The following is a 56,877-nucleotide window of genomic DNA, read 5'->3' on the forward strand; positions in this document are numbered from 1 at the left end:
CTGCCTCGGGCTTTTTAGCGGGGCCGGGGGGGCGGTGGCGGGGTTTGGGGACTTGCAGCGTGCCCTTCGCGCGCCAGCGCGCTTCCCACAAGGCCGGGGCATAATAGGTGGATGAACGAGAGCAAGGCTTCACAGCCGCCCAAGTTGCTGCTTCGCCTGGCGCGCCCCGGCGACGTCCCCGAACTCGTGGCCCTCACCGCTCGTGTTTACACGGCCGAGTGGGGGCATTCCGCGGAGATGCTGCAAGGCCAGCAGACGCATTTCCCCGAAGGGCAATTCGTCGTCGAATACGAGGGCCGGATCGTCGGCTTCTGCGCGACGTTCCGGATCGGCGAAGCCGTCGCGCTCGCCCCGCATACGTGGATGCAGATCACCGGCGGCGGTTTCGCCTCACGTCACGACCCCGAGGGCGACTGGCTCTACGGCATGGAAGTCGTGGTGCACCCCGATTATCGCGGCATGCGCATCGGACAGCGCCTGTACATGGCGCGCAAACGGTTGTGCACCGACCTCAAGCTGCGCGGCATCGTCTTCGGCGGCCGCGTGCCCGGCCTCGCCCGCGCCATCGGTCGCTACGGCAGTGCCGAAGCCTATGTACAGGCGGTCGTCGACGGCAGCCGCCGCGACCCCACCCTCAGCTTCCAGCTCCGCAACGGCTTCGAAGTGATCGGACTACTGCGCGGCTACGTCCCCTCCGACCACGAATCGCTCGGCTACGCCGCGCACCTCGTCTGGCGCAATCCGCACCGCCTCGACCAGCCGGACATGCCGCGCGTGTCGCAGAGCCACCGGTTGCCCGACAACGTGCGCGTCGCCTCGGTGCAGTACCAGCAGCGACGGATCGCCTCTTTCGCGGAATTCGCGACGCAGGTCGAGTACTTCGTGGACATCGCGGCCGACTACGACGCCGACTTCGTCGCCTTCCCCGAACTCCTCACGTTGCAGCTGCTGTCCATCGAGAACGCGGAGCTGTCGCCAGTGGATTCCATACGGCGGCTCTCCGAGTACACGGACGAGGTCAAGGCGCTGTTCCATCGCCTCGCCGTGCACTACAACATCAATATCGTCGGCGGCTCGCATCCCACGCGGCAACCCAACGGCGATATCCACAACGTCTGCTATGTGTGCCTGCGCGACGGCTCGATCCACGAGCGCGAAAAACTGCATCCCACGCCCAGCGAGCGCAACGTCTGGAACATCACCGGCGGTGACGCGGCGGCGACGATCCAGACCGACTGCGGTCCGATCGGCGTCATGATCTGCTACGACTCGGAATTTCCCGAGGTGGCCCGCCACCTCACCGACCAGGGCGCGTTGATCCTGTTCGTGCCCTTCTGTACCGACGTACGCGAGGGCTACCTGCGCGTGCGCTACTGCTCCCAGGCCCGCGCGATCGAGAACCAGTGCTATGTCGTCCTTTCCGGTAACGTCGGGAACCTGCCCGGCGTGAACAACTTCGATATCCAGTACGGGCAGAGTTGCATCCTCACGCCCAGCGACTTCCCTTTCGCGCGCGACGGCGTCGCCGCGGATTCCACGCCCAACATCGAAACCGTGCTGTTCGCCGACCTGCGCCTGGAAAACCTGGCCCGCGCCCGCAACTCCGGCGCCGTGCAGAACCTCAAGGACCGTCGCTACGACCTCTACGAAGTGCGCTGGACGCGCAACGCGGAGGTGAAATGAGCGACGCGCCGGAAACGGGGCCGGTACCCACCGCGTCGCCACTCGAACGCCTGCGGGGCCATGCGTGGTTGTCCCCCACCCAGTGGCGCCGACGCCTCCTCTTCTGGACGGGCGCGGTCATGGTGGGCCTCGCCGCCGTGTTCTTCGCCAAGGCCGCTGACTTCGCCTTCGAGCTGTTCCGGGGGGTGTCTTCGCATGGCTGGTGGGTGCCGCTCCTGATCACGCCCGTCACGTTCGCCCTACTCTGCTGGCTCACCCAAGGCGCGATGAAGGCCACGCGCGGTTCCGGTATTCCGCAGGCCATTGCCGCGCTCGAAGTCGAGGACGAGACCTTCCGCACCCGGCTGCTCTCGCTGAAGATCGCGGTGGGAAAGATGGCGCTCACGCTCGGCGCCCTGCTCGGTGGCGCGTCCGTCGGCCGCGAGGGGCCGACCGTCCACGTCGGTGCCGGACTGCTGTATTCACTGGGACGCCGCTTCGGTTTCGACGAACCGGCCGCCGCGGGACGTTTCATCCTCGCCGGCTCCGCCGCCGGTCTCGCCGCCGCATTCAACACGCCGCTGGCGGGCGTGGTGTTCGCGATCGAGGAGATGTCCGGGACCTTCGAGCACCGCATGAGCGGCACCCTGCTGACGGCCGTGATCGTGGCCGGTGTCGTGTCGCTGGGCGTCGTCGGCAACTACGCGTACTTCGGCGAGATCGGCGCCGCCTTGCCGCTGGGCAGGGCGTGGATCGCCGTGCTGCTCACAGGCATCGTCGGTGGACTGGCTGGCGGACTCTTCGCCCGCCTGATCCTGCCTTCGGCCCGCGGTTTCCGTGGACTGGTCGGTCGGCTGCGCGGCCGTAGCCCGGTGGTGTTCGCCGCGGCCTGTGGCCTCGCGCTCGTGCTGCTGAGCCTGATGAGCGCCAACGGCCTGTATGGCACGGGTTACGGCCAGGCGCGCGACATCCTGCAGGGGCATGGCGACACCGGCCCCTTCTTCGGCGTGCTGAAGTTCCTCGGCAACATCGCCTCGTCGTGGGCGGGCATTCCCGGTGGCATCTTCTCGCCGGCGCTCGCGGTCGGTGCCGGCCTGGGCGGCAATATCGCCCACCTGCTCCCGAGCGCCGACAGTTCGGCGGTCGTGCTCCTCGGCATGGCGGCGTACCTCGCGGGCGTGACGCAGTCGCCCCTCACCGCCGCCGTCATTTCGCTCGAACTCACGGCCAACCGGCAGATGGCGCTGCCGATCATGGCGGCCTGCCTGCTCGCTCGCGCCGTATCGGCGCTGGTCTGCCGCGTGCCCGTGTACAAGGCGCTTGCCGACCAGCTGGTCACGCAGTACGAGGAAGAACGCGCGCGACGCAACCCGCCCGCCGAAGAAGGACACGCATGAGCACCGACCCCCGCTGGGACCACCTGCTCCTCGACGTCGGCCTCGCCACGCTGTTGGACAACGGCGAGCCTTACGGCATGGTCGAACACGGCGCCATCGGCTGGCGCGACGGGCGCATCGCGTTCGCGGGACCCATGGCGGAACTGGCCGGCGAGCCGCACACCCTCGCCCGCCACGTCACGTCCCTGCCAGGCACCTGGGTGACGCCGGGACTCGTCGATTGCCACACACATCTCGTGTTCGGCGGCGAGCGCGCGCAGGAATTCGAACAACGACTCGAAGGCGCCAGCTACGAGGACATCGCGCGTGCCGGCGGGGGCATCGTGTCCAGCGTACGCGCCACGCGCGCCGCCAGCGAAGACGACCTGCTGCGCCAGTCGCTGCCACGCGCCGAGGCGCTCCTCGCCGACGGCGTCACCACCCTCGAGATCAAGTCGGGCTACGGTCTCGAACCCGATGCCGAGCGGCGCATGCTGCGCGTCGCCCGGCGCATCGGCGAAGAACTCGGCATCAGCGTATGCACCACCTTCCTCGGGCTGCACGCCCTGCCTCCGGAATACGCGGGAAGGCGGGACGATTACGTCGCCCTGGTGTGCGACACCATGCTGCCTTCCCTCGCCGATGAGGATCTCGTCGATGCCGTGGACGCCTTCTGCGAAGGCATCGGGTTCACCGCGGAAGAAACACGGCGACTGTTCGACAAGGCGACATCGCTGGGCCTGCCCGTGAAGCTGCATGCCGAGCAGCTGTCGGACCTGGGCGGCGCGGCGCTCGTTGCGCATTACGGCGGGTTGTCCGCCGACCACCTGGAGTGGACCAGCGACGACGGCGTACGCGCGATGGCCGAAGCGGGCACCGTTGCGGTCCTCCTGCCGGGTGCGTATTACGCCCTGCGCGACACGCGGCCGCCCCCGATCGAGGCGTTTCGCCGGCACGGCGTCGCCATGGCCGTCGCGACCGACCTCAACCCCGGCACGTCGCCGTTACTGTCGCTGCGCCTGGCGATGGGCATGGCATGCACCCTGTTCCGCCTGACGCCCGAAGAAGCGCTGCGCGGCGCCACGGTCAACGCGGCGCGTGCGCTCGGACTCGACGACCGGGGCACCCTCGCGGCGGGCCAGCGCGCCGACCTCGCGGTCTGGAACGTCCGGCACCTTCCCGAACTCTGCTACTGGATTGGCGGCAACCTGCTCAGGGAAAGTTGGATCGGCGGTGAGCGCGTTTTGCTCTAAGCGTTATCCGACGCGTTTTTCCGAATACTTCCATCGATCTTCCCGGCGCTCACCCCTACCATTCTCGGCGCTTTGCCTGTCGCAAACGCTGAGGATTGCCGTTGAAGCTTTCATGCCCGCCCTTCGTGCAGGGGCGCGTCGTCGTTCGCCTCGTCGTCTGCACGCTGCTGGCCTGCGTGGTGGCCGCCTGCGGCGGACGCGAGCAACAGCAGGATGAACGCGCCAAACGTGCGCGGCAGATGCGCGACGTGTCGCGCATGCTCGACGCCATGGAAGCGGACACATCGGCGGCGGGATCTTCCACCGCCGCCTCGCCCGCGCTGCCGGCACCCCGGGTCACCATCCCCGGGGCCACCGACGACGGGATGTCCCGCGGCCCTGGCACCTATCGTTCCCTCTTCGCGACATTGGCGCTCGCGATCGCGGGCGGCCTCGCCGTGTCGGGACTCGCCACGTTCGCGTGGCGACGGAAGCAACGTGTCGCGATGTCGACGACGGAAGGACCTTCGCTCGTCGGCGGTGTCGCCGAACCGTTCGTCGCGAATGCGCGCCCTCCCGCCGCACCGTCCTGGACCTATCGCAGGTCCTCGTTCGAGACGCCGCACATCCACATGCTGCCGGAACCCGTGGACCTGCTGGTGCCAGCCCACGTCGAGCTGCACGGGGAATCCGACGCGGCATCGTCGCTCGCGCGGGCGGCTGCCCTCGCCCAGCGGCTGCGGATCGACCTCGCGCGCGCGGCGTCACTTTCCGGTGCGACGCGGTTGCTGGCGATACGCACCCTCGCCGCCACCTTCGGTCACGACCCCGACGTGGACCATCCACTCGTCGTCGATGCACGCGTCGACATGCAACTGGCCTGGGCGTCATGGGTGGTCGGTGACGCCGCCGAGGCACGGTTCGTGGAAGCGGAGCGGCTTTGCGAACTATTGGCCGATGCGGAACCCGAGGCGAACGCACACGCCCTTCGACGACGGGGCGAGATAAGGCTGCGGCGCGCGGAACGCACCAAGGATTCCGACGCATTGGCTGAACTGGATCGCGCGCAGGCTTGTTTCGATGGAGCCCATGCGCAGGCCCCCGACGCCGCGACGGCCTTGCTCGTTGCCCAGGCCGCTTTGCGACGTGCGCGCCTCCTGCCACCGGGCGACGCGACCGATGCCTGTTCGCATGCCCTCGTCCACGCGTTCCTGGCGGAACACGACCCGGCGTGCCGGACCGACGCCCTCGCCTGCCGTCTCGATGTCCAGCTGCTTTACGAAACGCTTCCGCACCACGCCGGACTCGACGGCATCACCGCCTCGCTCGGACGCAGCCTGGAGGCGGCGGGTCCACTCGCGCCCGCGGCGCGCACGGCCCTCGCGGAAGCCGCGCTGCGCGACGGCGATGCCGCGAGGGCCGCAAGCCTGTGCGAATCGCTATGGCGCGACGGCAACACCGATATCAGGAGCCTCGCCATCTGGCGCGCCGCCTGCCGGGATTGGGCGAGCGCCGACGGCCATGACGAGCAGTCGCTCGCGCGGTCGCTGCGACACCTCGCCATCGCTCGATCCACCCTCTGACCCATGAACCGAGTCCGCGCATGAAAACGTCCAGCGACATCCCTCAGCCCTTTTGGCCCAACCGCTATGGCCTCACCGCCGCCGTCACCGTGGACAATCCGGTTGCCCGCTCGCTCCAGCTTTATGGCGAATGGGCCGAGCACGAAACGACGCTGCTCAGCGGGCTTGTCGAGGAAGGACATACCGTGCTCGAGGTCGGCGGCGATTTCGCGGCGCATGCGCTGTGGATGGCACAGATCGTGGGACCGCAGGGCGAAGTGCACGTCGCGGAGTCGCGCCGCATCCGCTTCCAGCAGGCATGCGCCAACGTGGCGATCAACCAACTCGACAACGTGTTCACCCATCCGGTGTGGCTGGGGCGTGGCAAGGGCACGTCCGCCCTCGGCACCATCGTGCGCGATGCGGGCGCCGGCGCGGCGGAGAAAGTCCGCATTGCCACGGTGGATAGCCTGCGGCTCGACGCGCTGCACCTCCTGAAGGTCAACCAGGCGCACGCTCTGGTCGACGTGCTCGCCGGCGCTGGCGACACCCTTCGCACCCATCGTCCCTTGATCTACGCCCGCCTGTCCGGACTCGATGACGCCCAGGCGGAAATCGAAGCCATCAAGGCACTCGGTTATCGTGCCTGGTCGCACGTGCCCTACCTGTTCAACAGCGAGAATCATGCGGGCATCGACGCGAACATCTTCCCGGGCATGGTCCAGCAGAACGTCATCGCCGCGCCGCCCGATAGCCGCTTCGAATTTGCGGAACGCCTGGAGCTCTAGCCGGCCGTGGACAACATCGCGGCGAGTGCTTCGACATGGGCCGCGTGCCCCTCGTCGCCGAATACCGCGATCTCGGTTTCCGGCAGGACCGGCCAGCGCCGCGACGGCTTGAGGACTTTCATGCCGGCGCGTGCGAACGAACGCGCCTGCGGCGTCACGCCGAGGCCCGCCAATACCGCGGCCTCGAGGCTGGCGAGATTGCCGACGACGCAGGCGGCGGTCCATGGCCTGCCGGCGGCTTCGAGCGCCGCGATACCCGCATCGCGATAGGCACACGGCTCACGCAGCAGCACGAGCGGCGCGCTGTCGCCTTCGTCCTCGCGAAACGAGGAGGACGCCACCCACGCCATGGGCTCGCGCCAGGCCACGCGACCGCGCGCGGCGCCGTCACCGCTGCGCTGCCTCGTCACGACGATGTCCAGCCGGCCTTCGTCCAGATCGTGCAACAGCTCGACGCCCGGCGCCGTGCTCAAGTCGATACGCCGCCCCGGCTGCTCTGCGTTGAGCTGCGCGAGCAAGGCCGGCAATCGTGTCGCGATGAGGTTCTCGGAGACGCCGAGGCGCAGGTTCGTTTCCGGCGTCGCGCCCTGTACCCCGTCGAGGAAGCGCTCATAGTCGACGATCAACTTGCGGGCGCTTTCCAGCAGGGCTTCGCCGCGGGGCGTCAAGCGCAAGCCACGACTGTTCCTGGCAAAGACCTTCCAGCCCAGTTGATCTTCCAGGCGCGCGATTTTCTGGCTGACTGCCGACTGCGTCCGATTGATCCGCCCGGCGGCCGCGGTAAACCCGCCCGTTTCCGCGACAGCAAGCAAGGCGCGCAGTTGGTCGATGTCGATGTCGGGGCGGTGAGTCATTAGTTATTCTGATGGCTCCATTCATGCTATTCGCTTGTCTGATGAATTGCCACGGCGCCTAATGACGGCATTCCTTCTGGAGCAGACACATGAACACGCATTCCGTGGACCTCGTCGAGCGCTTCTGGCGCGACGTCTGGATCGCCCGCAATCCGGACGCCGTCGACGAACTGGTCGCCGAAGACGTCGGCATCACGTCCGGCAACGTCCGGATCGATGGCCGCGAGGCGTTCAAGCAGTGGATCGCGACCTTTCTCGCCAGCATCGAGGATTTCCACTTCGAATCGGTGGAAACCTTCCAGAACCACGCCGGCGACCGCGTCGCCTCGCGCTGGAAGGTTAGCGGCCGCAACAAGGGATTCATGGGCCTGGAACCATGTGGGACGCCGTTCGAGATGACGGGCACGGCCGTCTGGCATGTCCGTGAAGACGGCCTCCTCCAGCACAACTGGGTGGAGCGCAACGCGCTCGAAGTGCACCGGTCCGTCCTTGCGAGCCAGAGGGAGCGGGCCTCCGCCACTCACTGACGAGTTGCGGTCCCGCGGCCAACAAAAAGCCCCGCTTCGAGCGGGGCTTCTCGTCTCACGCCTGGGAAGACTTACGCCTTCTTGCGCGGTGCGGCCTTCTTGGCGGCAGGCTTGGCAGTGGCCGGCTTCGCGACGGCGGCGCCGGTGACGACGTCGATGTGCGGACGGGCATTGCCATAGCTGGAACGGTAGATCTTGCCGCGACGGGTGCGGCGGTCGCCCTTGCCCATGGGAAACTCCTTGATTCGTAATGATGGAGAGGAACGGCCGGCCATCGTATCAGCGGCCGCGCAAAGCGCAAGTGGACCCGTTCAGTGAGCGTGGGTCTCGCCCTTCCCACAGCCTTCCTGTTCGTCCGGGCACGGGCCATGGTCGAACTGGACGGTGGCGTGGTCCACGCGCCAGCGCTCGCTGAGCATCCGCTTGATTGCCGCCAGCGCGCGGGCCTGGTCGGCCTGCTCCGCACCGGGCGCCAGCTCCGCGTGCAGCGTCGCCATGCGCGACCCCGCGGTTACCTGCCATACGTGCACGTGGTGGATGTCCACGATCCCCGCATCGGCGGTGTGCAGTTCGCGTTGGACGTCCGCCAGGTCCACACCTTCGGGCATGCCCTCGAGGAGGATGTGGCCCGATCGGCGGACCAGCGACCACGCGCTGCGCAGGATCAGCAGGGACACCAGGATCGAGAGCGCCGGATCGGCCCAGTTCCAGTCCAGCCAGCGTACCGCGAGCGCCGCGAGCACCGCGGCGACCGAGCCCAGCAGGTCGCCCAGCACGTGCAGGCTGGCGCCCGCGATGTTGACGTCATCCGGGTCGTGTCCATGCAGCATGCGCAGCACCACGACGTTGGCGACGAGGCCCAGCGATGCCACGACCAGCATCACGCCGGAAAGGATGGGTTGCGGAGCGAACAGGCGCTGCAGCGCCTCGTAGACGATGAAGCCGACGAGGGCGAACTGGGTCAAGGCGTTGACGAAGCCCGCCAGGACTTCAATGCGCCCGTAGCCGTACGTACGCCGCGCATCGGCCGGCCGCGCGGCGAAACGCGCGCCGAGGAACGCGAGCAGCAAGGCGAGCGCATCGACCAGCATGTGGCCTGCGTCCGCCAGCAGCGCCAGCGAGCCCGAGACGATGCCGCCCGCCGCCTCCGCCACCAGCATGACCAAGGTCAGGACGAAGGCGAATAACAGCTTGCGCTCGCTGCTCCCCGCCACGTGTGCATGGTCGTGGTCGTGCGCGTGACTGTGTCCGTGGGAATGAGCGTGATCGTGTGCCATGGGGCGAAGGCTAGGGAATGGCGTCGCGGTTACACAATCACGGGTGGGCGCAGGAGGGACCATGGATGTGGCCCGCATGCCCGCTGCGATCGACGCGCAGATTGACGAAATGCGCGGACGCCACCAGGAGGCCACCGCAGGTGACGAGCACGCTGTGAACCAACGGCGAGTGGCCGTGCAGGAAAGTGACTCCCAGCATCAACAGCACGAGCCCGGGAATCGCGAACACCAGGGGCGCGCGCCGGCGATGCCGGCGATAACCCGAAATGAGCGCCAGGCTGGCGAGCACCGACGCGAAGGCGACGAAGCCGGCCTCGAAACGATGGTCCGCGAGGAAGGAGAGCCCCATCACGGGCAACAACGCAATGACGAAAGGCAGCGCCGCGCAATGAATGGCGCAGAGGAATGACGCGGTCGCGCCCAGGCGGTCGGCGGCATGCCACCAGCGGCGGGGTGTTTCCGGATCGGCGGTTGGATCGGTCATCGAATGCATAGCGTGACTAGTTGCACGGGTCGAGGCAAGCGATGATACTTTATAACATTGCAAAACCCAACACGGAGATTCACCCCGATGCGTAGAACCCTCATCGCCCTGGCCCTTGCCGCCAGTTTCGGCGCCACTCAGCCGGTCCGGGCCGACGACGCTCCCCAGGACAATCAGGCGGGCGAAACGAAGAACGCTCAGGGCAAGGGCCGCAAGAGCGCCGAAAAGCTCGATGCCATCGTGGTCAATGCCGTTCCGCTGGGCCAGAACGCGGACCAGATCGTGGCGCCCGTCGCGGTACTGGCCGGCTCGGCGTTGGACGATGCGAAGGGCGTATCGCTGGGCGAGACGGTTTCCTCCATCCCCGGCGTGCAGACGTCCGCCCTCGGCACCGCGGTGGGCCGGCCGGTGATCCGCGGCCTCGACGGTCCGCGCGTGGCCGTGCTGGAGAACGGCCTCTCCTCGCAGGACGTGTCCAATGTCAGCCAGGACCATGCCGTGACGCTCGAGCCCTTCCTCGCCGACCAGATCGAGGTACTCAAGGGCCCGGCGACCCTGCTCTACGGCTCCGGTGCGATCGGCGGCGTGGTGAACGTTGTCGATGGCCGTGTACCCGAGAAAGCCCCGGACAACGGCTTCGCCGGACGCGCCGAGATGCGCCACGACTCCGTGTCCGACGGCAGGACGGGCATGCTCCGCCTCGATGCCGGTAACGACCAGTTCGCGATCCACGTCGACGGCATGCACCGCGACAATGACGACTACGACGTTCCCGGCGGTACGCTGGCGAACAGCGCCGTGAAGACGAGCTCCGGGGCGGTCGGCGCGTCGCTCCTCGGCTCGTGGGGCTATGTCGGCCTCTCGGTGTCGCGCTTCCTCGACCTTTACGGCAGCCCCGCGGAACCGGGCGACGCCGCCGAAGGCGAGGATCCGGTACACATCAAGATGGCGCAGACCAACTACACGCTGAAAGGCGGGTTGGTGAAGCCGCTAGACGGCATCGACAAGGTCGAGTTCAGCCTCGGGCACGGCGCCTACCAGCATGTGGAATTCGAAGGCGACGTGCCAGGCACGACCTTCTCGACCAACAGCAACCAGGGGCGTCTGGTCGTCACCCACGAGCCCATCGCGGGATGGGATGGCGCGTTCGGCGTGCAGACCCAGCATCGCCAGTTTTCCGCCGTGGGCGAGGAGACATTCGTCCCGCCCACTGCTACCACCGGCGTCGGCGTGTTCCTGACCGAACAACGTGAGTTCGGGCCGGTGAAGTTGGAACTGGGTGCGCGCCACGACAAGCAAACCGTCGACCCGGAGAACGGTCCCAAGCGCGACTTCGCGCCGAACAGCTTCTCGGCCGGCATCGCATGGCGTTTCGCGGAGCAGTGGCACCTGTCGTTCAATCTCGACCACGCGGAACGCGCGCCCTCCGAGGAGGAGCTGTTCGCCAATGGCCCGCACGCGGCCTCGAACACGTTCGAGATCGGCGGCGACCTGCAGAAGGAAAAATCGAACCAGGCGGAACTGGGCCTGCACTTCCACGGCGACGTCGTCGAAGGAAAGGTCGCCGTGTACTACAACAAGTACAAGAACTTCATTTACCTCGCCGACACCGGCGACATCGAGGACGACTTGCCGGTTCGCGTCTGGTCGCAGAACGACGCCACGTTCCGGGGTGCCGAAGCGGAAGCGACATTCCACCTGGCGAAAGGCCCGTCGGGGAATTGGGACTTGCGCGTATTCGGCGACACCGTGCGCGCGACGCTCTCGGACGGCGCCGGCAATGTCCCGCGCATTCCCGCCGGACGCATCGGCTCGACACTGAGCTGGAATGTCGACGGGCTGCGCGCGAGCCTCGGCGCGGTGCGTTACATGAAGCAGGACAAGATCGCGGCGTTCGAGACCGATACCGCCGGCTACACGCTCGTCAATGCGCATCTCGCCTGGACCTTCGTCAACGACGACCGCAGCCAGTGGGAGGCATTCGTCGACGGCAACAACCTCACGAACCAGACGGCCCGCCCGGCGACATCGCTGTTCAAGGACGTCGCGCCGCTGCCGGGTCGCAATGTGTCGGTCGGCGTTCGCGCTTACTTCTGAGTTCCCGGCCGCCCTGCCCCTCCCTCCCCGGGGTGGCTGGAACAGTGGGGCGTCCGTAAGGGCGCCCCTTTTTTCGCGCTACACGGACTCGCGGCAGTTCTTGCAGGTGCCGTGCACTTCGAGGGTCTGGGCCTGCGGGCGGAAGCCGAGCGCTTTTGCCTGGGCCTCGATGAGTTCGGCGACGCGCTCGTCGCAGACTTCCTGTGCGCACTGGCAGGTATCGCAGATGAGGAAGGGCACCTGGTGCGCTTCCTGCGGATGATGGCAGGACACGTACGCGTTGATCGACTCCAGCTTGTGGATGAAGCCGTTCTCGAGCAGGAAATCTAGCGCGCGATAGACCGTGGGCGGTGCCGCATTGCCATGTTTTTCGCGGAGGCGGTCGAGCAAGTCGTACGCCTTGACCGGCTTACCGGCGCCGGCAACGAGCTCCAGCACTTCCCGGCGCAGCGGCGTCAGTCGCAGGCCACGCTCGGACGACGCCTGCTCCACCGCGGCAACGAAGCCATGAGCGTCGTCGTGGTGCTGGTGGTGGTGTCGGTGGGCAGCGCTGGTCACATGGGTATCCTCGTACCTGTCATCCTAACATGAGGACAGTTCACGGCTTTTTCGACCCTGGCAACGGTGGCGGATGGCGAGCGGCAGGCGGTTGGCGCGCAGGCAGGAACGGCACGATCCAACCGAAGGGACCCAGGATCAGCGAGGCGATGACGCCAGCCTTCAAGCGGCCCCGCCACCAGCCCAGCAAGCCGCCGACGACCACGAAGACCACCTGCCAGAGGATCATCTCGCCCCAGGGCACGAGGCCCATGAGGTTCGTGAAGATATGGACGAACGCATGGGGATCGTCGGGATCGACGCCCCGCATGGCTTTCGCGAGCAGCTCATCCATGGAGATCGTCCGGCCTTCGGATCCCACAGGATGTCATGCAATCACCCCGTCGCGCCCGACCGGCGCAGCGCCTCATCGATACGACCCAGCGCGCCCTCGCGACCCGCGAGGTAGATCGTGTGCTCGATCGACGGCGACACCTGGGTGCCGGTCATGGCCACGCGCAGCGGCGCGGCGACCTTGCCCATGCCCAGTTCGAGCGACGCTGCGATACGCTCCACCGCGCCGTGCACGGCTTCCGGCGACCACTCCGGAAGAGCGGCGAGCTCCGCCTTCGCGGCCTCGAGTGCCTTCGGCGCCGTGTCGTTGCGGAGGTGCTTCTCCACGGCCTTGTCGTCCCATTCGACGATGGGGCCGTACCAGATCTTGGCGCGCTCGGCCATTTCCTTGAAGGTCTGCACGCGATCGCGCAGCGCCACGACGACGTCGGCGGGATCGGGGCCCTGCGTGGCGTCGACGCCGCTCCTCTCCAGGTGCCAGGCGAGCTCCGGCCCGAGGGTCGAAGGGTCGTCGGTCTTCAGGTAATGCTGGTTCAACCACGAGAGCTTGTTGACGTCGAAACGCGAGGCCGCCTTGTTCACGTCGGAAACGTCGAACAGCGCCGTCATCTCGTCCACCGAGAAAATTTCCTGGTCACCATGCGACCAGCCGAGGCGCACGAGGTAGTTGAGCAGCGCGTGCGGCAGGAAACCATCGTCGCGGTACTGCATGACGCTCACGGCACCATGCCGCTTCGAAAGCTTCTGCCCGTCAGGCCCGAGGATCATCGGCAGGTGCGCGAACTCCGGAACCGGGGCGCCCAGCGCCTTGTAGATATTGATCTGGCGCGGCGTGTTGTTCACATGGTCGTCGCCGCGGATCACCTCGGTGATGCCCATGTCGATATCGTCGACGACCACGGCGAAGTTGTAGGTGGGGAAACCGTCGGAACGGAAGATGACGAGGTCGTCGAGCTCCTCGTTCGACCATTCGATGCGTCCCTTGACCTTGTCCTCGAACACCACCGAACCCGACGCCGGGTTCTTGAAGCGAATGACGCGATTCGGATCGTCGCGGTACGGCTCGTTGCGCTCACGGTAGTAGCCGTTGTAGCGCGGCTTCACGCCCGCGGCCATCGCCGCGTTGCGCATGGCCTCGATCTCTTCCTTCGTCTCGTAGGCGTAGTACGCCTTGCCCTCGCGCAGGAGCTGGTCCGCCACTTCGCGGTACCGGTCCATGCGCAGGGTCTGGTAGTACGGGCCCTCGTCGTGCACCAGCCCGAGCCACGACATGCCGTCGAGGATCGCCTGCACGGCTTCCTGCGTGGACCGCTCGCGATCGGTGTCCTCGATGCGCAGCACGAACTCACCGCCGCGGCGGCGGGCCTCGAGCCAGCAGTACAGCGCGGTGCGCGCGCCCCCGATGTGCAGGTATCCGGTGGGGCTGGGGGCGAAACGGGTGCGAACGGTCATCGTTGGGGTCATCGGGCGGACAAGCGGACTATTTTACCGGCTTTGCGTCCGACCCGCTGTCATCCTCCGGTCATACGCCCATCACCGTCGCGACATCGCCCCGCGAGAACATGCGCCAAGCCAGGCCATGAGGCACCGCCATGCGAGTCGGCATCGTTACCGAGACCTACGCACCGGACGTGAACGGCGTCGCCCTCACCGTCCAGTCACTCGCCCGCGGCATGGTCCGTCGCGGCCATGCCATCGACCTGATCCGGCCGATCGATCCGGCGACCCCGCCGCTCGCCGACGCCGGGATGGATGTCCTCGCCGTCGAAGGGGCCGCGGTGCCCCGGTATGCAGGCCTGCGCTTTGGCTTGCCCTCCCGTTTTCGCCTCGAGCGCCGCTGGCGCGCCGACCGGCCGGATGCCGTCTATGTGGCCACGGAAGGCCCCTTGGGCTGGAGCGCCGTCAGCGCGGCCCGGCGCCTCGGTATTCCGGTCGCCACCGGTTTCCACACCCGCTTCGACTTCTACGTCGGCCATTACGGTTTCGGCGCGCTCACACCGCTCGTCAGGCATTACCTCACGCGCTTCCACAAACGGGCCCAGACGACGCTCGTCCCCACGGGGCAACTCGCCGGCGAGCTCAACGACCTGGGCGTGCACGACGTGCGCGTGCTCCGTCGCGCCGTCGACACCGTGCGCTTCCATCCCGAGCGTCGCGACGAGAGCCTCCGTGCATCCTGGGGCGCCGCACCCGACGCGCCCGTGGTCCTCTGCGTGGGACGCGTGGCGCCGGAGAAGAACCTGGACGTGACGATCGACGCCTATCGCGCCCTCGCTCGCCGCGTGCCGGAGGCCCGTTGCGTCATCGTCGGCGACGGCCCGGGCCGCGCGGCGCTGGAAGCAGCGCATCCGGACGTGATCTTCGCGGGGACCCGGCGCGGCGATGACCTTGCCGCCTATTACGCCAGCGCCGACCTCTTCGTCTTCCCGAGCCTCACCGAGACTTTCGGCAACGTGGTCCTCGAGGCCATGGCCTCGGGCGTCCCCGTCGTCGCCTATGCCGAAGCCGCCGCCCGCGAGTTCATCCGCAACGGGCAGAACGGCATCCGGGTGGCACCGGGCAACGAAGGCGGCCTGGTCGAACGTGCCGCCGCACTAGGCGCCGATGCCACGGTGCGCACCGCCATGGGTGCCGCCGCACGTGCGTCCGTCGCCGGCCTCTCGCCCGACTCGGTCGTCGCGGCGTTCGAGTCGATCATGCAGTCCCTCGCCGAGGAACACGTCCATGCACGCAGCACCGCCGTCGCCGCGTAGGGCGAACCTCGATCGGCGCATGTGCGTCGCCGCCAACCGCTGGGGCGCGCGTCGCGCCATCGGCATCTTCTTCGGTGCCGTCAGTCGCCTGGGCGATGGCGTCTTCTGGTACGCACTGATGACGGTGATCGCCATCGTCGGCGGATGGCGCGGCGTCGCCGTCGCCGCGCAAATGGCGATCACCGGTCTTACTGCGCTGATGCTTTATCGCGTGCTGAAACGCTGGACTCGGCGCCCGCGTCCGTTCCGCACCTGCCCCGGCGTCATCGCGCACGTGCCGCCGCTCGACGAATTCAGCTTTCCCTCCGGGCACACGCTGCAGGCGGTGTCGTTCACCGTCGTGGCCGTCGCGCATTACCCGGTACTGGCGCCCTTCCTTATCGGGTTCGCCGCGCTCGTGGGTGCCTCGCGCGTCGTCCTCGGCCTGCACTATCCCAGCGACGTGCTGGCCGCCACAGCTATCGGCGGCGGGCTTGGCACGCTATCGCTGTGGGCCGAGCGCGTGCTGGTCTAAAGCAAACCGAACCGATCAAGCGGCCGCGCGCGGTGCCTTGCCGAGGATACCGAGCATCGCGCCGAGCTTGTCGCGCATCTCGCGACGGTCGACGATGACGTCCACCGCGCCGTGCTCCACGAGGAACTCCGGTCGCTGGAAGCCTTCGGGCAGCGTCTCGCGCACGGTCTGCTCGATGACGCGAGGACCGGCGAAGCCGATGAGCGCCTTCGGCTCGGCGACGTTGATATCACCGAGCATGCCCAGGCTCGCGGACACGCCGCCGGTGGTCGGGTGCGTGAGCACGGAGATATAGGGCACCCCGGCATCGCGCATGCGCGCCAGCGCGGCCGACGTCTTCGCCATCTGCATCAGCGAGAACAGGCCTTCCTGCATGCGCGCGCCGCCCGTGGCGGAGAAACAGACGAGGGCGCTCTTTTCCTCGAGCGCCCGCTCGGCGGCGCGGGCGAACTTCTCGCCCACCACCGAACCCATCGAACCACCCATGAAGGCGAACTCGAACGCCACGGACACGAGGGGGCGCTCCAGGAGGCGTCCGGACATGGCGATCAGTGCATCCTTCTCGCCGGTGTTCTTCTGCGCCGCGGCGACGCGATCCTTGTACTTCTTCTGGTCCCTGAACTTCAGCGCATCCACGGCTTCCATCTTCGGCCAGAGCTCGGTCGTGCTGCCCTCGTCGAAGAAGGCCGCGAGCCGGGCGCGTGCGGAGATGGCATGGTGGTGGCCGCACTTCGGGCACACCATCAGCGACTTCTCGAGCTCCGGCTTGTAGAGCACGGTGCCGCAACCGGCGCACTTCTCCCACACGCCCTCGGGCACCTTGCCCTTGCCGCCGGCCGCGCCGGGGGCGCGGGTCTTCGGCGTCATGATCTTCTGCAGCCAGTTCATCGTGTCTCTCCGAATGTCTCTGTCCTACCCCGGCGTCCGGTCAGCGCGCGTCGAGCGCGGCGCGGATCGGCGCCAGGAAATCCCGTGCCCTGCCGACGGCATCCTCGGCCGAGGTCGCACCGGCAAGGCGGTCGACCAGGGCGCTGCCGATGACCACGGCGTCGGCGAATTCGCCGATCGCCCTGGCACTCGCGGCATCGCGGACGCCGAAACCGACGGCCACCGGGGCCTTCGACCGTGCTCGGATGTCGGCGACTCGCTGGGCGATGTCACCCGTGCTCAGCTGGGCCGCACCGGTGATGCCGGCGAACGATACATAGTACAGGAAGCCCGATGCGGCCTCGCAAAGCCGGGCCAGGCGGCCCTCGGCGGTCGTGGGCGACGCGAGCAGGATCTGCTCTAGGCCGGCGGCGCGCAGGGGGGCGAGGACGTGCGACTCCTCCAGCGGACAATCGACCATCAGGACGCCATCGACGCCGGCCTCGACGGCATCTTCGGCGAACGCCGCATAACCGTACATTTCCACGGGATTGAGGTAGCCCATGAGGACGATGGGCGTTTCCGCGTCCGTCTCGCGGAAGGCGGCGACCCAGGCAAGGACATTGGCGAGGCCGACGCCCCGGGCGATCGCTCGCTCGCTGGCATGCTGGATCACGGGGCCGTCGGCCATGGGATCGGAAAACGGCACGCCGAGCTCGATGACGTCCGCTCCGGCGGCAACCAGGCCGTGCAGCAAGGGGACCATGCCTTCCGGCGAGGGATCGCCAGCGGTGACGAACGGGACGAGGCCGGTGCGGCCCGCGGACTTCAGCGCCGCGAAGCGGCGTTCGATGCGGCTCATCAGAGTTCGATTCCTTCACGGGCTGCGATCGTGTGCACGTCCTTGTCGCCGCGCCCGGAAAGGTTGGCCAGGACCAGTCCGTCCTTCGGCAGATCGCGGGCCAGCTTGATCGCCTGGGCGATGGCGTGGCTCGATTCCAGCGCCGCGAGGATGCCTTCGGTGCGGGCCAGGAGATGGAAGGCCTCCAACGCCTCGTCGTCCGTGATGCCGACGTACTCGGCACGTCCCGCATCCTTAAGAAACGCATGCTCTGGCCCGACGCCCGGGTAATCCAGTCCGGCCGACACCGAATGCGTCTCGACGATCTGGCCGTTGGCGTCCGACAGCACGTACGTGCGGTTGCCGTGCAGCACACCCGGCTTGCCGGCCGAGAGCGATGCCGCATGCCGCCCTGTCGCGATGCCTTCACCCGCTGCCTCGGCGCCCACGATGCGGACATCGCGATCGTTGAGGAAGGCGTGGAAAAGACCGATGGCGTTCGAACCGCCGCCAACGGCCGCGGTGATCACGTCCGGCAACCGGCCGAACTGCTCGAGCACCTGCTCGCGCGCCTCGCGACCGACGATGGCGTTGAAGTCGCGCACCATCTGCGGATACGGATGCGGCCCCGCCACCGTGCCGATAATGTAGAAGGTGTCGGCGACATTGGTGACCCAGTCGCGCATGGCCTCGTTGAGCGCGTCCTTCAAGGTCTTCGAGCCGGAGGTCACGGGCACGACCTCGGCGCCGAGAAGGCGCATGCGGTACACGTTGATCTTCTGCCGCTCGATGTCCACGGCGCCCATGTAAACGACGCACTTCAGGCCCAGCCGCGCCGCGACCGTCGCGCTGGCCACGCCATGTTGGCCTGCGCCGGTCTCGGCGATGATGCGCGTCTTGCCCATGTGCCGGGCGACTAATGCCTGGCCGACCGTGTTGTTGATCTTGTGCGCGCCCGTATGGTTCAGGTCTTCGCGCTTGAGCACGATGCGCGCGCCACCCACGTGCTTCGACAGGCGCTCGGCGTGGTACACCGGGCTCGGGCGGCCCACGTAGTACTTGAGGTCGCGGTCGAGCTCGGCGATGAAGGCCGGATCCTTGCGCAACGTCTCGTAGGCGGCGGTGAGTTCGGCCAGGGGCTCCATGAGCGTCTCGGCCACGTAGATGCCGCCAAACTCGCCGAAGCGCCCCTGCGCGTCGGGCCAGGCGTGGAAATCCGCGATCTCGGTCATTGCCTTCTCGTCAGCTTGGGCCGTGTCACACGCTGGGGACGGCGCGCACGGCGGAAATGAAGCGTTCCATCTTAGCCCCATCCTTGATGCCCGGCGACGATTCGATGCCGCTGGAAACGTCCACCGCCCAAGGCCGGGCGATACGAATCGCCTCGGCGACATTGTCTGCCGTGAGTCCGCCGGCAAGCAGCAAGGGTTGTGCGAGATCCGTCGGCATCAGCGACCAGTCGAAGCGCTGGCCGCTGCCACCCTGCTCGCCCAGGCCGTGGCCGTCCAGCAACAGGCCGGCGGCGCGTGGATAGTCGCGCAGCCCCGCCAGCGCGGGCGCGCCTTCGCCCATCGCGATCGCCTTCACGTAACGGACGCCGTAGGCGGCGCATGCGTCGTCGTTCTCGGCGCCGTGGAACTGCAGCATGTCCGGGCGCAGTACGCGCAGCACTTCCTCGATGTACGCAGGCTCGTCGTCCATCACCAGCGCCACCGTCGTCACGAAAGGCGGCACCGCGTCGCGCAGGCGCGCGGCGGCAACCGGGTCCACGAAGCGCTTGCTCTTGCGGGTCATGATGAAACCGACCGCGTCGGCGCCGAGCCGCGCGGCCAGCTGGACATCGTCGACGCGCGTCATGCCGCAGCACTTGATCCGGGTCATAGCGTCACCTCCGCGGGCAATCCCCAATGGGGTTCGTAGAGCGGGCCGAGGAAGGTCAGACCCTCGGCGGGCGCGGTGGCTCCCCCCAACTCGCGGTCGCGGCCCGCGAGCAATTCGGCCATCCACGTCGTCGGACGTTCGCCTCGGCCAATGGGGAGCAGCGAACCCACGATATTGCGAACCATGTGATGGAGGAACGCGTTCGCCTCGATCTCCACCACGACATGGAGATCGTCGCGGAAGACTCGGATCGAGCGCACGTTGCGTCGCGCATGCGCCGCCTGGCAGGACACCGCGCGGAAGGCCGAGAAATCGTGCTCCCCGACGATCGCCTGCGCCGCCACGTGCATCGCGTCCGCGTCGAGCTGCCGACGCTCCCAGGCGACGAAACGGGCGTCCAGGGCGGGTCGCACAAAGCGCGGGAGGATCCGGTAGCGATAGCGCCGCGCCCGCGCCGAAAAGCGCGCATGGAAGTCGTCGGCCACGGGCTGGGCCCAGGTGACCGCCACGCTGTGCGGCAGGTTGGAACAGGCGCCGAGGATCCACCCGCGCATATCGCGCTCGACCTCGGTATCGAAATGGACCACTTGGCAACGACCGTGCACGCCGGCATCGGTACGGCCGGCGGCCGTCACCTCGATGGGCGCATGCGCAACGAAGGTCAACGCCTCTTCCAGCGCACCCTGCACGGTCTTCGCGTGGCTGAGCCGCTGCCAGCCGAGGAAGTCGGTGCCGTCGTATTCGACGCCAAGGGCGATGCGCATGGGTGATCGGAAGCGGTGGAAACGGAAAAGGGTAGCACTTTGCGCCCCCGGGAACGCGGAAGCCCCGGACCAGGCCGGGGCTTCCGTCGTCGCAACCGTTGGATCAGGCGATATCGTTGAGGATGCGGCGCGCCGTGTCCTTCTGCATCTGCGAACCTTCGGCCAGCACTTCGTCGAGCATCAGGCGGGCGCCTTCGGCGTCGCCCATGTCGAGGTACGCACGGGCCAGGTCGAGCTTGGTGTCGACCGGGTCGTCGCTGAAGCTCTCGGGGTTGTGGTCCACGATCGGCTCTTCGTCGCCGAAGGTGGGTTCGTCGAAACGCGGCAGGTCGGTCGGCGAGGTGGCGGCTGCCTCGTGCTCGTCCTGGAATGCCCATGAGGGACGCTCGTCGTCCGCGGCGGTTTCCTTCTCCTCGCCCAGGATCTCCGCGAAACCGGCGTGTCCCTCGGACACGCCGGCGGGCGCTTCAACGTACGGCGATTCCGGCGCGTCGACGTCGAACACGCCGGGTGCGTTCGGACGACGGTCGGCTTCGGCGCGCTGCACCGGCGTCAGGTCGAAGTTGAAATGGTATTCGCTGTGCTTCTGCGGCGACGGAGCCTGCGGACGGTCGTCCTCCGGCCCGGTGGCGTAGGTGCCGAGGTCGAACTCCTCGAGCGCCGCACCTTCGTCCTCGACAGCATGGGTGCGCGGGGCGCCGTAGCCGTCGTCGTACGGATCCTCGATGTCGTCCACCGGCGTTCCGCCGAACAGCGGATGAGTCGGTGCGAGGTCTTCGCCCATCATCACCACCTCGCGCCATTCCGGCTGCTCCGGATCGGCGACGTGGGCGAACATGGCTTCCGCGGCGGCCTCGAAGTGCTCGACATCGCGCCGGCCGTAGTAAAGGCTGACCAACTCGAGGTGCAGACCGACGTCGTCCGGATGTTCGGCCAGCGCGTCGAGGATCTCGCGCTGGTCCTGGTCCATCACCTCGCCGTGGTGGCTGAACTCGAAGTTCGGCTCCCCGCCGAAGCGGTCCGCCAGCGAGCCGCCGGCGACGGCCGGCGCGGCCTTGGGCTTCTTGCGCCCGAACACGGCGGCCACGAGAAGAAGGAGGATGACGATCGCGCCACCACCCCATGCCCAAGGCTGCATGTACCAGGGGTCTTCGACCACCACCGGCGTCGGGGCGATCGGCTTCTTTGCCGGCTTGGCCGCCGGAGCAGCCGCGGGCGGCGTCGCCGCGGCCGCGGCGGGTTCCTTCAGGGGCGCGGTCGCGACGGTCGCGGCCGGAGCCGGTGCGGGGGTCGCGGCCTGCGCCGCGCTACCGGCGGTGGCGGGCGCACCTGCGACCGGAGTGGCCGCGGCGGGCGTCGGGGACGGCGTCGGGGCGTTCGCCGGCACCGGCGCATTCGCTGCAGGAGCGGTGCCCGCCTTCTGCGCCTCGGCCAGCTTGCGCTGGAGCTCGGCGATCTCGGAATCCTTGAGGCTCAGCAGTCGCTGGTTCTTGGTGTTGATGTCCTCGAGCTCGCCGATGCGCGACTTCAGCTCGGCGCCTTGCTGCTTCAGGGAAGCGACGCTTTCCTGCGACGTGGCCAGTTCCTGGCGAAGACCGGCGACCTGGGCGTCGCCCGTGCCACCCTTGCTGCCCGCACGCGTCGAAGCCGCGTCACCGCCTTCCTTCGCGGGAACGATGGCGAGACGGTCGGAGCCGGAACGCGAGGGCTTTGCCTCGCCCTGGCCCGCGTTGGTCGACGCGGCGTCGGCCACGACCGAGGGCGACCGGGCGGTGGTGCCCGCCCGCCAGCTTTCGTTCTGCCGGCGCACTTCCGCCAATGCCTCGGCATTGGACTGTGCCTGTACCTCGTCCGCCGAAGGAATGCGCAGGATCGCGCCGGTCTTCAGCGCGTTCATGTTGTCGCGGTAGAACGCCTCGGGATTGGCTTTCTGCAAGGCGACGAGCATCTGGTTCATGTCCGCGCCGCTCGCGTGGTCGCGGGCGATCGAGGAGAGCGTCTGGCCGCGCTGGACCGGCCCATAAGTACCGCCGGCCGCCACGGCGGCCGGCCGCGGCGCGGCCTCGCTGCGCGACGGCTTCGGCGCGACCTGCGCGGGCACCCGTGCGGGAACGTCGGACGTCCGCGAAGGAGCGGCCGACGGCGCCTGCGACGGTGCCGCCGAGGCGGCGGCCGTGTTCAGCGGCGTGCCGGGCGGATCGAGCAGCATGGTCACTTCGCGCACGACCTTGTTGCCACCCGACGAGACTTCCACGAGGAAATCGAGGTAGGTGTCGCGAACCGGAGCCGCGCTGGTCACCCGGATGACCGGCTGGCCGGCGGCGTTCTTCGCCACGGTGAAACTCAGCGGCACCGGCAGGCCCGCGCGATTGAGCCCGGCGCGGGTGAAGGCCTCTTCCGACGCCAGGGCCACGTGGACGTTATCGGGATTTCCCGATACCCCGGTGAGCGGGATCTCCGCTACGAGCGGCTGGTCCATGGTGGACTGCAAGTGGACGGGCCCAAGGTTCTGGGCCATGGCCTGGCTGCCCCAGGTCGCCAGCGCCAGCATGATCGAAAGCTTCAACGTACGGTTCATCAGTGCTTCCCCCGAACTAAAACCATGCCGGCGGCGCGCCTCTGTGCGGGCGGTCGGCCGCGAAGGCGCCACTGTAGTGCACCCCAGCAACAACTAACAATAGCGTCTACGGACAGTTACGCGACAACGTTAAGTCGCTCGCGAGGCCCGTACACGCTCCCCATACATCGTCACTTGCCCTGGCTGGCCTCCAACTGCCGCCGCAGCTCGGCGATCTTGCGGTCGCGCTCCGCGATGTCGTGGCTGGTGGCCTGCGACGTCGATTCGAGCGTGTCGACACGCTTCCGTAACTGCTCCACCTGGGCGTCTTCGTGCTTTTCCTGGCCACGGAGCGCTTCGAGCCTGGCCTTCTCCGCGGCGGAATGCGCCTGCGTCGACGCCGCCTGCGGGCGCTCCCCGGCCAGCGCCACCGGCGCGAACACGATGAAAAGGCAGGCGGCGACGGCGCGGAGAGGCATTACAGGTAGTCCTCGATCAGGATCTCGGCGATCTGCACGGCGTTGAGGGCCGCGCCCTTACGAATGTTATCGGCGACCACCCACAGGTCCAGGCCGCGCTCGTGCGAGATGTCCTCGCGGATTCGGCCGACGAAGACCGGATCCTTGCCCGCCGCGTCGCCAACCGGCGTGGGATAGCCGCCGGCTTTGCGCTCGTCCTGGACCACCACGCCCGGCGCCTCCTCGAGGAGCTCACGGGCGCGCTCGGCGGTGATCTTGTCGCGCGTCTCGATGTGCACCGCCTCGGCGTGGCCGTAGAACACGGGAACGCGGACGGCGGTCGGGTTCACCTGGATGGAAAGATCCTCGAGGATCTTCCGGGTCTCCCAGACCATCTTCATCTCTTCCTTCGTGTACCCGTTCGCCTGGAACTCGTCGATATGCGGGATGACGTTGAAGGCGATCTGCTTTGGGAACTTGGCCGTCTCGACTTCCTGGAAGTTCAGCATCTGCGCCGTCTGCTTGCCCAGCTCTTCCATGCCGCTGCGACCTGCGCCCGAGACCGACTGGTAGGTCGCGACGTTGATCCGCTCGATGCCCACCTCACGGTGGATCGGGGCCAGGGCCACGAGCATCTGCATCGTGGAGCAGTTCGGGTTGGCGATGATCCCGCGCACCGTGTAATCCGCGATGGCATGCGGATTCACCTCGGAAACCACCAGCGGGATGTCGTCCTGGTAGCGGAACTCGGAGGTGTTGTCGATGACCACGGCACCCGCGGCGGCCGCGCGCGGCGCGTGCTCGCGGCTCACCGAGCCGCCGGCCGAGAAGAAGGCGATGTCCACCCCTTCGAAATCGTACTTGGCGAGGTCCTGGACGACGTAGGTTTTTCCATTGAAGTCGACCGTACCGCCCGCCGAGCGCTCGCTCGCCAGGGGCACCAGTTCGCTCACGGGGAAATCCCGCTCCGCGAGGATCGACAGCAGGGTTTCACCGACCGCACCGGTCGCACCCACCATGGCCACCTTGTAACTCGTCTTCTTGCTCATGCTTCGCTTCGTCAGGCGTTGGGGAAATCAGGTCCGCTGGCGTCGGCCAGCACACCCGGATTGAGGATCGTGGGTGGCCGGCCGGCGTGAGGACCATGCCCGAACGCCGCCAGCACATTGTCCACAGCCAGCGCCGCCATATCGCGACGTGTGTCGCGGCTTGCGCTGGCGATGTGCGGACTCAGCACGATATTTTCGAGGTTGAGGAGATCGGGATGCACCGCCGGCTCGCCTTCGAACACATCGAGCGCCGCGGCGCCGATGACACCGTCCGCCAGGGCCCGGGCCAGCGCCGCGTCGTCGACGATGCCGCCCCGCGCGATGTTCACGAGCGTGGCGGTCGGTTTCATCGCCGCCAGCTCCGCGGCACCGATGGCATGGCGGTTCTGCGCGTTGAACGGCAGGACCAGGATCAGGTGGTCCGACGTGGCAAGCAGGCTTGCCTTGTCCACGTAGGTGGCCGCGCACTCCTGTTCGACACGGGCGTCGAGCCGCGAGCGGTTGTGGTAGATCACCCGGGCGCGGAAGCCACTCGCGCGGCGCGCGATGGCCTGCCCGATGCGGCCCATGCCGAGGATGCCGATGGTCTTGCCGTGTACGTCCGCGCCGAGCCAGCCTTCGAAGCGGAAACCCTGCCACTCGCCCCGGCGCAGCCAGCGCTCGGCTTCCCCGACACGGCGCGCCGCGGCGAGCATCAGCGCCCAGGCGTAGTCGGCTACGGTTTCGTTCAGGACGTCGGGCGTGTTGGACGCGCCGATGCCGGCGGCGGTCAGCGCCGCCAGGTCGAGGTTGTTGTAGCCGACGCCCAGGTTCGCCACGAAACGCAGGCGCGACGCGGCGGCGATCGCCGCCGCGTCGATGCGCTCGGTAAGGCCGACGATGGCGGCATCGGCGTCCGCCAGCCGGGCCGCGCGCTCTTCCAGCGAATGCGCGCGCTCTTCGCTTTCCGCGCGCACCTCGAAATGCGGACGCAGGCGATCGACGATGTCCGGAAAGAACGGACGGGAGATCCAGACCGTCGGCTTGCTCATCGCCTCACCCCTGCAACGTGCCGGGGATGTGCGGCGGCACGGTGCCGACGTCGCCGCACTGGGCGCGATGGCGCAGGGCCTGGTCCATCAGCACGAGGGCCAGCATGGCCTCGGCGATGGGCACCGCGCGGATCCCCACGCAGGGATCGTGGCGGCCCTTCGTCACCACCTCGGTCGCCTCCCCTGCCCGATCGACGCTCCGGCCGGGAACGAGGATGCTGGAGGTCGGCTTGAACGCCATCGACACTACGACGGGCTGGCCGGAGGCGATGCCGCCGAGGATGCCGCCCGCGTGGTTGGAAAGGAATCCGGCAGCCGTCATTTCGTCGCGGTGCTGCGTGCCGCGCTGGGCCACGGCGGCGAAGCCGTCACCGATCTCCACGCCCTTCACGGCATTGATCGACATCATGGCGGCAGCGAGCTCGCCATCCAGTTTGCCGTAGATGGGCTCGCCCCAACCCGCCGGCACGCCCTCCGCGACGACGGTGACCTTCGCGCCGACCGAATCGCCCGACTTGCGAAGGGCGTCCATGTAGGACTCGAGTTCGGCGACCTGACCGGCATCCGGCCAGAAGAACGGGTTCGATTCGATGGCTTCGACGTCGTGGCCGCGAGGCACGATCTCGCCGATCTGGGCGACGTGCCCGCGCACGGTGACGCCATGCCGCAGGGCCAGCCACTTCTTCGCGATGACGCCGGCGGCGACCCGCATGGTGGTCTCGCGCGCCGACGAGCGTCCGCCGCCGCGCGGGTCGCGGATGCCGTACTTCTGCCAATAGGTGTAGTCGGCGTGGCCGGGCCGGAAGGTCTCGAGGATGTTCCCGTAGTCTTTCGATCGCGCATCGGTGTTGCGTATCAGCAGCGCGATCGGCGTGCCCGTCGTGAGCCCGTCGTAGACACCGGAGAGGATTTCGATGTCGTCCGCCTCGCGACGCTGCGACGTGTGCCGGGAGCGCCCGGTGGCGCGGCGCTCGAGGTCGGCGCGAAACTCGCTCGCCTCGAGCGGCAGACCGGGTGGGCAGCCGTCGACCACGCACCCGATCGCCGGGCCGTGGCTTTCGCCGAAGGTGGTGACGGAGAGGAGCTTGCCGAACGTATTGGAGGACACGGTGTTCCCGGGGTCAGGTTCTTGCGGCGCGTACGGCGGCGATATCGGCGGCGTGTTCGATGAGGTCGCGCCGCTCCAGGGCAAAGATGCCCATCTGCCCGACCTTGAACTCCAGCCAGACGAACGGAAGGCGCGGCAGCAGTTCGACGAGCGCGCGTTCGCTGTCGCCCACTTCCACGATCAGCAGGCCATCCTCGCTGAGATGGTCGGCCGCCTCGTCGAGGATGCGCAACGTGATGTCGAGTCCATCATCGCCGGATGTCAGGCCGAGGACCGGTTCATGGCTGTATTCGGCCGGCATGGCCGCGTATTCGCCGTTGGTGACGTAGGGCGGATTCGACACGATGAGGTCGTAGACCTCCCCCTCCACGCCGGCGAACAGATCCGACTTGATCGCCCGCACGCGGTCTTCCACGTGCTGGAAGACGATGTTCTCGTTCGCCAGCGACAGCGCGTCGTCGCTGACGTCGACGAGATCCACCTGCCAGTCGGGGTTGTATTCGGCCATGGCGATGCCGATGCAACCCGAGCCGGTGCAGAGGTCGAGTGCGCGATCCACCCGGCGGTCGTCCAGCCAGGGCGTGAAGCGGCTCTCGATCAGCTCCGCGATGGGTGAGCGCGGCACGAGTGCCCGGCGGTCGCTCTTGAACTTGAGGCCGGCGAACCAGGTTTCTCCTACGAGGTAGGCCACCGGCACGCGCTCGACGATGCGCTTCTCGATGAGCGCCAGGACCGTCTCGCGCTCGCCGGCGACGAGCTTGCCGGCGCCGTAGGCGGGCGGCAGGTCCGGCGGCAGGTGCAGGGCGGCCAGGACCAGGTGGGTGGCCTCGTCGATCGGATTGTCGTGGCTATGCCCGAAAGTGAGGCCGGCGGCCGAAAAACGGCTCGCGCCATAGCGGATGAAGTCGATGATGGAGGACAGTTCGCTGGTCACGGAGGGGAATTCGATGGGACTGGCCCGTCAGTATAGCCGTCCGGGACCTCAGCTCAGCCCGGGCCGGGGTCGCTGGTCGCCGGCTGGCCATCCTCGTGGTGCCCGGCGTAGCGTCGAAGATAGCGCGGCGCATCGGGAAGGGTCACGGCGATGTCGTACCAGCCGGCACTCTCCGCCAACTCGAAGGCGAGCGTTTCGGTCCCACCCGCCGGGACCGCCACCTGCCGTGCCGGCGCGGCGCCGTACGCGTTCGCGACGCGGCAAACGGCCGCGCGCTCGCCACGGTTCCACAGCAACACCTCGATGCGCCGCTGGCCACCTGCCCCGCGAACCTCGGCTTCGAACGTATCGTCGGCGAACCCGCGCAAGGCACAGAAGTAGCCGTTGGGCCCGTGGATGCGGCGGTCGTAGCCGTCCCCGGCATCCGCCAGCTTCCATGCGTCCTCGATGCGATCGCCTGCCGCCACCGTGTAGCGGCGTGGCGGCGCCTCGCGGCGAAGGCCGTCGTAGACGAGGAAGGCGGCGCCCAGCGCCCCCGTATTGTCGAAAGCGACGCGGCTGGCGCCGTCGGCCAGGCGGTGCCTGACCGACCAGGCGTAGCCGAGGGGACGGGCCGGTCGCGTGCCGGGTTCCTGCCTCGGCATCGCCTGTTCGCGAGGCACCCGGATGGGCGTCTTTCCATCCGAACCGGCCGGGACACGTGGCCTCGGCATGGCGATGTCGCTCGCACCCGCGAAGTCGAACGCGCTGGTGAGGTCGCCGCAGACGGCACGCCGCCACGCGCTGATGTTGGGCTCCTCCACGCCGAAGCGCTTCTCAAGGAAACGCAGGACGGACGTGTGGTCGAAGGTTTCCGAGCAGACCCAACCGCCGCGCGTCCAGGGCGAGACCACGATCATCGGCACACGGTTGCCGAGACCCACCGGTTGCAGACCACCGGGATCGCTGCCAGGAACCAGCGGCGAGGCGATCCGGGGGTGCCGGTCCAGGTCCACGACCTCGTCCCGCAAGCTCGCTACCAAGCTCGGCGACACCATGCCCTCAGACCGTTCCGCGCTCGTCAGGGGCGGCGCGGGTGGCACCACGTGGTCGAAAAAGCCGTCGTTCTCGTCGTAGTTGAGGAAGAGGACGGTACGACTCCAGACCTTCGGGTTCGCCGTGAGCGCCTCGATCACCTTGCGGATGTAGTGGGCGCCATCGGCCGGCGACGCCTTGGGATGCTCGCTGTACGCGTAGGGTGCGACGATCCAGGTGACCTGCGGCAGGCGGTCGTGCAGCACGTCCTGGCGAAGGTCGCGCAACGCGTGCGTGGAAACGCCGTTGCGGACGAGCGAACCGGCCGGATCGGCGCCTTCCTGCACCTGGTAGTTCGCGAAGAACTCAAGGGAGTTGTCCGTGTAGTTGTCGGTTGGCGACCCAGGTTCGCCCGTGCCGCCCTGGTAGACGCGCCAGCTGATTCCCGCCTTTTCCAATCGCTCGGGATAGGTCGTCCAGGTGTAGCCGTTCGTCGCCGGCCGCTCTTCCGTGCCGGGGCCGTTGTCTCTCGTGCCGAGCCGGCCGGAGGGATCGCACGTGCCGCTCCAGAGATACACGCGATTGATCGCCGTATCCGCCAGCGCGGACGCGTGGTACGCGTCACAGACGGTGAAAGCGTCGGCGAGCGCGTAGTGGAACGCCACGTCGTCCCTGCGCAGGTAGGCCATGGTCAGCACATCCTGCTTCTGCTCGATCCAGCGGTCGTTGCGGCCGAGGTTCCACGCGCCATGGCCGCTGCTCCAGCCATGGTCGGTGCCTTCGTGGTGATCGCCCGACGCGTGGGTGTCGAGGTGGAACGGGTACACCCAGGCGATGTCGTCGCCGATGCCCCGCCTCTTCCAGAACTCGGTACGGGCCGCCGTGACCGGCTGGCGCCACACCGGATCGCCATTGCCCAGTTCGAGCACGCGCGGATCGGCGAATCCGCGCACACCGCGCAGGCTGCCGAAATAATGGTCGAACGACCGGTTCTCCTGCATGAGCACCACGACGTGTTCGACGTCGGCGATCGTGCCCGTGCGACGGTGCGGCGGCATCGTCAGCGCCTTCGCCACCGCGGCGGGAAAGCCCTGCGCGACCAACGACGCGGCGAGCGTGGCGCCCGCGGCATGGAGGAAACGGCGGCGCTCGTGGGAAATCATGCGCGGATCAGTTCCTGGCGAGCGATTCGATCAATGACGCATGCAACGCCGGGGTAGCGGCGGCGACGACGCGCGTGCCGCTCTGCAGGTCCAGAGGACGGCCTTCCCAGTCGGTGACGATGCCGCCGGCCGCCTCGACGACCGGCACGATGGCCAGGTAGTCGTAAGGCATGAGGTTCGCTTCGACGACGGCGTCGATGTAGCCCGATGCCAGCATCCCGTAACCATAGCAGTCGCCGCCGAAACGCCGCGCGTATGCCTCGCGGCTGGTCCGGTCGAAACGCGCCCATTCCTCGGCGGTAAACATGTCGGGGGTCGTCGTGTAGATGGTCGCCGCCCCAAGGGTCTCGCACGCGCTGGTGCGGCATGAGCCGCCGTTCATCGTCGTGCCCGCGCCGGCGTGACCGATCCAGCGCTCGTCGAGCGCGGGCATGTCGAGCACCCCGAGCACGGGGCGGCCGCGGTGCAGCAGCGCGATCAGCGTGCCCCACAGGGGCCAGCCGGAAATGAAACTGCGCGTGCCGTCGATAGGATCGATCGACCACACGAATTCGGCGTCCACCCGCGTCGCCCCGTATTCCTCGCCGAGCAGGCCGTGCGTCGGCCACGCCATCTCGATGCGCTCGCGCAGCATGGACTCCACGCCGCGGTCCACGGCCGTCACGGGGCTCATGTCGCCCTTGAGCGTGACGTCCACCGGGCGGCGGAAACGAGGCAGGGAGAGCGCACGTGCGTTGTCGGCGATGCCGGCGGCGAAGGCTTCGAACTGCTTCCGCTCGGGGGCGGGCAACGATTGCATCAACGGCACTCCTGGGTAGGGAAAGCGTGCGCGGACTAGCGTTCGCACGTTTCTGGATCATGACAAGAACGAAAATTTTCCGGTGGACGCCGTGTCCACAAGTTTGCAAATATACCCAAAACACCACACGGGGTGTCACCCCGGAGACGGCCATGCGCCCTTACCGCCACATCGCGATCGTGATCCTGCTGGTGACCGCCGGCGGCGTGGCTCGTGCCGGTACCGTCACGGTGTACTCGGCGCTTGAGAGCGACGAGATCGCCACCTACCTCGCCGCGGCCCGAAAGGCCCTGCCGGATATCGACGTCCACGTGCTCCGCCTGTCCAGCGGCGATCTCGCGGCACGGCTCCTCGCCGAGTCGGCGCAACCACGCAACGATGCGATCTGGGGCATGGCCGTCACCGACATGCTCCATCCGCGCATCGCCGCGTTGCTCGCCCCCGTCCACGGGGAGCATATCGACCGCATGCCCGCGGCATTCCGCGATGTGGACCACCGCTGGTTCGCGCCGACAGGCTTCCTCGCGGCGTTGTGCGTCAATCGCGAGGCGCTGGCCGAGCACGGACTGCCCATGCCGGACAGCTGGAAAGACCTCACCTCGCCGAGGTATCGCGGCCAGATCGCGATGCCGGACCCGTCGTCTTCCGGTACCGGCTACATGCTGGTCTCGTCGCTGTCCGACGCGGGGCGAGATCCCGTGGGCATGGACCTCGTCCTGGACATCGCGCGCAACGTCGGCCAGGTGACGCTGTCCGGTTCGGCGCCCTGCAAGCTGGCGCGCATCGGTGAATTCCCCATCGGCATCTCCTTCGCCTTCTCGGCCATGCAGTCGATCCGTCAGGGGTATCCGGTGACGATGGTGATCCCGAAAGGCGCCCGCGGATACGAACTGGAAGCCTCGGCCCTGATGAAGGACGCGCCGCACGTCGAGGACGCGCAACGGTTCCTGGACTGGACCGCCTCTCCCGACGCCGCCGCGCTGTATCGCGGCTACAAGGAAATCGTCTCGGCGCCGGGGAGCGTGCCGAGCGAGGAACAACAACGTGAGGGACTGCCCGCGGACATCGTCGCGACGCTGCCCGCGCGCGACTTCGCCACGGCGGCGCGCGAGCGCGCGGCGCTCATTGCCAGGTACAAGCGGCTGACGCGCTAGCGCGGCGGTCAAGGGGAATCTTGGGGTATGCACCTGCGGATACATGAGATCTCGAAGGCATGGGGTGGGCACACGGTGCTCGACCGCGTGTCCTTTGCCGCGAACGAGGACGAGTTCATCTGCCTGCTCGGCCCCAGCGGCTGCGGGAAGACGACACTGCTGCGCATCGTTGCGGGGCTCACGGCGCCCGATGCCGGCCGGATCACCCTGGGCGATCGCGACATCACGTCCCTGCCCGCGCGCGACCGGCGCATGGGCCTGGTGTTCCAGACGTATTCCCTCTTCCCCGACATGACCGCCGCCGCGAATGTCGGCTACCCCATGCGTCTTCGTCGCGATGCCGCGGCGACCATCGCGGCGCGCGCGAGCGACCTGCTGGAACGGGTGGGCCTCGGTGGGCTCGGTGCGCGCTTTCCCGACGAGCTCTCCGGCGGCCAGCAGCAACGCGTGGCACTCGCGCGCGCACTGGCGACGGAGCCGGCGATGCTCCTGCTCGACGAACCGCTGTCTGCCCTCGATCCCGCCATTCGTGGGCAGTTGCGCAGCGAGATCCGCGTCCTGCAGCGGGCACTCGGCATCCCGACGATCATGGTGACGCACGACCAGGAAGAAGCACTGGCGATGGCGGACACGATCGTCTGCATGAACCAGGGACGCATCGAGCAGACCGGCACCCCACGCGACCTCTACGAACGGCCGCGCACACGGTTCGTCGCGGAATTCGTCGGCAGGGCCAACCTCCTGCCCACGGCCTTCGTGCGCGAGACGTTGCCCGGGTTCCTCGAGCGCCGCCCGCCCGGCAGCGAGAGCACGTTCGAGCTTTGCCTGCGCCCCGAGGACGTCGTGATCCGTAGCGACGCGCGCGGCGAAGCCGTGGTCGAGGAATCGGTCTTCCTCGGCAACCTGGCACGCGTGACGCTCGCCTGGCGCGGGCGCAAGCTGCTGGCCGAATTGCCGGGCAACAGCGCCCTCGCCCGAGGCGAGCCGGTGTCGGTCGATGCGCTGCGAGGCGCCTGGGTATGTTCGTGAGCGTGGCCACCGACATGGCCGGTACCCGCCAGGGGCGGCTGGCAGCGGTGTCGCTGCTGGTCGTGCCGGTACTCGGCCTGTTCCTGTTTTTCCTGCATCCGCTCGCCACGGTGCTATGGCGCAGCGTCACGGACGCGCAAGGCGCGCTCACGATCGCGAACTACCTGCGCCTTTTCGACGATCCCGGCCTTCCGCGCGCCGCCTTGCACAGTCTCGCGATCGGCCTCGCCACCACCGCTTGCTGCGTGCCGCTCGGTCTCGCGCTCGCCATGGCGCTGCATCGTTCGCGCGTCCCCGGCAAGGCCCTCATCCGTGGCGTCCTGCTCTTGCCGATGCTGGCGCCTTCGCTGGTGCTGGGACTCGGGCTCGTCTGCCTGCTGGGCCGCAATGGGCTCGTCCACCGGCTCACGGGCCTGCCCACCGACATCTACGGATTCTGGGGCCTGCTCGTCGCGAACACGCTGTACGGCCTGCCCCAGGTCGTGATCATCCTATCCGCCGCGCTCGTTCGCACGCCGGCCCGCCACTACGATGCCGCCGCGTCGATGGGCGCCTCGCCATGGCGGCAGTTCCTCGGACTGACCTTGCCGCGCCTGCGCTTCGCGCTGCTCGCCGCCGCGTTCCTCGTGTTCACGGAAACGCTCACCGACTTCGGCAGCGCGGTGATCGTCGGCGGGAATTACCGCGTACTGGCGATGGAGATCTACAGCGAAGTAGTCGGACAGCTCGACTTCGCCATGGGCGCGACGCTCGGCGTCGTGCTGCTCGCGCCCGCCTTGTTGTCCGTGTGGCTCGGCCGCATGGCGCGCCGACGCCAGGACAGCGGCGACGCGATGCCCGGCCGGATGCTGCTTCCCGCGAAGCACGCGGGACGCGACGCGGCACTCGGTATGCTCGTTATCCTGACCTTGCTTCCGCTCGTGGCGGTCGTGGGCACCGTCGCGTACGTCAGCGTCGTCAAGCTCTGGCCGTACGACCGCGCGCTCACCCTCGCCAACTATCTCGGCGGCATGCCCGACGGCTACGGACCCGTCGCCACTTCGCTCGCCATGTCCCTGCTCGCCGCGTGCGTCGGTTCCGTCCTGGTCTTCGCGCTGACCGCCGGGCTGCGCCACGCGCCGCGCGCCATTGCCCGGCCCGTGCAGTTCCTCGCCTCGTTGCCCGCGGCCGTGCCGGGCATGGTGCTCGGCCTGGGCTATGTCCTGGCCTTCGACCATGGCGCGACCTCGCAATGGTTCTACGGCAGCATCGGGATCGTCGCCTTCTGCAGCCTGTATCACTACCACGCGCAGTCCTTCCTCACGATGCAGTCCGGCATGCGCCAGGTGCCCGAGGCGCTGGACGACGCCGTCGCGGTGTCGGGCGGCGGCACGGCGCACGTCCTGCGCGACGCGGTGCTGCCGTTCGTCGCGCCGGCGGCCGTCTCCACCTTCGTCTACTTGTTCATGCGCTCCATGGTGACGCTGTCCGGCGTGATCTTCCTGGTGACGCCGGACCTCGGCCTCGCCTCGGTCACCGTGATGCGCCTCGACGAGAACGGCTTCCTGGCACAGGCCGCCGCCTATGCCATGTGCGTCGTCCTCGCCGGCGCCCTCGCCCTGGGCGCGATGCGCCTCCTCCTCCACGTCCTCAAGGAACGACGCCATGTGGCATGAAGAACGGTATTCCCGCATCCGCGACCTGCTCCGCGCGAGTGGCCAGGTGTCCGTGGAGAGGATCGTCACCGAGCTGGGCGTGTCGCGCGAGACCATCCGCCGCGACCTCGTCGAACTCGCCGAGCGCGGCGAGATCCGCCGCGTGCACGGCGGCGCGGTGCTCACCGGCGACGAGCCGCCGATCGACGTGCGCCACGCCACCCGCGTGCGCGAGAAGCGCGCCATCGCGAAAAAGGTCGCCACGCTGGTCGAAAGCGGCCAGACGATCTTCATGGACGCCGGCAGCACGATGAACCTCGTGGCCGAGGCGCTCGCCACGCGCAACGGGCTCACGATCGTCACCAACGCCGTCGACGTCGCCGCGCGATTCGCCGCACGTCCCGGCAACGACGTCCATTTGCTCGGCGGACGCTTCAACGCGCAGATCGGCTGCACCCAGGGTGCCGCCACGGTGACCGAGATAGCCCGCTACCAGCCGCACCTCGCCATCCTGTCGCCGGTGGGCATCGATGCGACGGGTGGCGCCAGCAGTTTCGAAATGGAAGAAGCCGAGATTGCGAGAGCGATGTGCGCGAACGCGCGTCGCGTCGTGATCGCGGCGGACCACTCCAAGATCGGCGTGCGCAGCCGCGTCGCCTGGTGCCCGGTCGACCGCGTCGACGTGCTCGTCACCGACCGTCGCGCGGAAACGTCCCGCGCGTTGACCCTCCTTCGTAAGGCCGTGGGCGAGATCGCCTATGCCTGAAACAAGACCGTGCCAGGAAGGCCGTTGTTCGACCTCGTACTTGGATCGATTGAACCAACCACTCACAGACCAGCCTTCCCGGAGCACTCCCATGCCTTACCGACCCACCCTCCGACATACACTTTTATGCGCCGCCATCGCGGCGTCTTTCGCCGGCGTTGCCTTTGGCCAGGCCACGACCGGGCGCATCGCCGGACAGGCGCCGGCCGCCGCCGGCGCGACGGTGCTGATCGAGGGCAGCAACGGCCTTGTCCGGGAGGTGCCGGTCGATGAGCGCGGGCGCTACGCGGTGGAAGCGCTGCCGCTGGCGACCTATACGGTTTCACTGAAGTCCAACGGCAACGTCGTCGACAAGCGCGACAACGTCACCCTGCGCGTCGGTGCCGCCACCGATGTGTCCTTCGCCGGCGCGAGCAGCACCGGCGACACCCAGCAACTCGAGGGCGTGACGGTCTCGGCCAACAGTCTGCCGAAGATCGACGTGGCGACGGTGGCTTCCAGCACCGTCATCACCGCCGCCGACATGGCGCGCCTGCCGTTGCAGCGTTCGGCGGAAGCCGTGGCGCTGCTCGCGCCTGGCGCCTCGCCCGGTTACAGCGGCTTCAAGAACGCCTTCGGCGGCAGCCTCGTCAGCTTCGCCGGCTCGGCCGTCTCGGAGAACGCGTACTACATCAACGGCATGAACACGACCGATCCGCTCAGCGGATTCGGCGGCGTCACCCTGCCTTATGGCGCGGTTGACCAGCAGGAAATACTCAGCGGCGGTTACTCCGCGATGTACGGCCGCTCGGATGGCGGCGTCATCAGCCAGGTCGGCAAGCGCGGCACCAATGAATGGCATTTCGGTGCCCAGGTGCTCTGGGAACCGGACTTCGCACGTGCCAGCGCCCGCAACATCACCTATGGCCACGACAACCCGGCACCCCCGGGCACGATCAACCAGCGCAACGACGACAACCACGAGTGGAGCACGACGGTCAGCGCGTATGCCGGCGGCCCGTTGATCAAGGACAAGCTGTACGCGTTCGCCGCGGTGGAGATGGAGCGCAGCAAGGGCAACAGCATCGGGGATGTGAACCACGCGTACGACACGAAGTACACGTACAAGGACCCGAAGTGGTACGGCAAGCTCGATTGGAATATCAATGACAGCAACATCCTCGAGCTGACCGGCGTCAACCAGACACACCGTTCGAACGGCAACAAGTACGCTTACGACTACGACACGAACACGGTCGGCGATTTCGCCAGTACGGACTCGACGTACAAGACCAAGGCCATGGTCTATGTCGCCAAGTTCACCAGCTACATCACCGACGACCTGACCCTCACCGCGCTGTACGGAAAGTCGAAGCTCACCTACTACAACGAGCCGCCCGCGACAGGCGTCACCGGACCGTTCATCGGCAACGTCAGCCAGCAGAACCCGGCGCTCAACGGCGGCACGCCGATCACCAACGGGCAGACGCTGGACACCATCGACAACCCGGACCACGAGTCGACCAATCGCAACCTTCGCGTCGACCTCAACTACAAGATCGGCACCCATTCGATCACCGCCGGTATCGACAACCAGGACTCCCACGACATCGACGATGGCACCACGATCGGTGGCGACGGCTATGAGCTGTGGTATGCCAAGGGCGACGAGAACCTCAACATCAGCGATAGCCCCTTCGTCGACAAGCCCGGCAATTACCCTGGCGGCGAGACCGGCTATTACGGCTATTACCGCCACTACAACACGCTCGCCTCCGTGCGCGTGAAGCAGCGGGCCCAATACATCATGGACGACTGGCAGGTCACCGACCGACTGCTTCTCTCACTGGGTCTGCGCAACGACCAGTTCACGAACTACAACCCGGCCGGCCAGCCCTACCTGAAGCTGACGAAGCCGCAGTGGGCGCCGCGCCTTGGCTTCAGCTGGGACGTGAACGGCGACTCCAGCATGAAGGTCTACGGCAACGCCGGCCGCTACTTCCTGGCCATGCCGGCATCCGTCGCACTGCGCACGTCCGCGGGTTCGCTGGCCACCAACCAGTACTTCACCTATACGGGCATCGACGCCAGCGGCCTGCCCACCGGCGTGACCTTCATCCAGTCGGCCACCGGCGGCGCCGTGTCTCCCAATGGCGAGTACGGCCAGCCACCCGATCCCAAGACGGTCAGCGCGAAGAACATCAAGTCGGAGTACCAGGACGAGTTCATCCTGGGCATGGACAAGCAGCTCGATGCCAACTGGGTGGCGGGCGCGAAGGCCACGGTGCGTAAGTTGCGCAACGCGCTGGACGACGTCTGCGACAACGGCGCGATCACCCGCGCCGCCATCGCCCAGGGCGCGGACATCGACGCGGTCACCGTCGGCAGCTGCTACCTGTCCAACCCAGGTCGCGCGAACGTCTACCAGCTGGCAAACAACAACGGCGGCTACACCAACGTGACCGTGACCAACGCCGACTTCGGTTTCAGCCACCTCAAGCGCAACTACTACGGGCTGGATCTGTACCTGTCGCATCCGTTCGATGGCACGTGGTCGGGCAAGATCGACTACCTGTATTCGCGCAGCTACGGCAACACGGAAGGCCAGGTGCGTTCGGACGTCGGCCAGGGCTCCGTCGCGGCATCGCGTGACTGGGATTACGCCACGCTGATGAACTACGCCAATGGCTACCTCGCCAACGACCGTAAGCACCAGCTGAAGCTGTACGGTTCCTACCAGATCGCCCCCGAATGGCTGGTCTCGGCCAACCTGCTCATCCAGTCCGGCTTGCCGAAGTCGTGCCTGGGTCGCTACGGGGAAGCCGAGGGCGATCCCTCCGGCTACGGCAGCTATTACCACTTCTGCTTCGGCGAACCGTCGGCCTATGGCGCGAAGGGCCGCGAGCCGTGGGAAGAGCTGGTCGACGTCAACGTCGAGTACCGTCCGATGTGGGCCGATCGCAAGCTGGCCTTCACCGCCTCGGTGTTCAACCTGCTCAACCAGCAGCGGTCGCAACGGACGAACCCGGTCTCGGGCAGCAAGAACTCGGTGAACGACGGCTACCAGCAGGTCATCAGCTATACGCAGCCGCGTTACGCCCGCTTCGGTGTCACCTACGACTTCTAACGGGAAGCCCATGCATCCACTACTGCGACTGGGTATCGTCGCGCTTGCCGCCGGAGTCCTCGCGATTCCGGCGGTCGGCGGCGAGACCACCTATAAGGACCTGCCGACGGAAACGCCGGCCCATTTCACGCCGACGAACCCGGGCTTCGACTACGTGCGCCGCACGGTCGAGATCCCGATGCGCGACGGCGTCAAGCTGCACACCGCGATCCTCATGCCCAAGGGCACGACGCACGCGGGCATCCTGCTCACGCGTACGCCGTACGGCGCCGACGGCATGGGACATCGCAGCGACAGTCCACACCTGGGTCCCGCACTGCGCGGCTACGACAATCCCGCCGACATCATCGTGCAGGACGGCTATATCCGCGTGATCCAGGACATCCGCGGCAAGAACGGCTCCGAAGGCGACTTCGTGATGAACCGGCCACCGATCGGGCACGGCAACCCCACCCCGGTCGACGAATCCTCGGACATCTACGACACCGTCGACTGGCTGGTGAAACACGTGCCCGAGTCCAACGGTAAGGTCGGCATCATCGGCATTTCCTACGACGGCTTCGAGGCCATGGTCGCGACGATCCGGCCCCACCCCGCGCTCAAGGTGGCCGTGCCGATCAATCCCATGATCGACGGCTGGATGGGCGACGACTGGTTCCATCGCGGCGCGTTCCGCCAGCAGATGATCCCGTACATCTACGGCATGGTGAATTCGCGCCGCAGCGATATCGGCTGGACCAGCGGCTTTCGCGACGACTACGACCTTTACCTGCACTTCGGTTCGGCGGGTGACGTCGGCCGTGCGTACGGCATGGAGGCGCTGGGATTCTGGCAGAAACTGCTGGCCCATCCGGCGTACGACAGCTTCTGGTCTGAACAGGCACTCGACAAGATCGCGGCGAAGGAGCCGATGACCGTGCCGACGATGCTCGTGCACAGCCTTTGGGACCAGGAAGACAACTACGGTGACATGGCCGTGTACCGTGCCCTTGCGCCCCGCGACCCGAACCACGAAAAGCTCTGGCTCGTGATCGGACCCTGGCGACACGCCAAGACGTGGGAAAGAGGCGAGAGCATTGGCGCCGTCAATCTCGGCAGCGATACCGGCACCGAATTCCGGCAGCGGATCCTGCGCCCGTTCCTCGCGCAGTACCTGAAGGATGACGCGCCGAAGGCGGATATCGCCCCGGTGAACGCCTTCGTGACCGGCGAAAACACGTGGCGCAAGCTCGATAGCTGGCCGTCCAGTTGCCGCACGGGCTGCGCGCCAACGATGCATCGATGGTACGTGGAAGCGGACGGTGGCCTCGGCGAGGCATTGCCTGCCGCAGGTGCCGATGAATACGTCTCCGATCCGGCCAGGCCGGTTCCCTATCGGGTACGCCCGATCCAGCCCTGGTCGCACGGTGTCCCCGACCAGGTCGACAGCTGGCCGGAATGGCTGGTCGACGACCAGCGCCAGTTCGCCACCCGCACGGATGTGCTCACGTATGTCTCGCCGGTGCTCGACAAGCCGCTGGGCGTGGCGGGCGAGCCCCTGGTCCACCTGCTCGCTTCCACCAGTGGAACGGACAGCGACTGGGTCGTGAAGCTCATCGATGTCTATCCGGACGAGGTGGAAGAGAAGCCGTCGATGGGCGGTTACCAGTTGCCCGTCGCCATGGAGATCTTCCGCGGCCGCTACCGCGAGGGCTACGACAAGCCCAAGGCACTGGAACCCGGCAAGCCCCTCGACTATCGCTTCCCGCTGCCCACGGTGAACCACGTCTTCCAGCCCGGTCACCGCGTGATGGTGCAGTTACAGTCCAGCTGGTTCCCCCTCTACGACCGGAACCCGCAAACCTTCGTCCCGAACATCTTCAACGCGAAGCCCGCCGATTACCGCAAGGCGACGCAACGCATCGTTCGGGATGGCGAGAACGGCACCTACGTCGAACTACCTGTGACACGATAAGCTTCGTGACGGCGTGGGGACACCTCACGCCTTCACGGAGATATGCACCGAACGGGCCTCCATCAGTTTCATGCGATCGAGCAAGCCAGAGTAAAAAGTAGCCAGGAGGTCGAAGCCGTTGTTGCGGTCGAATTCGATCATGCCTTCGATTTGGCCCGTCAGATTGATGGGAGTGTCTGGCGCCCTTTCAAATATCCCCGAAGGAAGCGAATTACCAAGAGCAGAGGCATCGTCGAATTCCTGTTCTCCGCCGGTGAAGATCAACTCATCACAAAGTGACTGTATCTGGCGTGGAGTGATTCTCGAAAAATCGATGCCCTTCGACGCAAGAGAACTCGAAATTGGTGGAACTTTGTGCGGCGACATCTCTCTTGAATATCCCACTTCTCTCGCTGCAGGAAAAGAAGGCATCGTAGACGCTGGCTTGACTTGCATGAGTCGGCTCCTCTTGGTGTCGACCAAGAAGAACAGAGATTGCTTCGAATGTTTAGCAAGCTCGCGATAAGAAGGAGCTGCGCCTTCGCATCTTGAAGGCAAGACTTACATCAGAACGACAGCGAGATTTACCGCACCAACCACTACGCAAGGCGCCTTCAGTAGGTTGCGCACATTTCTGGCGGAACTGAGACAATCGCGACGCGATGCTGCTCCACGGCCAATAGGGTCAGATAGGAGCCTTCAATGAAGAATCTCGCGATAGCAACGTTTGCACTCGCCGCTTCGCTAACTTCGGCAGCCTCGCACGCAAATAACCTATCCAACGCATACATCTATGCCGTCGAATCATCACAGGGAGGAAGGGAATACCTCCCCTCCGGGGCTTATTCGACATCAAGGGACCATGGCGGCGCGGTGGTGCGCATCACTACTGACGAAATCGGCTATGGAAATAATGCCCAGGCCCGCTTGCTCGGCTTCACGCTCCGCGAAATTCGAACAATGCCGCTTTGCTACGTCCAAGGACACGCCGGCCCTTGCAACGGCCGCGGCACAATCATCGGCTATCGCCGTACCTGGGATGCAAGCGGCCGCGACGGCGGCAACTTCGAATACATGGTGATTCCAAACGGTGTTGGCGGTGTGCGGCGGGTAAGTCTTCAAGTGCGTTAAGCCGCAGCTGACCCGTGGCGCATCGGGAGTCGCAAGTACTCCTGCGCTCTGAGAAAAAGCTGTCGTAGCGGTGACGGCTGCTGGCGTCACCGCTACGACACAGGCGCAGATGCGAGGCTGAAGGCGAGCTCGTGACCACAGATCAGTCTTTCGCCAACGCGCTGCCCATGTGGATGACGAGGTTGTCTATCCGCAGGATGCCGCCGTCGAAGGTAGTGCTCAGGTGGATCTCGCGGATCGTCGCGCCGGCTGGCGCGTGGCAGCTGTAGTTGCCGGCGCGAACGGCGGCGCCGGACCAGGTCGAGGTTTCGGGGCCGGCGCTGAAGACGCAGCCGAGCTTGACCGCTTGGTCGCCCGGCGTCTGGATCCAGTAGTCGAACGAGGCGTCGCTGCCATGCACGCCGGGGGACAGCACGATGCTCGTGAGGTTCGTACGCTCCGTCGTGCCGGGCCGGATGGCGAGGTAGCGGCCCGCGAGCGGACGCATGCCGGTCTCGGCCCGCTCTCCATAGAGGAACGGCCCTCGCTTCGTCGCGACGATCGTATAGAGACCCGCCGGATCCTTGAACGGTGTGAGCAGTTGCCCGCTGGGCAGGGTGTCGAACCCGATGACCTGGGCCGCGCCGGGCGCCATCACCTCTTGTGCCCTCGCCGAAGCGAGGGCACCGAGGATCAGAAACAATCCGGTCGGCCAGATGCGCATCGCCCCTACATCGGCCCATCACCGTGAAGGGAATGTGCAAACGACGCGATCCTGCCGAAACGACGCACCGAGTGTCAGGGCGTACCCACTGGCCCAGGATCGGGGCCGCGCAGCTGCGACGTCGGAACGCCACGGTAGCCCCAATCCTCCATCGCGATCTCCTCGATCACGACATGGGTCACTTCGGGTGACTTGCCCAGGACCCGCTCCAGCGTCTCGGTGATCTCGGCGATCACCTGGGCCTTCTGAGCGGGCGTATTGCCTTCACGCGTGATGCGAACATTGACGAAGGGCATGGCGGCATTACCAGCGGCCGGTGCTCGCACCGCCATCGACCGGCAGCACGACACCGTTGATGAAGGAACTGCGGACGAGGTAGACGACCGCTTCGGCGATGTCTTCCGGACGACCGAGGCGCCCCATCGGGTTGAGCCCGCTCAGGAAGCCGTGGGTTTCCGGCGAGTGCATCGGTGTCTCGATGATACCCGGCGCCACCGCGCTCACGCGCACATCGTACGGCGACAGTTCGAGCGCGAGGGCCCGGGTCATGTCGTTGAGGCCGCCCTTGATGAGCACGGCCATCGCCGCCGTCACGTTGCGGTCCGGATGGATGCCGATGTTCGCGGTGATGTTGACGATGTGCCCCGACTTGCGCGCACTCATGTGACGCGCCGCGACCTGGGACGGATAGACGACGCCACGCAGGTTCGTGTCGATCATCGCGTCGATGTCCTGCACGCTGTACTCGGCGAAGGGCTTGGCGATGAAGATGCCGGCATTGTTGACCAGGACGTCAACCTGGCCGAACGCCTCGATGGCGTGATCGAAAAGGCGTTCCGCCGTCTCGGGCAGTGCGATGTCGCCGGCGACGGTGAGGAATCGGTCGCTATGGCCCAAGGCGGCGGCGGCCTCGTCGAGGCGTGCCTGGCCGCGGCCGTTGCCGACCACGTTGTAACCCAGGTCGAGGAACGTCTTGGCGATGGCGAAGCCGAGGCCGCTGGAGGCGCCGGTGACGATGACGGTTTGTCGGGTGCTCATGGAAGTGCTCCGGATATGGAAAGGTCCCGGCCGGTCGGCTCGGGCTGACCCACAATCTATTGATGCGCCGCCAGTAGATAAATATGATTGCGAGCAATTGACTCGTTACATGGTGTAAAGACATGCACCGGCAATTCGACGACCTGATGCTCGGCAGCATCGAGCTGTTCTGCCTGGCGGGCGAACTCGGCGGGTTCACGGCGGCCGCCACGGCCGCGGGCGTGACGCCGGCGGCGGTAAGCCGCTCGGTTGCCCGTTTGGAGGCCCGGCTGGGCGTGCGCCTTTTCGTTCGCAGCACCCGACAGATCCGCCTCACGGACGCCGGCCGCGTCTACATGGAACAGTGCCGCCAGGCCCTCGCGCAGTTCGCCGATGCGGAACGCATGGCGAGCGGGCAGGAAACGCGGTTATCGGGACGGCTGCGCATCAGCGTGCCGACGACGTACGCGCATTACCGTCTGCTACCCCGCTTGCCGGACTTCCATCGCGAGCACCCCGGCATCCGGCTCGACCTGCATATCGCCAACCGCAATGTCGGCTTCGCGGACGACGCGTTCGATCTCGCGATTCGCGTGCGCGCCCCGGCCGATTCTTCGCTGATCGCGCGCCACCTCGAAGACGCGCCGCTCGTGATCGTCGCGACGCCGGCTTACCTCGAGGCACACGGCGTCCCAGGTTCGATAGCCGACCTGGCGCGGCACGAATGCATCCAGTTCGACCTGCCCAGCAGCGGTCGCCGGATACCCTGGCTGTTTCGCGAAAACGGTGAGGACATCGAGTTCGACGCGGAGAGCAGCTTCACCGTGTCGGACGACGTACTCGGTGGCGTCACCCTCGCGCGTGCGGGCGCCGGCATCTTCCAGACCTATCGCTTCGTGGTGGAGGAAGACCTGGCCAAGGGGTCGCTGGTGGAACTGCTGCAACCGTTCGGCGGAAGGACCAGGCCTTACAACGTGATCTATCCGCACAGTCGCTTCGTGCCCCCGCGCGTCCGTGCCTTCATCGATTTCCTCGCGACGCGGGTCACCCCGGCACAGGCGACCTGACTGGGTCCATCCGGCCCTGTCCCCTATACTCCCGCGCATGAAGCCCAACGTCCTGCTGCAATACATCCTCCCGCACCGCTTCCTTTCCCGCATCGTCTATTGGGCGACACGCTGGGAATGGGCGCCATGGAAGAACTTCCTCATCCGGGAGATCGTGCAGCGCTACGACGTGGACATGAGCCAGGCCGCCCAGCCCGATCCCTTCGCCTACCAGCACTTCAATGCGTTCTTCACCCGAAAGCTGAAGGCCGATGCCCGCCGAGCGGACCCGGATCCCTCCGTGCTCGTGTCGCCGGCGGACGGTCGCATCAGCCAATCCGGGCGAATCCGCGACGGGCGGATCTTCCAGGCCAAGGGGCAGGACTACACCGCGGCCGAACTGCTCGGCGACGAGGCCGCGGCCGTACCGTTTCGCAACGGCAGCTTCGTGACCATCTACCTCTCGCCGCGCGATTACCACCGCGTGCACATGCCGCTCGAGGGCGAACTCACCGGCACCACGCACGTGCCCGGGCGCATCTTCAGCGTCGCGCCCTTCGCGGTGGAGGCGATTCCTCGCCTCTTCGCGCGCAACGAGCGGTTGGTCTGCCATTTCCATGGCGAGCACGGCCCATTCGTCTCGGTGATGGTGGGAGCGATCCTGGTGTCCAGCGTGGCCACGGTGTGGGACGGGCTGGCGATTCCGCCCTACGCGTCCGAGATCCGCCGCCACGATTGCCGCGACCGGCACGTGAAGCTCGAGCGCTTCGCCGAGATGGCCCGCTTCAACATGGGCTCCACCGTCATCTTGCTGTTGCCGGAGGGTTACACCCTCGACGAACTTCAACCCTTACAGCAGGTTATGGTCGGGCAGCGCCTCGGCCGCTGGACCGGCGGCGCGGGCGCCACCCCCTGACGAAGTGCGTCACAATGTGACGAAAACGTCTTACATTTGACGCATGACCGGGGTATTCTCCCTGAACCGCTGCCTTACCGGGGAAGGCGCCGGGACCACAAGAAGCATCCGCACTAGGGGAAGTCGTCCATGCGTCTGGTCACTCATCTCATCGCCGTGAATCGCGAGATCCGCCTTCGCCGGCAGCTCGCCGATATCGAACGTGTCGTGCTCGCACTCCCGGTACGTGCGCACGCCGACCTCCAGCAACTGGTCCGGCGCGAGATGGAACAGGCAGCGGCCTGCGATTTCCCCCACCTGTATGGCACGCCGCCGGAAGAGCGTTACAGCACGTACGGGCACGGCCCGGACATCGGGCTGGGCAAGGCGCGTTCGGAAAACCCGCTGATCGCCACCCGTGGCGTCGCCCTCTGGATCGCCTCCGTCTACCACGAGACACTGGATTCACGCCGCCCCGGCATCGAGGAACTGCACCGTCAGATCCTCCGCCTGATGCGCCAGATCAAGGAGCTGTCAGCGTCGGAACGACATGACTCCACCGCGACGTGGATGAACGAGCCGCACGCGATGGCGTAAGCCGCCCCTCAGCGGCACACGGGCACGCGGATCGCCTGCCCCACTTTCAACTGGTGTCCCTTGAGCTCGTTCATGCGTGCGATGTCTTCGACATCCGCACAGTTGCTCTTGCGCGCGATACCCACGAGCGTGTCACCGCGACGCACCGTATAGCGCTTCGACGCGCGGGACGACGACTTCGCCGTCGACGGCGACGGTCCACTCGCGAGGGCGGCCGAGGTTGCCGCGGGCGCCGCCGGGGCGACGATCTTCACCGCGTTGTGCAAATCGCTGGCGAGGATGGGCCACGGACCATCGGTGCAGCTGGTCGCGTAGGCCTTTTCCAACTGCTTCGGCACCTCGAGGCGCGCGCCCATCGGCTGGCTCACCTGCGGGTCCAGGCGCGGATTGAGGTTGCGCAGCGTGCGGAACCAACCTTCCGACATGCCCTGGGCGGAACCGAGGCAGACGGTGAGCTCCGCGAGCGACGCGGGACGCTTCAGCACGATCTGGCCCGGCTCCCCGTCGACCTTCGGCCAAGTCAGGTGGTAGCTGTCGGGGTGGAGGAACAGCCACGCCGCGGCGAGCACCATCGGCACGTAATCGCGAGTTTCCGCGGACATCTGCCCGTAGATCTGCGGGTCGTAGAACCCGGCGCCCGGGTTCGCCGCGGCGATGCGTTTCATGCGCCCTTCGCCGCCGTTGTACGCGGCCAGCGTGAGTTCCAGATTGTTGTTGAAGGTGCCCAGCTGCTCGTCGATGTACTCGGCATTGGCCTGCGCGGCCATGGTCGGATCGAAGCGCTGGTCGAAGCCGTCGGCATTCGACAGTCCGAAACGGAGGCCCGTGGCGTACATGAATTGCAGGGGCCCGGACGCGCCGGAGCGCGATACCGCGTGCACCTTGCCGCCCGATTCCTTGGCCATGATGCCGAACAGCAACGCTTCCGGCAGGTCGGCCTTCTTGTAGGCCGGCCACATCTTGTAACGCATCATCTGGTAGTTGACGTATGCGTCCATGAGGTTGGGACGCAGCTGGGTCAGCCACATTTCGAGCGCGGCCTTCACGGGGCCATTCATGACCATGAGGTCGGAGAACTGCTGGCCTTTCAGCGTCGTGACGCTGCGCTGGGCCTGCGGAAGGGCGCCAACCACGACCGATCCGGACGCGTCGCCCGGCTGGGCGCCTACTTCGGCTTCCTGCTCCGTGTCGTCGGCGTCTTCGCCCTCGATGAAGCTGCCGTCCTTCAGGCGAAGCAGACGGTCGAACACGGCCGCAAAGCGTTGCGGGTCGCATCCCGCGGTGAGGGCGCAGCGTGCCGATGCATCCTTCAACTGGTCGAGCGCCTGCTTGCGCGTGAGGGCCGCCTCCGGCGTGTCGCCACGACGCGCCTGGTCGATCGACGCTTCGTACCCCTTGCTCGCCTGGTTCATCCGGTCGTACAAGGCATTGACCTCGGGCGTGGCCTTGCCGGAACGGGGGGCGCCGCTCGATGCGCAGCCGGCCAGGATCGCCAGCGGAAGGATCAGGAAGGGGCGCGGAATACGGACGGGCATGCACGGACTCGGGGGTAAGACATTGCCGGCAACGTTACCCCCCGGGACCGCCGGACTCAAGCGATTGCGGTGAAAATCCTCCGTAACGGCGTGCCGTTGCGTAGACTTGTTCAGGCGCTTCTTAAGGAGGAACCATGGCAACGATCCTGATCGGCCGGGGCGACGGCGACGCCGTTTCCCTCGACTCCCGCTACGGCAACCGGCACGGCATGATCGCCGGCGCCACGGGCACCGGTAAGTCGGTGAGCCTCATGCTCCTAGCCGAGGGCTTCTCGCGCATGGGCGTCCCGTGCTTCCTGGCCGATGCCAAGGGAGACCTCGCCGGGCTGGCGCAAGCCGCCGGCGCGCCATCGGAGAAGCTCGCTGCCCGCCTGGCGAAGCTGGGACTGACGGACTGGAAACCACAGGCGAATCCCGTCGTGTTCTGGGACATCTACGGCAAGGCCGGGCATCCCGTACGCGCCACCGTGTCCGAGATGGGCCCCACCCTGCTCTCCCGCATCCTGGAACTCAACGACACCCAGGAAGGCGTGATGGAAGTGATCTTCCGTGTCGCCGACGACGAGGGACTCTTGCTGCTCGACCTCGCCGACCTGCGCGCGATGCTCGCTTTCGCCGCGGACCATGCGAAAGACATCTCCGCGCGCTACGGATTGATCAGCGCGCAGAGCGTGGCTGCGATCCAACGCTCCCTGTTGAGACTGGAACAGGACGGCGCGGATGCGTTCTTCGGGGAGCCGGCGCTGGAGCTCGCCGACCTGATGCGCCAGGACATGAGCGGGCGTGGCGTCATCAGCGTCCTCGCCGCCGACACGCTCATCCTCAAGCCCAGGCTGTACTCCACCTTCCTGCTCTGGCTGCTGTCCGAACTGTTCGAGCAATTGCCGGAAGTCGGCGACCTCGAGCAGCCGAAGATGGTGTTCTTCTTCGACGAGGCGCACCTGCTGTTCGACGATGCGCCGCCTGCGCTGCGCCAGCGTGTCGAGCAAGTGGTGCGGCTCATCCGTTCGAAAGGCGTGGGCGTCTATTTCTGTTCGCAGAACCCGGACGACGTACCGGGAGAAATCCTCGGCCAGCTCGGCAATCGCGTGCAACACGCGTTGCGCGCTTTCACGCCGCGAGACCAGAAGGCGGTGAAGGCGGCCGCGGAAACCTTCGCCCGCAATCCCAAACTCGATGTCGTCGAGACCATCGGCACGCTGGGCACCGGCGAGGCGCTGGCCTCCACCCTCGGCGATGGCGGCGTACCCTCGCCCGTGCAGAAAGTGCTCGTGTCGACGCCGGAATGCCGCATCGGCGCGATCACCGCGGAGGAACGTGCGGCGGTGCGCTCGCGCTCTCCCGTCGGAGGGAAGTACGACACGGCGGTGAACCGGGAGTCTGCGGAAGAGCGCCTAGCCGCGCGCGCCAGCGCGAAGAACTCGCCCGATGCGCCAGCGGTGAAGGATGAAACCCCCGACGACGGTGGCACGAACTGGGGCGGTGTCGTACGCGATGCGGTCTTCGGCACGAAGCGACGCCAAGGGATGCTCGAGACCATGGCGAAATCGATGGTGCGTACCGCGGGATCGCGCGCCGGTCAGCAGATCGTGCGCGGCATCCTGGGCAGCATCTTCGGCGGGAAGCGCTGAGCATGCCGCGGCACGAGCCCGCCGACGCCGCCACGCCGTTCGCCGAGCGTGCCCGCACGGGCTGGCGCTATCCCATGCGCGGCGCCGCGCCGATGACCATCGGCGCGATCACGCTGTTCGAATCGATAGCCTTCCTGCCTGTGACGGGCCTGAAGCTGCTCGTGATCGTGGTCGGCTGGGTCGCCATGTACACCTACGCCTTCGAATGCCTCAGGCGTACCGCGGACGGATACGCCGACCCGCCCGAGCTGGCCATCAACAGCGAAGACAAGACCAGCGTCGCGCTGATCATCATCCAGCTAACCGGCAATGCCATCGGCGTGCTGGCGCCGTTGTTCCTCGGTGTCCCGGGCTTGCTGGTGTCCCTGGTGTTCGCCTTCGTGCTGCCGGTGATCACCATGTCGCTCACGTTCGACGGCGTCGGCGCGGCGCTGAACCCCGTGACCTGGGTGGCGGCCATCAGCCGCTTCGGCCGCGCCTACCTGCTTCTGTTCGCCGTCATGCTTGCCAGCAGCCTCCTCCAGGCAGCGGCCCAATACGCGATGAAGGACCATGGCCCGACCTTCTTCGGCACGCTGGGCTACTACCTCGTCGCCAACTACCTCACCGTCTACAACTTCCATCTGATGGGCGCGCTCATCCACCACCGGCACGAGGCACTCGGCTACCAGCCGGAATCGACGGCGATCGCGGAGGCCGCGGAGCCGGACGACGACATGGCCTTGCTGTCGCACGTGAACTTCATCGCTCGTGATGACGTGCGGGCCGCTACCGATATCCTCACCGAACGGCTACGCGAGGGCCTCGCGCCCGCGCCCCTGCATGCGCGCTATCGCGAACTGCTGCGCGCGCAGGACCGCCTGCCCGAGCTGATCGTCCATGGCCAGATATGGATCGCGGCGCTCGTGGCCGCGAAGGAGACGCGCCGCGCGCTCGGCGTGGTGCAGGACTGCCTCGGGGTGGACCCAGCCTTCCTGCCCGACGATACGCTCACCTGCGGCCCACTCGCCGACACCGCGGCGCACGGCGGCATGACCCGGCTCGCACTGCACCTGGCGCTCGGTTACCTGCGTGCATGGCCGGCGGACATGGGGGCACCGCATTACGGGCTGCTCGCCCTGCGCATGCACGAACGGCTGGGCCAGGTCGCGGAAGCGGCGGCGCTGGGCCGTCGACTGTTGAACGACTATCCGGGGCATCCACTCGGCGCGGATATCGAGGCCCTGCTGGCTTCGCTCGCCAACTCGCGCAAGGCGGCGCCATGAGCCGCTGGCGCCCGCCATCTCCTTCGTCGACGGCGATCATCACGCGCGAGGGCTTCGAGCGGCTGAAAGCCGAACTCGACCACCTGTGGCACACGGTGCGGCCGGAGGTGGTGAAGGCACTCGCCGCGGCGGCGGCCGAAGGCGATCGCTCGGAAAACGCGGAATACACCTATCGCAAGAAGCAGCTCGGCGAGATCGACCGGCGAGCGCGTTACCTGAGTAAGCGTATTCCCGTGCTCAAGGTGGTCGAGGCGACGCCGACGCAACGGGATGCGGTGTTCTTCGGCGCCACCATGGAGCTCGAGAACGTCGAGACCGGGGAAACCGTGCGATACCGAATCGTGGGGCCCGACGAAACGGACGCGCGCAAGGGCTGGATCAGCGTCGACTCGCCCATGGCGCGCGCGGTGTTGAAGAAACGGGTGGACGACGAGTTCGAGGCCGAATTGCCCGGCGGACGTACGCGCTTCGCGGTCGTCTCGGTCGAGTACGACTGAAGGCACCTACGCTCGGGAGGGCGACATGGCCTCAGCCTGTCGCTCCAGCCCATCGGCGAAGCGCGCGATCTCCGCGGCGAAGCTATCGAGCATAATCCTGTCGACGGCCCCGCCCTCGCGCAATGCGAGCTCCATCCGCTCGCCCTCCTCGCCCACGGCGAAGCTTCCGAACACGTTCACGCCACCGAGCACGTGGTGGATCCACCCGGCCACTTCGTCGGCGTCGCCGCGCTCGAGCATGGCCGGTAGCCGATGCAAGGCGTCACGCGTGGTGGCGACGCCGGCACGCATGACGGCGACAACCTTGTCATCGGAACCGAAGGCGCGTCGCATGCGTTCCATGTCGATCGACACCGCGTCGTCGACTTCCGGCGCCAGCCAGCGTTCGATGGCGGCGTGGAAGCCCTCCAGGCGAATCGGCTTGCGCAGCAGGTCGTCCATGCCTGCGGCGAGGCACCGGTCGCGCTGGTCGGCCCGCGCATCGGCGGTCATCGCCACGATCGGCAGGTGGCGCCCGCTACCCTCCTCGCGCCGGCGAATCTCGCGAGCCAGTTCATAGCCGTCCATGCGTGGCATGTGGCAGTCGACCAGCAGCAGGTCATAGGTCGCCGACCCTATCGCCGCCAGCGCGGCGATGCCGTCGTCCACCACGTCGCATTCATAACCGCGCATGGCCAACTGCACGCGTACGAGCTCCTGGTTCACCGGATGGTCTTCGGCGACGAGGATGCGTGCGCCGCGACGATCGGAGGGTCCGTCCGGCACGGCGATCGTCGGTGTCGGCACGGGTTGCGGCGGTGCCTCGGCTACGGGTAGCTCGAGCGTCACGGTCACCACCGTGCCGCGTCCCGGCTCGCTTTCGATGGCGATATGCCCGCCCATCCGCTCGATGAGCCGGCGCGAAATGCTGAGCCCCAGGCCCGTGCCACCGAAGCGGCGGTTGGTCGAGGAGTCCGCTTGGCTGAAGGGCGCGAAGACATGGCGCAGCTTCGCCGCGTGGATGCCGATGCCGGTGTCCGTCACCACGATGCGCAAGCGCTGCCGCGCCCCGTGCCGTTCGTCGGCATGGACATCGACGCGGACCTCGCCGCGGCTGGTGAACTTGATCGCGTTGCCGAGCAGGTTCAGGAGCACCTGGCGCAGGCGGCCATCGTCCACCATGAGGAACGGCGACAGCGACGCGTCGATGTTCGCGTGCAGCCGGAGGCTCTTGGCTTCCGCCTGTGCCGCAAGGATGGCGAGCGCACCCTCGACGATCGCACGCACGTCCGATGGCTGCGCGTCGAGTTCGAGATGCCCGGCCTCGATCTTCGAGAAGTCGAGCACGTCGTCGAGGATGTGCAGGAGGGCCTCGGCCGAGTGCTCGATCGTCGACACCATACGGCGCTGTGCATCGTCGAGCCGCGTGCGCTCGAGCACATCGAGCAAGCCGATGACGCCGTTCATCGGGGTGCGGATCTCGTGACTGATGGTGGCGAGGAAGTCGCTTTTCGCTCGCGTGGCCGCCTCCGCTTCGTCACGTGCGCGCGCCACGCCGCGCGATGCCAGTTCCTGCGCTGTCACGTCCACCCAGTAACCGTTCCAGCGCACGGTGCCGTCCGCCGCCGCCAACGGCACCGCATCGGAGCTGAGGTAACGGACGCGTCCATCGACCTGGGCACGCACCGTGACATGCAGCGGCTGCAGTTCGCGCGCGGAACGCTCGAAGGCGGCGCGCAGCTTTTCGCGATCGTCGTCCGGCACCGGCGCGAGCATCGTCGCCTCCCCGGCCAGCAACTCCGCCGGCTCCATGCCGAGGATGCTTTGCGGGTCGCCGCCCACATACGTCATGGCGTACGCGCCGTCGGTGCCACGCACGGCCTCGTAAACGACGGCGGGCACGTGCGCGGTGACTTCCGCGAGCCGGCGTTCCGTGCGCTCGCGACGGCGGGTTTCCCGGCGAAGGTTGAGGTACGCATAGCTGATCGCTACCAGCGACACCAGCAGCACCGCCACGAAGGGCAGCACACGGCTGGCGATCTCGCGCCACGTGGGCCCGACGACATAGTGCGCGGCGAACCATGTGTTGCGGATCTCCTGCTGGCGATGCACCGAAAGGTTCATCAGCGCGCGGTTCACGAGCGGCAGCAACGGTGCGAGGTCGCGGCTGACGCCGATCGCGATCGCTTCGCTGTCGCCGGTAGGCGCGGCGACCTTGAGCTGCCCGAGGAACGCGTCGCGGATGTGGAAATCGACGGAGGCGAGGTTGCCGACGAAGGCATCCGCCTCACCGGCGGCCAGACGACGCATGCCTTCGCGCTCCGTGTCGACCGGCATCGCCTGCACGTTGGGGATGCGAGCGAGCAGTCGGCGGATCGGTTCGCGCGTGACGTTGCCGAGCACACGCTTGCCTGCCAGGTCGTCCGCACCGGCGATCGTGGGCGAGCCTTCGCGGGTCACGATCATGATCGGGAAGTCGAGGTAGGGAACGCTCGGCTCGAGGTGCGGAAACGTCGCGCTTTGGGGATTGATGGCGGCGACCAGATCCACGTCGCCGTGCCGCACGCGCTGCACCGTATCGGCCCAGTTCTCGCTCGGCACCTGGGTGAGACGGAGGCCCAGCTCGGCCGCGATCTCCCGCACGTAGTCGAGCGCCAGGCCCTCCGCCTCGCCTTTGCCGGAGAGCAGGCTGAAAGGCGCATAGCTGGGGTCCACACCGAGGCGCAACGGCGGCAACGCCTTCAGCCAGGCCTTTTCCTTCTCGCTGAGGGGAATGCCTTCCTGACGGGGTCGAGGGGCGATGTCGCGTCCGATCCAACGGGCGCGGAGGCGTCCGTGGTCGGCCGCCGTGAGCTCGCCGAGCGCTTCGTCGATCGCGTGGCCCAAGGGAGCGCGGTCGGCTGGCACGGCGAATGCCAGCGCGCTGATCGGCAACGCCAACGGCGCGCCCACGCGAAGTTCGCCCTCCCATCCCAGCCGCGAGACGAACTCTCGTGCCGAATACGGGTTGTCGATATAGGCCGTGACGCCCCCCGAGCGCACCAGCGACAGCGCTTCCTCGGTGGAGCGTGTCTCGACCAGGGTCGTCTCGGGCAACTCGCGGCGCAGCGCGGCCAGATCGAAATAGCCGGCGTGCACGGCAAGGCGCTTGCCACGCAGGTCGCCCGGCCGGTGGGCGATCGGCGCGTCGTTGCGCTCCACCAGCGCGGGCAGCGACTCGAAATAGGTGGCGCCGATGCGAATGCCCGGCATCCCCTTCTCGAGCGGCGTGACCGATGTGGCGACGTCGATCTCGCCCTTTGCCAGCGCGGCAAGCAAATCCGGCCATGTCGCGAAGGTTCGCGTTTGCAGCGTGACGCCCAGCTCCTTGGCGATCTCGCGAAGGTAATCGGGTCCCAGGCCCTCCAATTCGCCCTCGCGCAGTTCCTCGAACGGCGGATAGCCCTCCTGGTAGGCGCCGACGGTGAGGACCGGGTGGTGCCGCAACCACGCCGCGTCCTCGCGTGGCAGCGGCGTTTCCGCGGCCACCACGAGCGGAGTCGCCAGCACGAGCAGGATTAACAGGAACAGGCGTCGGATCACGGGGTGGGCTTCGTCGGAGGGGCCTTCAGGGCATAATCGGTCGGAAGTCAGCCGTACCGCAATGCAGGAAGGAGAACACGAGGCATGCCACTCAAGGTCATTTTGGCAGACGACCACCCCCTGGTCCTCGTTGGCGGCGCTCTGGCGCTGAGGACGGCGCACATCGACGTAGTGGGTGAGGCACAGGCGGCGGACGAGCTTTTAGCGATGCTCGCGGACCGCCCTTGCGATGTCGTGATTACGGATTTTCTCATGCCGAGCGGCCGGCAGGACGATGGTTTCGCCTTGATCGAGACGATCGGAAAAACCTATCCGCAACTCGCGGTGGTGGTGCTCACCATGATCAATCGACCCGCCGCGCTGATGTCCATGCTCCATCGCGGTGTACGCGGCATCGTCGACAAGCGCGCCCCGATGGACGAACTGCCAGTCGCCGTGCGCGCGGTGGCAACCGGCGAAACCTACCTGAGCGAAACCCTGCTCGACATCCTCAACGAAACGGACGAAGCCTATTCGGCGATGCCCGGCGCCGCGTTGTCGCCGCGCGAGACCGAGGTCATCAAGCTGTTCGTCGGTGGGATGTCGCTGCAGCAGATCGCGGATCGCGAAGGCAAGTCCGTGAAGACCATCAGCCGGCAAAAACGCGACGCGATGCGCAAACTCGGCGTGGACCACGACGGTCTGCTCCTCGACTACGCGCGCGACCACGGGCTTCTATAGGAACCGCCGGAGCGCCTTACAAAGGCGCCGGATACGTCCGGCCGGGGCGCAATGGCTGGAAGCATGGCGCGTTCGCGTAGAACGACTCGTCCGACGTATCCGCGTGCCATCCCGGCACGCCGGATACCGGCAGCGGCCGCAGTTCCAACGGATCGTTGAGGACGTCGCCAGACGCGATAGCCTCCGCGCAACGCGCGGCGGCATTGTCCTGCCGCATCACGACGAGCGCCTTGCCCACGAGTAGTTTGCCCGGCGTCAGCGCGTGCTCGAGCAAGGCATGCCCGAAGACGTCGACGCGCGCCTCGCCGTGGCGCCATGCGTCGCGATACGTCCAGAACAGTCGATGCCAGTCGTGCGCGTTCCAGGCGTCCAGCATGCCGTCGTCCGGCAGCGTCACGATCAGCCCGGCCTCGTCGAAATGCGTCAGCGCGTACTGCGGTCGCGATCGCTCGCGGGGCCCCATGACGGCGATCTCGGCCATCTGCCGCGCGTTCAGTGCGCGCTTGATGGCACCATGGCGCAGCCAGACGAAGGCGTTGAAGAGGTCGTGCCAGTTCTCGGGACGCGTCGCGATCGCGTGTTGTCGCGCGATACGTTCTTCGTAATGCAGGCCATCCGCCAGCAAGGATTTGTCCTGGAGCACAAAGCGGTAGCTCGATCCCACCGGCCAAAGCGCGTTGAGGCGCTCGATATCGGGCCATTCACGGTCGCGCACGAACGTAGCGAAAGCCGCCCAGTCCGACAGTGGCGGCCTTGCGAGGACGCCCCGATCGAGCGCGTCCCGCGTGGGCGCCACGTGACGCATGGAATCAGGCCAGACGGCCGTAAAGGCCGTGTGCGTCCGCGTCTTCCACGAGCACGTCGACGAACTGTCCCGGCTTCAGCAACTGCCCGTCGTCGATGCGAACCGCGCCATCGATTTCCGGTGCGTCGGCGCTGGAACGACCCCATGCGCCCTCCGAGTCGATCTCGTCGACGAGCACCTTCACGGTCTTGCCGATCTTCCGCTGCAGCTTTGCGGCAGAGATCTCCGCCTGCACCGCCATGAACTGTTCGAGGCGATCTTCCTTCAGTTCCTCGTCGATCTGCCCCGGCAGGTCGTTGGCCTTCGCACCGTCCACCGGCGAGTAGGCGAACGCGCCGACGCGATCGAGTTCCGCTTCGCGCAGGAAGTCGAGCAGTTCCTGGAACTCGGCATGGGTCTCGCCAGGGAAGCCAACGATGAAGGTGCTGCGGATCGTGAGGTCCGGCACCTGGCGGCGCCAGTTCTGGATGCGCTCCAGCGTCTTGTCGACGTTGCCCGGACGCTTCATCAGCTTGAGGATGCGCGGGCTGGCGTGCTGGAACGGGATGTCGAGGTACGGAAGGATCTTTCCCTCGCCCATCAACGGCATCACTTCGTCCACGTGCGGATAAGGATAGACGTAGTGCAGGCGAGTCCATACGCCGAGCTCGCCCAGGCCTTCGCAGAGCTCCGTCATGCGCGTGCGATACGCCTTGCCGCGCCATTCGCGCTCGGCATAGCGGACGTCCACGCCGTAGGCGCTGGTGTCCTGCGAGATGACCAGCAGCTCCTTCACGCCGCCCTTCACGAGCTTCTCGGCCTCGATGAGCACCTGGTCCACCGGACGGCTGACCAGGTCGCCGCGCATCGACGGGATGATGCAGAAGCTGCAACGATGGTTGCAGCCCTCCGAGATCTTCAGGTACGCGTAGTGCTTCGGCGTGAGCTTGACGCCCGTGTCGGGCACGAGGTCGAGGAACTTGTTGCGCGTAGGCGGCAGTGCCTGGTGCACCGCGCTCATGACCGACGCGTAATCCTGCGGGCCGGTGATGGCCAGCACGTCGGGATAGCTTTCGCGGATCAGTTCCTGCCGCTTGCCGAGGCAGCCGGTGACGATCACCTTGCCGTTCTCGTGCAGCGCCTCGCCGATGGCGTCGAGGGACTCCTGCACGGCGGAGTCGATGAACCCGCAGGTGTTGACCACCACCGCGTCGGCGGCACCGTAGGTGGGAACGATCTCGTAGCCCTCGACCTTGAGCTGGGTGAGGATGCGTTCGGAATCGACGAGCGCCTTCGGGCAGCCTAGGGATACTATACCTATACGGTTTCCGGGACGGGGTGCAGTGTTCATGACAGGCTTAGCGGCGGCTAAAAACGCCAAAGTGTACAG

At 67.1% G+C, this 56,877-nt stretch carries 51 protein-coding genes; 23 read left to right on the forward strand and 28 right to left on the reverse strand.

Going from position 1 to position 56,877, the window contains the following annotated elements; genetic code table 11:
- The first annotated feature begins 111 nt into the window (after positions 1–111).
- The 5 genes from ACQKIE_RS18025 to ACQKIE_RS18045 all read left to right on the forward strand — a co-directional run bounded on the left by ACQKIE_RS18025 (position 112) and on the right by ACQKIE_RS18045 (position 6,620).
- Positions 112–1,683 carry a GNAT family N-acetyltransferase gene (locus ACQKIE_RS18025; RefSeq protein WP_427461716.1) on the forward strand — a complete coding sequence of 524 codons (1,572 nt, stop codon included), beginning with the start codon at positions 112–114 and terminating at the stop codon, positions 1,681–1,683.
- On the forward strand, positions 1,680–3,059 hold the full coding sequence (locus ACQKIE_RS18030; protein WP_427461718.1) for a chloride channel protein: 1,380 nt from the start codon (positions 1,680–1,682) through the stop codon (positions 3,057–3,059). The genes ACQKIE_RS18025 and ACQKIE_RS18030 overlap by 4 nt, the downstream gene beginning before the upstream one ends.
- The gene (gene hutI / locus ACQKIE_RS18035) at positions 3,056–4,291 is read left to right on the forward strand and encodes an imidazolonepropionase (RefSeq protein ID WP_427461720.1); all 1,236 of its coding nucleotides are present in this window, start codon (positions 3,056–3,058) and stop codon (positions 4,289–4,291) included. The genes ACQKIE_RS18030 and hutI overlap by 4 nt, the downstream gene beginning before the upstream one ends.
- Positions 4,292–4,392: 101 nt before the next feature.
- Positions 4,393–5,853 carry a hypothetical protein gene (locus ACQKIE_RS18040; RefSeq protein ID WP_427461722.1) on the forward strand — a complete coding sequence of 487 codons (1,461 nt, stop codon included), beginning with the start codon at positions 4,393–4,395 and terminating at the stop codon, positions 5,851–5,853.
- 20 nt (positions 5,854–5,873) lie between these two features.
- The gene (locus tag ACQKIE_RS18045) at positions 5,874–6,620 is read left to right on the forward strand and encodes a hypothetical protein (RefSeq protein ID WP_427461724.1); all 747 of its coding nucleotides are present in this window, start codon (positions 5,874–5,876) and stop codon (positions 6,618–6,620) included.
- Here the strand turns inward: ACQKIE_RS18045 and ACQKIE_RS18050 are convergent.
- Entirely contained in the window at positions 6,617–7,474 is an 858-nt protein-coding gene (locus ACQKIE_RS18050) for a LysR substrate-binding domain-containing protein (protein WP_427461726.1), read from the reverse strand. The genes ACQKIE_RS18045 and ACQKIE_RS18050 overlap by 4 nt on opposite strands.
- Before the next feature lie 89 nt (positions 7,475–7,563).
- On the opposite strand from ACQKIE_RS18050, the gene ACQKIE_RS18055 reads away from it, so the two are divergent.
- Positions 7,564–8,001 (forward strand): ester cyclase, encoded by a 438-nt coding sequence (locus tag ACQKIE_RS18055; RefSeq protein ID WP_427461728.1) that lies wholly within the window; start codon positions 7,564–7,566, stop codon positions 7,999–8,001.
- 71 nt (positions 8,002–8,072) lie between these two features.
- Here the strand turns inward: ACQKIE_RS18055 and ACQKIE_RS18060 are convergent, their stop codons facing one another.
- From ACQKIE_RS18060 to ACQKIE_RS18070, 3 genes are all read right to left on the reverse strand, one after another.
- Complete coding sequence (locus ACQKIE_RS18060; protein WP_167026439.1) at positions 8,073–8,231, reverse strand: 30S ribosomal protein THX; 159 nt, start codon at positions 8,229–8,231, stop codon at positions 8,073–8,075.
- 81 nt (positions 8,232–8,312) lie between these two features.
- Entirely contained in the window at positions 8,313–9,278 is a 966-nt protein-coding gene (locus ACQKIE_RS18065) for a cation diffusion facilitator family transporter (protein ID WP_427461730.1), read from the reverse strand.
- 37 nt (positions 9,279–9,315) lie between these two features.
- Positions 9,316–9,762, reverse strand: coding sequence for a MerC domain-containing protein (locus ACQKIE_RS18070; RefSeq protein WP_427461732.1), 447 nt, complete (start codon positions 9,760–9,762; stop codon positions 9,316–9,318).
- Between the two features lie 87 nt (positions 9,763–9,849).
- Between ACQKIE_RS18070 and ACQKIE_RS18075 the strand changes: the two genes are divergently transcribed.
- Positions 9,850–11,859, forward strand: coding sequence for a TonB-dependent receptor (locus tag ACQKIE_RS18075; protein ID WP_427461734.1), 2,010 nt, complete (start codon positions 9,850–9,852; stop codon positions 11,857–11,859).
- A gap of 78 nt (positions 11,860–11,937) precedes the next feature.
- Here the strand turns inward: ACQKIE_RS18075 and ACQKIE_RS18080 are convergent, their stop codons facing one another.
- The 3 genes from ACQKIE_RS18080 to gltX are packed head-to-tail and all read right to left on the reverse strand — an operon-like array spanning position 11,938 to position 14,202.
- Positions 11,938–12,417 (reverse strand): transcriptional repressor, encoded by a 480-nt coding sequence (locus tag ACQKIE_RS18080; protein ID WP_427461736.1) that lies wholly within the window; start codon positions 12,415–12,417, stop codon positions 11,938–11,940.
- 40 nt (positions 12,418–12,457) lie between these two features.
- A complete protein-coding gene (locus ACQKIE_RS18085) occupies positions 12,458–12,751 on the reverse strand; it encodes a hypothetical protein (protein ID WP_427461738.1) in 294 nt (97 codons plus the stop codon).
- A 41-nt stretch (positions 12,752–12,792) separates the two neighbouring features.
- A complete protein-coding gene (gene gltX / locus ACQKIE_RS18090) occupies positions 12,793–14,202 on the reverse strand; it encodes a glutamate--tRNA ligase (protein WP_427461740.1) in 1,410 nt (469 codons plus the stop codon).
- Positions 14,203–14,342: 140 nt separating this feature from the next.
- On the opposite strand from gltX, the gene ACQKIE_RS18095 reads away from it, so the two are divergent.
- Together ACQKIE_RS18095 and ACQKIE_RS18100 are read left to right on the forward strand one after the other, a co-directional pair.
- Positions 14,343–15,503 (forward strand): glycosyltransferase family 4 protein, encoded by a 1,161-nt coding sequence (locus tag ACQKIE_RS18095; protein WP_427461742.1) that lies wholly within the window; start codon positions 14,343–14,345, stop codon positions 15,501–15,503.
- Positions 15,475–16,017: a phosphatase PAP2 family protein gene (locus tag ACQKIE_RS18100; protein WP_427461744.1), complete on the forward strand. Its 543-nt coding sequence runs from the start codon at positions 15,475–15,477 to the stop codon at positions 16,015–16,017. The genes ACQKIE_RS18095 and ACQKIE_RS18100 overlap by 29 nt, the downstream gene beginning before the upstream one ends.
- 15 nt (positions 16,018–16,032) lie before the next feature.
- On the opposite strand, the gene accD is transcribed toward ACQKIE_RS18100, so the two are convergent.
- The 13 genes from accD to hisN form a co-directional block, all read right to left on the reverse strand.
- Positions 16,033–16,905 carry an acetyl-CoA carboxylase, carboxyltransferase subunit beta gene (accD, locus tag ACQKIE_RS18105; protein ID WP_427461746.1) on the reverse strand — a complete coding sequence of 291 codons (873 nt, stop codon included), beginning with the start codon at positions 16,903–16,905 and terminating at the stop codon, positions 16,033–16,035.
- 40 nt (positions 16,906–16,945) lie between these two features.
- Positions 16,946–17,746 (reverse strand): tryptophan synthase subunit alpha, encoded by an 801-nt coding sequence (trpA, locus tag ACQKIE_RS18110; RefSeq protein ID WP_427461748.1) that lies wholly within the window; start codon positions 17,744–17,746, stop codon positions 16,946–16,948.
- Positions 17,746–18,957, reverse strand: a complete 1,212-nt coding sequence (gene trpB / locus ACQKIE_RS18115; RefSeq protein ID WP_427461750.1) for a tryptophan synthase subunit beta — start codon at positions 18,955–18,957, stop codon at positions 17,746–17,748. The genes trpA and trpB overlap by 1 nt, the downstream gene beginning before the upstream one ends.
- Positions 18,958–18,982: 25 nt before the next feature.
- Positions 18,983–19,606, reverse strand: a complete 624-nt coding sequence (locus tag ACQKIE_RS18120; RefSeq protein ID WP_427461753.1) for a phosphoribosylanthranilate isomerase — start codon at positions 19,604–19,606, stop codon at positions 18,983–18,985.
- On the reverse strand, positions 19,603–20,370 hold the full coding sequence (truA, locus tag ACQKIE_RS18125; RefSeq protein ID WP_427461756.1) for a tRNA pseudouridine(38-40) synthase TruA: 768 nt from the start codon (positions 20,368–20,370) through the stop codon (positions 19,603–19,605). The genes ACQKIE_RS18120 and truA overlap by 4 nt, the downstream gene beginning before the upstream one ends.
- Before the next feature lie 103 nt (positions 20,371–20,473).
- The gene (locus ACQKIE_RS18130; RefSeq protein ID WP_427461758.1) at positions 20,474–22,948 is read right to left on the reverse strand and encodes a FimV/HubP family polar landmark protein; all 2,475 of its coding nucleotides are present in this window, start codon (positions 22,946–22,948) and stop codon (positions 20,474–20,476) included.
- A gap of 170 nt (positions 22,949–23,118) precedes the next feature.
- On the reverse strand, positions 23,119–23,406 hold the full coding sequence (locus ACQKIE_RS18135; protein WP_427461760.1) for a hypothetical protein: 288 nt from the start codon (positions 23,404–23,406) through the stop codon (positions 23,119–23,121).
- Complete coding sequence (locus ACQKIE_RS18140; protein WP_427461762.1) at positions 23,406–24,434, reverse strand: aspartate-semialdehyde dehydrogenase; 1,029 nt, start codon at positions 24,432–24,434, stop codon at positions 23,406–23,408. The genes ACQKIE_RS18135 and ACQKIE_RS18140 overlap by 1 nt, the downstream gene beginning before the upstream one ends.
- 11 nt (positions 24,435–24,445) lie before the next feature.
- Positions 24,446–25,465 carry a 2-hydroxyacid dehydrogenase gene (locus ACQKIE_RS18145; RefSeq protein ID WP_427461764.1) on the reverse strand — a complete coding sequence of 340 codons (1,020 nt, stop codon included), beginning with the start codon at positions 25,463–25,465 and terminating at the stop codon, positions 24,446–24,448.
- A gap of 4 nt (positions 25,466–25,469) precedes the next feature.
- Positions 25,470–26,573 carry a chorismate synthase gene (gene aroC, locus ACQKIE_RS18150; protein ID WP_427461766.1) on the reverse strand — a complete coding sequence of 368 codons (1,104 nt, stop codon included), beginning with the start codon at positions 26,571–26,573 and terminating at the stop codon, positions 25,470–25,472.
- A gap of 13 nt (positions 26,574–26,586) precedes the next feature.
- A complete protein-coding gene (prmB, locus tag ACQKIE_RS18155) occupies positions 26,587–27,507 on the reverse strand; it encodes a 50S ribosomal protein L3 N(5)-glutamine methyltransferase (RefSeq protein ID WP_427461767.1) in 921 nt (306 codons plus the stop codon).
- A 53-nt stretch (positions 27,508–27,560) separates the two neighbouring features.
- On the reverse strand, positions 27,561–29,684 hold the full coding sequence (locus tag ACQKIE_RS18160) for a phosphocholine-specific phospholipase C (RefSeq protein WP_427461769.1): 2,124 nt from the start codon (positions 29,682–29,684) through the stop codon (positions 27,561–27,563).
- Between the two features lie 7 nt (positions 29,685–29,691).
- Positions 29,692–30,483, reverse strand: coding sequence for a histidinol-phosphatase (hisN, locus tag ACQKIE_RS18165; protein WP_427461771.1), 792 nt, complete (start codon positions 30,481–30,483; stop codon positions 29,692–29,694).
- Positions 30,484–30,635: 152 nt separating this feature from the next.
- Between hisN and ACQKIE_RS18170 the strand changes: the two genes are divergently transcribed.
- From ACQKIE_RS18170 to ACQKIE_RS18195, 6 genes are all read left to right on the forward strand, one after another.
- Entirely contained in the window at positions 30,636–31,637 is a 1,002-nt protein-coding gene (locus ACQKIE_RS18170) for an ABC transporter substrate-binding protein (protein WP_427461773.1), read from the forward strand.
- A gap of 27 nt (positions 31,638–31,664) precedes the next feature.
- Positions 31,665–32,666, forward strand: a complete 1,002-nt coding sequence (locus ACQKIE_RS18175; RefSeq protein WP_427461775.1) for an ABC transporter ATP-binding protein — start codon at positions 31,665–31,667, stop codon at positions 32,664–32,666.
- Entirely contained in the window at positions 32,657–34,321 is a 1,665-nt protein-coding gene (locus ACQKIE_RS18180) for an ABC transporter permease subunit (protein WP_427461777.1), read from the forward strand. The genes ACQKIE_RS18175 and ACQKIE_RS18180 overlap by 10 nt, the downstream gene beginning before the upstream one ends.
- Positions 34,311–35,066, forward strand: coding sequence for a DeoR/GlpR family DNA-binding transcription regulator (locus tag ACQKIE_RS18185; RefSeq protein WP_427461779.1), 756 nt, complete (start codon positions 34,311–34,313; stop codon positions 35,064–35,066). The genes ACQKIE_RS18180 and ACQKIE_RS18185 overlap by 11 nt, the downstream gene beginning before the upstream one ends.
- Positions 35,067–35,157: 91 nt before the next feature.
- Positions 35,158–38,172 (forward strand): TonB-dependent receptor, encoded by a 3,015-nt coding sequence (locus ACQKIE_RS18190; protein WP_427461781.1) that lies wholly within the window; start codon positions 35,158–35,160, stop codon positions 38,170–38,172.
- A gap of 10 nt (positions 38,173–38,182) precedes the next feature.
- Positions 38,183–40,126, forward strand: a complete 1,944-nt coding sequence (locus ACQKIE_RS18195; protein WP_427461783.1) for a CocE/NonD family hydrolase — start codon at positions 38,183–38,185, stop codon at positions 40,124–40,126.
- Between the two features lie 24 nt (positions 40,127–40,150).
- Here ACQKIE_RS18195 and ACQKIE_RS18200 read toward each other — a convergent pair whose 3' ends face one another.
- The gene (locus ACQKIE_RS18200) at positions 40,151–40,561 is read right to left on the reverse strand and encodes a hypothetical protein (RefSeq protein WP_427461785.1); all 411 of its coding nucleotides are present in this window, start codon (positions 40,559–40,561) and stop codon (positions 40,151–40,153) included.
- Between the two features lie 246 nt (positions 40,562–40,807).
- Between ACQKIE_RS18200 and ACQKIE_RS18205 the strand changes: the two genes are divergently transcribed.
- Positions 40,808–41,236, forward strand: coding sequence for a DUF4879 domain-containing protein (locus ACQKIE_RS18205; RefSeq protein ID WP_427461787.1), 429 nt, complete (start codon positions 40,808–40,810; stop codon positions 41,234–41,236).
- Positions 41,237–41,378: 142 nt separating this feature from the next.
- Here the strand turns inward: ACQKIE_RS18205 and ACQKIE_RS18210 are convergent, their stop codons facing one another.
- The 3 genes from ACQKIE_RS18210 to ACQKIE_RS18220 all read right to left on the reverse strand — a co-directional run bounded on the left by ACQKIE_RS18210 (position 41,379) and on the right by ACQKIE_RS18220 (position 42,977).
- Positions 41,379–41,939 (reverse strand): hypothetical protein, encoded by a 561-nt coding sequence (locus tag ACQKIE_RS18210; RefSeq protein WP_427461789.1) that lies wholly within the window; start codon positions 41,937–41,939, stop codon positions 41,379–41,381.
- A 74-nt stretch (positions 41,940–42,013) separates the two neighbouring features.
- Positions 42,014–42,235, reverse strand: a complete 222-nt coding sequence (locus ACQKIE_RS18215) for a tautomerase family protein (RefSeq protein ID WP_427461791.1) — start codon at positions 42,233–42,235, stop codon at positions 42,014–42,016.
- Between the two features lie 7 nt (positions 42,236–42,242).
- Positions 42,243–42,977 (reverse strand): SDR family NAD(P)-dependent oxidoreductase, encoded by a 735-nt coding sequence (locus tag ACQKIE_RS18220; protein WP_427461793.1) that lies wholly within the window; start codon positions 42,975–42,977, stop codon positions 42,243–42,245.
- A gap of 122 nt (positions 42,978–43,099) precedes the next feature.
- On the opposite strand from ACQKIE_RS18220, the gene ACQKIE_RS18225 reads away from it, so the two are divergent.
- The 3 genes from ACQKIE_RS18225 to ACQKIE_RS18235 all read left to right on the forward strand — a co-directional run bounded on the left by ACQKIE_RS18225 (position 43,100) and on the right by ACQKIE_RS18235 (position 45,494).
- On the forward strand, positions 43,100–44,023 hold the full coding sequence (locus ACQKIE_RS18225) for a LysR substrate-binding domain-containing protein (RefSeq protein ID WP_427461795.1): 924 nt from the start codon (positions 43,100–43,102) through the stop codon (positions 44,021–44,023).
- 37 nt (positions 44,024–44,060) lie between these two features.
- On the forward strand, positions 44,061–44,918 hold the full coding sequence (gene asd, locus ACQKIE_RS18230) for an archaetidylserine decarboxylase (RefSeq protein ID WP_427461797.1): 858 nt from the start codon (positions 44,061–44,063) through the stop codon (positions 44,916–44,918).
- Positions 44,919–45,047: 129 nt separating this feature from the next.
- Positions 45,048–45,494, forward strand: coding sequence for a hypothetical protein (locus tag ACQKIE_RS18235; protein ID WP_427461799.1), 447 nt, complete (start codon positions 45,048–45,050; stop codon positions 45,492–45,494).
- Between the two features lie 8 nt (positions 45,495–45,502).
- Here ACQKIE_RS18235 and ACQKIE_RS18240 read toward each other — a convergent pair whose 3' ends face one another.
- Complete coding sequence (locus ACQKIE_RS18240) at positions 45,503–47,029, reverse strand: transglycosylase SLT domain-containing protein (protein ID WP_427461801.1); 1,527 nt, start codon at positions 47,027–47,029, stop codon at positions 45,503–45,505.
- 134 nt (positions 47,030–47,163) lie between these two features.
- Here ACQKIE_RS18240 and ACQKIE_RS18245 point away from each other — a divergent pair, with 134 nt between their 5' ends.
- From ACQKIE_RS18245 to greB, 3 genes are read left to right on the forward strand one after another with little or no spacing between them, the layout of a single operon-like run.
- Positions 47,164–48,660 carry a helicase HerA-like domain-containing protein gene (locus ACQKIE_RS18245; RefSeq protein WP_427461804.1) on the forward strand — a complete coding sequence of 499 codons (1,497 nt, stop codon included), beginning with the start codon at positions 47,164–47,166 and terminating at the stop codon, positions 48,658–48,660.
- A 2-nt stretch (positions 48,661–48,662) separates the two neighbouring features.
- On the forward strand, positions 48,663–49,925 hold the full coding sequence (locus ACQKIE_RS18250) for a DUF4013 domain-containing protein (protein WP_427461806.1): 1,263 nt from the start codon (positions 48,663–48,665) through the stop codon (positions 49,923–49,925).
- Positions 49,922–50,422: a transcription elongation factor GreB gene (gene greB / locus ACQKIE_RS18255; protein ID WP_427461808.1), complete on the forward strand. Its 501-nt coding sequence runs from the start codon at positions 49,922–49,924 to the stop codon at positions 50,420–50,422. The genes ACQKIE_RS18250 and greB overlap by 4 nt, the downstream gene beginning before the upstream one ends.
- A 6-nt stretch (positions 50,423–50,428) precedes the next feature.
- Here the strand turns inward: greB and ACQKIE_RS18260 are convergent, their stop codons facing one another.
- Positions 50,429–53,983, reverse strand: a complete 3,555-nt coding sequence (locus ACQKIE_RS18260; protein ID WP_427461810.1) for an ATP-binding protein — start codon at positions 53,981–53,983, stop codon at positions 50,429–50,431.
- Positions 53,984–54,067: 84 nt separating this feature from the next.
- Here ACQKIE_RS18260 and ACQKIE_RS18265 point away from each other — a divergent pair, with 84 nt between their 5' ends.
- Positions 54,068–54,703, forward strand: a complete 636-nt coding sequence (locus tag ACQKIE_RS18265) for a response regulator (RefSeq protein ID WP_427461812.1) — start codon at positions 54,068–54,070, stop codon at positions 54,701–54,703.
- 16 nt (positions 54,704–54,719) lie between these two features.
- Here ACQKIE_RS18265 and ACQKIE_RS18270 read toward each other — a convergent pair whose 3' ends face one another.
- Positions 54,720–55,508, reverse strand: coding sequence for a DUF3025 domain-containing protein (locus ACQKIE_RS18270; RefSeq protein WP_427461814.1), 789 nt, complete (start codon positions 55,506–55,508; stop codon positions 54,720–54,722).
- Between the two features lie 4 nt (positions 55,509–55,512).
- Complete coding sequence (rimO, locus tag ACQKIE_RS18275) at positions 55,513–56,838, reverse strand: 30S ribosomal protein S12 methylthiotransferase RimO (RefSeq protein WP_427461816.1); 1,326 nt, start codon at positions 56,836–56,838, stop codon at positions 55,513–55,515.
- Positions 56,839–56,877: the final 39 nt, after the last annotated feature.

The organism is Luteibacter sp. NPDC031894 (genome assembly GCF_050273135.1).
Classification (GTDB): Bacteria; Pseudomonadota; Gammaproteobacteria; order Xanthomonadales; family Rhodanobacteraceae; genus Luteibacter.

Bases quoted from the DNA above. Each gene is read 5' to 3' on its own strand.
- ACQKIE_RS18025 (WP_427461716.1), top strand. From the start codon at position 112: ATGAACGAGAGCAAGGCTTCACAGCCGCCCAAGTTGCTGCTTCGCCTG.
- ACQKIE_RS18030 (WP_427461718.1), top strand. From the start codon at position 1,680: ATGAGCGACGCGCCGGAAACGGGGCCGGTACCCACCGCGTCGCCACTC.
- hutI (WP_427461720.1), top strand. From the start codon at position 3,056: ATGAGCACCGACCCCCGCTGGGACCACCTGCTCCTCGACGTCGGCCTC.
- ACQKIE_RS18045 (WP_427461724.1), top strand. From the start codon at position 5,874: ATGAAAACGTCCAGCGACATCCCTCAGCCCTTTTGGCCCAACCGCTAT.
- ACQKIE_RS18050 (WP_427461726.1), bottom strand. From the start codon at position 7,474: ATGACTCACCGCCCCGACATCGACATCGACCAACTGCGCGCCTTGCTT.
- ACQKIE_RS18055 (WP_427461728.1), top strand. From the start codon at position 7,564: ATGAACACGCATTCCGTGGACCTCGTCGAGCGCTTCTGGCGCGACGTC.
- ACQKIE_RS18060 (WP_167026439.1), bottom strand. From the start codon at position 8,231: ATGGGCAAGGGCGACCGCCGCACCCGTCGCGGCAAGATCTACCGTTCC.
- ACQKIE_RS18065 (WP_427461730.1), bottom strand. From the start codon at position 9,278: ATGGCACACGATCACGCTCATTCCCACGGACACAGTCACGCGCACGAC.
- ACQKIE_RS18070 (WP_427461732.1), bottom strand. From the start codon at position 9,762: ATGACCGATCCAACCGCCGATCCGGAAACACCCCGCCGCTGGTGGCAT.
- ACQKIE_RS18075 (WP_427461734.1), top strand. From the start codon at position 9,850: ATGCGTAGAACCCTCATCGCCCTGGCCCTTGCCGCCAGTTTCGGCGCC.
- ACQKIE_RS18085 (WP_427461738.1), bottom strand. From the start codon at position 12,751: ATGGATGAGCTGCTCGCGAAAGCCATGCGGGGCGTCGATCCCGACGAT.
- gltX (WP_427461740.1), bottom strand. From the start codon at position 14,202: ATGACCGTTCGCACCCGTTTCGCCCCCAGCCCCACCGGATACCTGCAC.
- ACQKIE_RS18095 (WP_427461742.1), top strand. From the start codon at position 14,343: ATGCGAGTCGGCATCGTTACCGAGACCTACGCACCGGACGTGAACGGC.
- ACQKIE_RS18100 (WP_427461744.1), top strand. From the start codon at position 15,475: ATGCACGCAGCACCGCCGTCGCCGCGTAGGGCGAACCTCGATCGGCGC.
- accD (WP_427461746.1), bottom strand. From the start codon at position 16,905: ATGAACTGGCTGCAGAAGATCATGACGCCGAAGACCCGCGCCCCCGGC.
- trpA (WP_427461748.1), bottom strand. From the start codon at position 17,746: ATGAGCCGCATCGAACGCCGCTTCGCGGCGCTGAAGTCCGCGGGCCGC.
- trpB (WP_427461750.1), bottom strand. From the start codon at position 18,957: ATGACCGAGATCGCGGATTTCCACGCCTGGCCCGACGCGCAGGGGCGC.
- ACQKIE_RS18120 (WP_427461753.1), bottom strand. From the start codon at position 19,606: ATGACCCGGATCAAGTGCTGCGGCATGACGCGCGTCGACGATGTCCAG.
- truA (WP_427461756.1), bottom strand. From the start codon at position 20,370: ATGCGCATCGCCCTTGGCGTCGAATACGACGGCACCGACTTCCTCGGC.
- ACQKIE_RS18130 (WP_427461758.1), bottom strand. From the start codon at position 22,948: ATGAACCGTACGTTGAAGCTTTCGATCATGCTGGCGCTGGCGACCTGG.
- ACQKIE_RS18135 (WP_427461760.1), bottom strand. From the start codon at position 23,406: ATGCCTCTCCGCGCCGTCGCCGCCTGCCTTTTCATCGTGTTCGCGCCG.
- ACQKIE_RS18140 (WP_427461762.1), bottom strand. From the start codon at position 24,434: ATGAGCAAGAAGACGAGTTACAAGGTGGCCATGGTGGGTGCGACCGGT.
- ACQKIE_RS18145 (WP_427461764.1), bottom strand. From the start codon at position 25,465: ATGAGCAAGCCGACGGTCTGGATCTCCCGTCCGTTCTTTCCGGACATC.
- ACQKIE_RS18160 (WP_427461769.1), bottom strand. From the start codon at position 29,684: ATGATTTCCCACGAGCGCCGCCGTTTCCTCCATGCCGCGGGCGCCACG.
- hisN (WP_427461771.1), bottom strand. From the start codon at position 30,483: ATGCAATCGTTGCCCGCCCCCGAGCGGAAGCAGTTCGAAGCCTTCGCC.
- ACQKIE_RS18170 (WP_427461773.1), top strand. From the start codon at position 30,636: ATGCGCCCTTACCGCCACATCGCGATCGTGATCCTGCTGGTGACCGCC.
- ACQKIE_RS18175 (WP_427461775.1), top strand. From the start codon at position 31,665: ATGCACCTGCGGATACATGAGATCTCGAAGGCATGGGGTGGGCACACG.
- ACQKIE_RS18180 (WP_427461777.1), top strand. From the start codon at position 32,657: ATGTTCGTGAGCGTGGCCACCGACATGGCCGGTACCCGCCAGGGGCGG.
- ACQKIE_RS18185 (WP_427461779.1), top strand. From the start codon at position 34,311: ATGTGGCATGAAGAACGGTATTCCCGCATCCGCGACCTGCTCCGCGCG.
- ACQKIE_RS18190 (WP_427461781.1), top strand. From the start codon at position 35,158: ATGCCTTACCGACCCACCCTCCGACATACACTTTTATGCGCCGCCATC.
- ACQKIE_RS18195 (WP_427461783.1), top strand. From the start codon at position 38,183: ATGCATCCACTACTGCGACTGGGTATCGTCGCGCTTGCCGCCGGAGTC.
- ACQKIE_RS18200 (WP_427461785.1), bottom strand. From the start codon at position 40,561: ATGCAAGTCAAGCCAGCGTCTACGATGCCTTCTTTTCCTGCAGCGAGA.
- ACQKIE_RS18205 (WP_427461787.1), top strand. From the start codon at position 40,808: ATGAAGAATCTCGCGATAGCAACGTTTGCACTCGCCGCTTCGCTAACT.
- ACQKIE_RS18210 (WP_427461789.1), bottom strand. From the start codon at position 41,939: ATGCGCATCTGGCCGACCGGATTGTTTCTGATCCTCGGTGCCCTCGCT.
- ACQKIE_RS18215 (WP_427461791.1), bottom strand. From the start codon at position 42,235: ATGCCCTTCGTCAATGTTCGCATCACGCGTGAAGGCAATACGCCCGCT.
- ACQKIE_RS18220 (WP_427461793.1), bottom strand. From the start codon at position 42,977: ATGAGCACCCGACAAACCGTCATCGTCACCGGCGCCTCCAGCGGCCTC.
- ACQKIE_RS18225 (WP_427461795.1), top strand. From the start codon at position 43,100: ATGCACCGGCAATTCGACGACCTGATGCTCGGCAGCATCGAGCTGTTC.
- asd (WP_427461797.1), top strand. From the start codon at position 44,061: ATGAAGCCCAACGTCCTGCTGCAATACATCCTCCCGCACCGCTTCCTT.
- ACQKIE_RS18235 (WP_427461799.1), top strand. From the start codon at position 45,048: ATGCGTCTGGTCACTCATCTCATCGCCGTGAATCGCGAGATCCGCCTT.
- ACQKIE_RS18240 (WP_427461801.1), bottom strand. From the start codon at position 47,029: ATGCCCGTCCGTATTCCGCGCCCCTTCCTGATCCTTCCGCTGGCGATC.
- ACQKIE_RS18245 (WP_427461804.1), top strand. From the start codon at position 47,164: ATGGCAACGATCCTGATCGGCCGGGGCGACGGCGACGCCGTTTCCCTC.
- ACQKIE_RS18250 (WP_427461806.1), top strand. From the start codon at position 48,663: ATGCCGCGGCACGAGCCCGCCGACGCCGCCACGCCGTTCGCCGAGCGT.
- greB (WP_427461808.1), top strand. From the start codon at position 49,922: ATGAGCCGCTGGCGCCCGCCATCTCCTTCGTCGACGGCGATCATCACG.
- ACQKIE_RS18265 (WP_427461812.1), top strand. From the start codon at position 54,068: ATGCCACTCAAGGTCATTTTGGCAGACGACCACCCCCTGGTCCTCGTT.
- ACQKIE_RS18270 (WP_427461814.1), bottom strand. From the start codon at position 55,508: ATGCGTCACGTGGCGCCCACGCGGGACGCGCTCGATCGGGGCGTCCTC.
- rimO (WP_427461816.1), bottom strand. From the start codon at position 56,838: ATGAACACTGCACCCCGTCCCGGAAACCGTATAGGTATAGTATCCCTA.